The organism is Pseudomonas sp. FW305-70 (assembly GCF_058783925.1).
The window spans coordinates 1-57,671 of the sequence record NZ_JBYSYZ010000019.1; the positions used below are offsets into that span (position 1 = coordinate 1).

Below are 57,671 nucleotides of genomic sequence, written 5' to 3' on the forward strand. Positions count from 1 at the left end.
CGCTTTCGATCTCTCGTCAGCGGGAGGCGAATTCTACAGCGTTACTCGCTGCTGTCAACACCTCTTTTTCAACTTCCCTGGCGCTTCGATGACCTGAAGCAACCCGCTGCCGAAAACTGCATAACTCTTTGTTTACCAAGGAGTTTTTCGTTTCGACTGCGCCGGAAGTGGGGCGAATTATAGGCTTCTAAAATTCGCCGTCAACCCCCTATTTCAGCTTTATTCGGATTTGAGCGTAATACGCGCAAATGCCTTCTTCCCGGCCTGGCAAACATGGGTCGCGCCCAGTGCATATATAAAGGTGCGATCGACAACCTCACCATCTATACGCACACCACCGGAACCCAGGAGATCTCGAGCCACCGCCGAGTTCTTAACCAGCCCCGCCTTATTAAGGACAGCAGCGATCGGCATATCTTCGGCAGCAGTCAATTCGATTTCCGGCAGATCATCCGGCAGCTCGCCATCCTTCATACGGTTACCGGCAGCACGGTGAGCACTGGCCGCAGCCTCCTCACCATGGAAGCGCGCAACGATCTCTTCAGCCAGCTGGATCTTGATGTCGCGCGGATTGGCGCCCGCCTCCACATCAGCGCGGAACGCATTGATCTCATCCATGGAGCGGAAGCTGAGCAACTCGAAGTAGCGCCACATCAGCGCATCCGGAATGGAAACCAGCTTGCTGTACATCACACCTGGCGCTTCCTGGATACCGACGTAGTTGCCCAGGGACTTGGACATCTTCTTCACGCCATCCAGGCCTTCAAGCAGCGGCATGGTCAAGATGCACTGAGCCTCTTGGCCATAACCACGCTGCAGCTCACGCCCCATCAGCAGGTTGAACTTCTGATCGGTACCGCCGAGCTCGACATCTGCGCGCAGAGCTACCGAGTCGTAACCCTGAACCAGCGGATACAGGAACTCGTGAATGGCGATTGGCTGATTGGTCGTGTAGCGCTTGTCGAAGTCATCGCGTTCGAGCATCCGAGCCACGGTGTACTGCGAAGTCAGGCGAATGAAGTCGGCCGGCCCCATCTGATCCATCCAGGTGGAGTTGAAGGCCACTTCGGTTTTTGCCGGGTCCAGAATCTTGAAGACCTGAGTCTTGTAGGTCTCGGCGTTCTCGAGGACCTGCTCGCGAGTGAGCGGCGGACGCGTAGCACTTTTGCCGCTCGGATCGCCGATCATCCCGGTGAAGTCACCAATCAGGAAGATCACCTGATGCCCCAGCTCCTGGAACTGGCGCAGCTTATTAATAAGCACGGTGTGACCCAGGTGCAGGTCCGGAGCCGTTGGATCGAAGCCCGCCTTAATACGTAGCGGCTGGCCACGCTTGAGCTTTTCAATCAGCTCGGACTCGACCAACAGTTCTTCCGCACCACGTTTGATCAGCGCTAGCTGCTCTTCAACCGACTTCATAACAGACCCGCAAGGCTCAGATTCAAAGGGAACCAACCATACAAGATCGCGCGTCAAATACAAGGTTTGCCCGGCGCACGGACGCCAATCCGCAGGCAGGGCACCTACGGACTTGCTTCAGAGATGATTTGGTTATATTTTATACAGTTATTTCATCTTCATCATGTCATTCATCTTTTCCAATTCATCTTTTTCAAAGTCAAAACCACTTATGACCAAAGAATCGTCTAAAGCGCCGCCGCTTTACCCGAAGACCCACCTGCTCGCCGCAAGTGGAATCGCCGCCCTTCTCAGCCTGGCGCTCCTGGTATTCCCTTCCAGCGATGTGGAAGCCAAAAAAACGACCCTGAGTCTTGAACTGGAAAGTCCTGCTGAACAACTGACACAAGATCAAGACGCTGCTGACGTCGTTCAAGCCACAAATGAACCTGCAACATCCCCCTTCGCGCAGATCGACAACAGCGCCGAGGACACTCAGGAAACCGCTCAAGCCGAACCGGCGCCGGTCGTTGAAGTTGAAGAAAAGAAGCCGGCAAGCCACAGGGAAGTGATCGTCGCCAAGGGCGATACCCTCTCCACGCTGTTCGAGAAAGTCGGGCTTCCAGCCACATCGGTGCATGAAATACTGGCCAGCGACAAGCAGGCCAAGCAGTTCAGCCAGCTCAAGCGCGGCCAAAAACTTGAATTCGAACTGGGCCCTGATGGCCAGTTGACCAACTTGCACAGCAAGCTCAACGACGTCGAAAGCATCAGCCTGACCAGGAACGACAAGGGCTACACGTTCAATCGCATCACTGCGAAACCGACCGTGCGCTCCGCTTATGTTCATGGCGTGATCAACAGTTCGCTGTCGCAGTCCGCAGCCCGAGCGGGCCTGTCCCACAGCCTGACCATGGACATGGCCAGTGTGTTCGGCTACGACGTGGACTTCGCCCAGGACATTCGCCAGGGCGACGAATTCGACGTGATCTACGAGCAAAAAGTGGTCAACGGCAAGGCCGTCGGCAATGGCCCGATCCTGTCAGCGCGCTTTACCAACCGCGGCAAGACCTACACCGCCGTTCGCTATACCAACAAACAAGGCAACAGCAGCTACTACACCGCTGACGGCAACAGCATGCGCAAAGCGTTCATCCGCACACCGGTGGACTTCGCCCGCATCAGCTCGAAATTTTCCATGGGCCGCAAGCACCCGATCCTGAACAAGATCCGCGCCCACAAAGGCGTCGACTACGCAGCACCGCGCGGCACGCCGATCAAGGCAGCCGGTGATGGCAAGGTCTTGCTGGCCGGTCGCCGTGGTGGCTACGGCAATACCGTCGTCCTCCAGCACGGCAATACCTACACCACGCTCTACGGCCACATGCAAGGCTTTGCCAAAGGCGTGAAGACTGGCGGCACGGTGAAGCAGGGCCAGGTGATTGGCTATATCGGCACCACAGGCCTCTCCACTGGCCCGCACCTGCACTACGAGTTCCAGGTCAATGGAGTGCACGTCGACCCGCTGGGCCAGAAACTGCCAATGGCCGATCCGATTGCCAAGGCCGAACGCGCACGCTTCCTCGCCCAAAGCCAGCCCCTGATGGCGCGCATGGATCAGGAAAAAGCCACGATGCTGGCTTCGAGCAAGCGTTAAGTCATGGCGCTCTATATAGGTGTGATGTCCGGGACCAGCCTTGATGGCCTGGATATCGCGCTGATCGAGCAAGCCCCGGCGATCAGGCTGATCGCCTCCCACTACATCCCGATGCCCGACTCCCTGCGCGCCGAGCTGCTCGGCTTGTGCGCCAGCGGCCCGGACGAAATCGCCCGCTCCGCCATCGCCCAGCAGAACTGGGTGAAGCTGGCAGCCCAAGGGATTCACGCCCTCCTCGCTCAACAGCAACTCAAGCCTGACGACATTCGTGCCATTGGCAGCCATGGCCAGACCATCCGCCATGAACCGGCACGCGGCTTCACCGTGCAGATCGGCAACCCGGCCCTGCTGACGGAGCTGACCGGCATCACCGTGGTCAGCGACTTCCGCAGCCGCGATGTCGCTGCCGGGGGGCAAGGTGCACCGCTGGTTCCCGCCTTTCACGAAGCCTTGTTTGAAGAACGGGGCGGGAATCGTGCAGTACTGAACGTAGGCGGCTTCAGCAATCTCAGTCTGATCGAGCCCGGCAAGCCGGTCGCCGGTTTCGACTGCGGCCCGGGCAATGTGCTGCTGGACGCCTGGATCCACCAGCAACGCGGCGACCACTTTGACCGTGACGGCCAATGGGCTGCCAGCGGCAACATTCAACCGGTGCTGTTGAATGCGCTGCTGAGTGACCCGTTCTTTGTGACCAAAGGCCCGAAGAGTACCGGGCGGGAAGTGTTCAACCTGACATGGCTGACGCAGCATCTGACGCAGCTGCCAGCCTTCTGCGCCGAAGATGTTCAGGCGACCCTGCTTGAACTGACCGCACTGACCATCATCGAATCACTGCAAAGCGCCCAGGCAGACACGCAGGAACTGCTGGTCTGCGGCGGCGGCGCCCACAACACGGCCTTGATGACCCGCCTGGCCAGCCTGTTGCCCAACGCCAGTGTCAGCAGCACCGCGACTTACGGTGTAGACCCCGACTGGGTCGAAGCCATGGCCTTCGCATGGCTGGCTCATTGCTGCCTCGAAGGCATCGCGGCCAATCGTCCGAGCGTTACCGGTGCCCGTGGATTGCGCGTACTCGGCGCCATCTACCCCGCATAAATCCTCCACACAGCAAAACGCCGCAAGACCCTGAGGCCGTGCGGCGTTCTGTGAAACAGGTGCGCTGATCAGATCGAGAACGAAGAACCGCAGCCACAGGTGGTGGTCGCATTCGGGTTCTTGATGACGAAGCGCGAACCTTCCAGACCTTCCTGGTAGTCCACCTCGGCACCGGCCAGGTACTGGAAGCTCATCGGATCGACCACCAGGCTCACGCCTTCGCGTTCGACGATGGTGTCGTCATCGGCCACTTCCTCATCGAAAGTGAAACCGTACTGAAAACCTGAACAACCGCCGCCCGTAACGAATACGCGCAGCTTCAAGCGATCATTCCCCTCTTCATCGACCAGGCTCTTCACCTTGTGCGCGGCACCGTGGGTGAATTGCAAAGCCGTGGGGGTGAAGGATTCGACGCTCATGCTGACTATCTCCCGGCGTTACGCCGTCATATTGCGTGATGACGCGCATTATCCGCTTCTCCTAGAAAAGCGGTCAACTATTCTAGGAGCAGCGACAAGCTTCAAGCTGTGAGCTTCAAGCTTGCGGCTTACAACTTGAAGCTTGTAGCTGCTCTCAAGGCAGCATGCCGGCGTGGGAGAGACCCAGACGCTCATCCAGCCCGAACAGAATGTTCATGTTCTGCACGGCCTGCCCCGACGCCCCTTTGACCAGGTTGTCGATCACCGACAGCACCACCACCAGATCACCGTCCTGAGGGCGATGCACGGCAATACGGCAGACGTTGGCACCCCGCACGCTACGCGTCTCCGGATGGCTGCCGGCCGGCATGACATCGACGAACGGTTCGTTGGCATAACGCTTTTCAAACAACGCCTGCAGATCCACCGAGCGATCAACAACAGTGGCGTAGAGCGTCGAGTGAATGCCGCGAATCATCGGCGTCAGGTGCGGAACGAAGGTCAGTCCGACGTCCTTGCCCGCTGCACGACGCAACCCCTGGCGAATTTCCGGCAGATGACGGTGACCTTTGACCGCATAGGCCTTCATGCTTTCCGACGTCTCGGAGTACAGCGAACCTACGGAAGCACCACGACCGGCACCGCTGACGCCGGATTTGCAGTCAGCAATCAGATGCGCAGCATCGGCCAGGCCGGCTTCGAGCAATGGCAGGAAACCCAATTGCGTTGCAGTCGGGTAGCAGCCCGGCACGGCAATCAGGCGCGCTTTCTTGATCTGCTCGCGATTGACTTCCGGCAAACCGTAGACCGCCTCGTCCAGCAGCTCCGGTGCGCCGTGCGGCTGGCCATACCACTTGGCCCATTCATCGGCGTCTTGCAGACGGAAGTCGGCCGACAGGTCGATGACCTTGGTCCCGGCCGCCAGCAGTTCGCCCGCCAGGGCATGGGCAACACCGTGCGGCGTGGCGAAGAACACCACATCGCAGGCACCCAGGGTCTTGATGTCCGGAACGCTGAACGCCAGGCCGTCGTAATGGCCTCGCAGGTTCGGGTACATGTCGGCTACGGCCAGGCCAGCCTCGGATCGGGAAGTGATGACAACCACCTCAGCTTGCGGATGTTGCGCCAACAGACGCAGCAGTTCGACACCGGTGTAACCCGTGCCGCCGACGATACCGACCTTGACCATAAACCTGCCCTCAACGAACCCACTGGAAAGCCGTCGATAATAGGGGCCGCGCGCCCTTGCGACAACCGTCAAGGTGACGTGCGGACGCTCAAGCCTCTACTATTCCCACTACCGTGAATTGGGGAATAACCAAAAATGCTCTATCTGTGGCTCAAAGCGTTTCATATCGTCAGCGTCGTGTGCTGGTTTGCCGGCCTGTTCTACCTGCCAAGACTGTTCGTTTATCACGCACAAAGTGAAGACACGATCAGCAAGGAACGCTTCAGCGTAATGGAGCGCAAGCTGTACCGGGGCATCATGGGCCCGGCGATGATCGCCACGCTGATATTCGGTGGCTGGCTCATCTACCTCAATCCAGGCATCTTCAGCCAGGGTGGCTGGATACACGCCAAACTGACCCTGGTGGTGATCCTGATCGGCTATCACCACATGTGCGGCGCCCAGGTAAAACGTTTTGCCCGTGGCGAAAACACCCGCAGCCATGTCTTTTATCGCTGGTTCAATGAGGTTCCGGTTCTGATATTGCTGGCAGTCGTAATTCTGGTCGTCGTTCGGCCGTTCTAAATCCAATAGACACCACTCATCGGGGTACTTCCAATGTCGCTGCCCGCTCTGCTCGAACAACGTTTGCGTCTGCCCGTGGTGGCTGCGCCGATGTTCCTGATTTCCAATCCGCAATTGGTACTCGCCTGCTGTCGTCAGGGCGTGGTCGGCAGCTTCCCGGCGCTGAACCAGCGCGAAAGCAGCGGTTTCAAGGCCTGGCTGGAAGAGATCGAAGCCGGACTGGCGACCATGGAAAACCCCGCGCCTTATGCCGTGAACCTGATTGTGCATAACAGCAATCCCCGCTTGCAGGCGGACCTGGAGATCTGTGTAGAGCACAAAGTGCCAATCGTGATCACCAGCCTCGGCGCCGTGAAAGAACTGGTCGATGCGGTGCACAGCTACGGCGGCCTGGTGTTCCATGACGTGACGACACGTCGTCATGCCGAGAAAGCGGCCGAAGCCGGCGTGGATGGATTGATCGCCGTGGCTGCCGGGGCCGGTGGACACGCCGGGACCTGGAGCCCGTTTTCGCTGATTGCCGAAATCCGCCAGTTCTTCGACAAGACCCTGTTGCTGGCCGGCTGCTTGAACCACGGACATGAAATTCTTGCCGCGCAATTGCTCGGCGCGGATCTGGCCTACTTTGGCACTCGGTTTATCGGCACGACCGAAAGTCACGCGCCCGAGGCCTACAAAGAAATGCTGCTGACATCCAAAGCTGCAGACATCATCCATACTCCAGCCGTGTCAGGTGTCCCCGCGAGTTTCATGCGCCAGAGTCTGGAAGCCGCCGGTTTCGACATGGCCGCGTTGCAGGGCAAGGGCGAGATCAACTTCGGTTCCAAGCTCAAACCCGTGAGCGATGAAGCCAAAGCCTGGAAAACCGTTTGGTCTGCAGGCCAGGGCGTGGGAGAAATCGAGGACTTGCCGAGTGTCGAGCAGTTGATTGCACGCCTCGACGCCGAGTACCGCCAAGCCCTGGAGCATGCCGCCCAGCTGCCAAAACGCTGGCCGCGCTGACAGCAAATCTTGGCCAGCCCCTCCCGGCTGGCCTTACACTCACTCGGACACAACCTTCTTTCAACCTCTCGCGACAAGGATGCTTCGCACATGGGCGAAAATCGTTTCAAGATCGTATTCGAAGGTGCCTTGCTGCCCGGTGTCGACATCACCACGGCAAAGCTCAATCTCGCCGATTTGTTCAAAAGCGATGTCACAGCCATCGAGCGCTTGTTCGCCGGGCGCCCGGTAGCGCTCAAACGCAACCTGACGCAGGCCGATGCCCAAACCTATCTCCAGGCGCTGAGCAAGACCGGTATCGACGCGCGCATCGAAGCCGAAACACCGATCGAGTTGAATCTCGCCGACGTGCATGACCATACCCCGGCCAGCAGCCAGGCGGCCTTGGCAGAACCGCAGTCTCCTTACGCTGCGCCTCGCGCGCCCGTCGGCGAAGCGGTGGCGGAATTCGCCACGCTCCAGCCATTCAGTTTCGATGGCCGTATCGGTCGCTTGCGTTTTCTTGCCTGGACACTGGTGCTGACACTGGTGCTCTCGGCTGTTTGTGGGGTTTTTGCATTGGTCGCCCTGGCCCTCATCGGTGCGGATTCAACCGCCGGCCTGATCCTGGGTGGCTTGCTGGCCCTGATCCTGTTTGTCGGATTTGCCTTCGTCAGCATCCAGATCACCGTTCAACGTTTGCACGATGTCGGCTGGTCCGGCTGGCTGTGGCTGCTGAACCTGGTACCGTTTGTGGGCAGTTTCTTTCCGTTCGTGATCATGGTCGTACCGGGCAACGAACTGGCCAACCGCTACGGTCCACCGCCTCCGCCGAACAGTACCGCGGTCAAAGTATTGTCTTCGCTGTGGCTGGTCGTCATCGCACTGATCCTGGTCGGCTCCCTGGGCGGTGGTCTCTCGGCGATACAGGAAGAATACGAAAACGCCGCCCAGAGCAGCTACGACAGCAGTTCGGTCACCACCGATGAAATCGACGTCGAGGTCGAACCGGTGCCAATTTCCGCCGACGATGCAGCCGAAGAGGCCCAGCCCCCTGTAGACTCTGCGAAAGAATGAACAGCGCTCCTGGCCCGTGACACCTGCGTCGCGGCGCGGAGCTGTTGCGATGGAGAACTGCATGACCCGTTACGCTCTGATCACTGGCGCCTCCAGCGGCATCGGCCTGGCAATGGCCGAAGCGTTGGCCCGGCGCGGCCGCAGCCTGATTCTGGTGGCCCGACAACGTGATCAGCTGGAAAGCATTGCGATTGAATTGACCCAAAGGTTCGGCGTGGAAGTGTTGTTCCGTGCCTGTGACCTGGGCGAACCGTTGCGCCTGTCCGGATTCCTGCTGGAGCTGGAGGAAGGCGACCGGCAAATCGATCTGTTGGTCAATTGCGCCGGTATCGGTACATGCGGCCCGTTTCTGGCCCAGGACTGGATGACCGAGCAAGACCTGATCGAAGTGAACATCCTCGCCCTCACCCGCCTGTGCCATGCCATCGGCAACAGCATGGCCCTGCAAGGTGGCGGGCAGATTCTGAATGTGGCCTCGGTGGCAGCGTTTCAACCGGGACCGTGGATGAGCACCTATTACGCCAGCAAGGCGTATGTGCTGCACTTTTCCGAGGGATTGCGCGTCGAGCTGAAAAAGTGCGCGATCAAGGTTTCGGTGCTCTGCCCCGGGCCGACCCGCACAGCGTTCTTCCGTACCGCGCAACTCGACAGCGACAAACTGACCAACAGCAAACTGTTGATGAGCCCCGAGGAAGTGGCGCTCTACACCGTGCGCGCCCTGGAAAAGAATCAGGCGATCATTATTCCGGGGCGGCGCAACCGCTGGTTCGCTTTCCTGCCGAGGCTCGGCTCACGCTGGCTGACTCGCACAATCGCCGGCATGGTCAACAAGGCTTACTGCCCGCGCTGATCCAACTCAAAGTAAAAGGCTGGGCGCTGGCATACGCCATGAGTACACTCAGACCAGCCCAAACAACGGAGAAAACAGCTGTGGATACTCTGTTCACCAAGATCATCAACCGGGAAATCCCGGCGAAGATCATTTACGAGGACGACCAGGTACTGGCCTTCCACGACATTTCCCCACAGGCACCGGTACATTTCCTGGTGATCCCGAAGAAGCCGGTTCGCACCCTGAACGATCTGACGGAGGACGACAAGACACTGGCCGGACACATTCTGTTCACCGCCCAGCGCCTGGCCCTGGAACTGGGCTGCGAAAAAGGCTTCCGCGTCGTCATGAACTGCAATGAAGAAGGCGGGCAAACCGTCTACCACATTCATATGCACGTGCTTGGCCAGCGCCAGATGCACTGGCCGCCGGGCTGATTGCTGCCCCCCCTTGTGGGAGCGGCGGTGCGGCGATCCGACTTGCTCGCGAAGAGGGCCTCACTTTCAACATCTTTGTTGACTGACACTCCGACTTCGCAAGCAAGCCCGCTCCCACAAAAGGCATCACAACACTGTCACAGCCTTAGCATCACAATGACCCAGCGCAAACCATCCCCGGCCGATTGGGTTAAACTGGCCGCCGAAATTCCCCCGGAGGTCAGCATGACTACCCAACGTCACTACTCGCCCATTGACCGCCTTCTGCTGCAAGCCGATGCCGCGATGCGCACCCTGCTGCCCTTCAGCGGCCAGCCGTACCGTCCGTCGCCGGCCATCGTGCAGCCCGATGCAAAAATGAGCGACGAAGACACGCGCCACGTTGCCGGCCTGATGCGCATCAACCATACCGGCGAAGTCTGCGCCCAGGCGTTGTATCAGGGGCAGGCGCTGACCGCCAGACTGCCGCAGGTGCGTGCTGCCATGGAACACGCCGCCGAAGAAGAAATCGATCATCTGGTCTGGTGCGAACAACGCATCCATCAACTGGGCAGCCACACCAGCATCCTCAATCCGCTGTTTTATGGCATGTCGTTCGGAATTGGCGCCGTGGCCGGCCTGATCAGCGACAAAGTCAGCCTGGGCTTCGTGGCGGCAACGGAAGACCAGGTGTGCAAACACCTGAACGAACACCTGGAGCAATTGCCGGCCGAGGATGAAAAATCCCGGGCGATTCTTGAGCAGATGCGTATCGATGAAGAACAGCATGCCGAAAGCGCGCTGGAGGCTGGCGGGTTCCGCTTTCCGGCGCCGGTGAAGTTCGGGATGAGTCTGATGGCCAAGGTGATGACCAAGAGTACTTATCGGATCTGATATCCCGGTCGCCTGTGAGGGCCTCTTCGCGGGCAAGCCCGCTCCCACAGGGGGCCGCGCTTCGGCAATAAAAAAGGCGACTGCCGTGAGGTAGTCGCCTTTTTTGTGTTCGAGAACCTTACGCCATGTTGCGCGCGTAGAAGATTTCGAGCATTTCGTGTTTCACCCGCTCGGTCACCTGGGCACGTTGCTCAGAGGACAGGTTGCTGGTGGCATCACCGAACAGGTAGTTATCCAGTTCGAAGTTCTTCAGCAGCATTTTGGTGTGGAACAGGTTTTCCTGGTACACGTTCACGTCGGTCATCTGGTATGCGTCGCGAGTGTCATCGGAGAGGTAGTTCTGGATCGAGTTGATCTCGTGGTCGATGAAGTGCTTTTTGCCTTCAACGTCACGGGTGAAGCCGCGCACACGGTAGTCCACGGTCACGATGTCCGAATCGAACTGGTGAATCAGGAAGTTGAGCGCTTTAAGCGGTGAAATGACCCCGCAAGTCGACACGTCGATGTCCACACGGAAGGTTGCAATACCGCTGACCGGATGGATTTCCGGGTAGGTGTGCACCGTGATGTGGCTCTTGTCGAGGTGGGCCAGAATGATTTCGGGCAGCGGGCCCGGAGACTCTTCGATCTGACTGTCGGTCGGGGTTACCGGCTCTTCGGAGATCAGGATCGTGACGCTGGCGCCCTGCGGCTCGTAGTCCTGACTGGCGATGTTCAGGATGTTGGCACCAATGATATCGACAACTTCCGTGAGGATCTGCGTCAGGCGTTTCGCGTTGTACTCTTTATTGATGTACTCGACGTAAGCCTGCTGGTCTTGCGGGGTTTCCGCGTAGCAGATGTCATAGATGTTGAAGCTCAAGGTCTTTGTCAGGTTATTGAACCCGTGGAGCTTGAGTTTGCTTTTCACCGTTAAAAACTCTCTATGTGTTTGCGGCCCGGCCGCGTGATCAAGCATGCCCGTCAGATGCGAACAACGCACCTGCGTAGGACGGTTAACACCTCTTCGCGATGGCGATTTTGGTTGTCTGTTCGGGTGCGAGGCCTGTCGGCTGACGGGCCACTACCCTGAAAAAAGTGGCGCATTATGCAGACGTCAGCTTGTGTTCGCCAGAGTCTGCACTGCTTTTATGATAGTTGAATGTCGATTCAACCGAGCTCGATGATCTCGTAGTCGTGGGTAATTGCCACGCCAGCCGCGCCGAGCATGATCGAGGCCGAGCAATACTTCTCGGCAGACAATTCGATGGCGCGCTTGACCTGGGCTTCTTTCAGCCCGCGGCCCTTGACCACGAAGTGCATGTGGATCCTGGTGAAAACCTTTGGATCTTCCGTCGCGCGCTCGGCTTCGAGGAAGGCTTCGCAGCTCTCGACGGCCTGGCGGGACTTCTTGAGGATGCTGACCACGTCGAAATTGCTGCAACCGCCGACACCCAGCAGCAGCATTTCCATCGGCCGGACACCCAGGTTACGTCCGCCGGCATCGGGCGGACCGTCCATGACCACGACATGACCGCTACCGGATTCGCCGAGGAACATGGCTTCGCCAGCCCATTGGATGCGTGCCTTCATCGCCAAGACTCCACTGTATAAAAAAGGGTCGCCAGCTTAGCACAGCCCCCGAGATTGACAGCGCCCGCCGTCCTAGGACATATCCCACTGCCTTGTAGGTAAATGCTCGAATATTTCAGGAAGTGTCTGGTAAGCTGACGCCAATTCAATGGCGTATGGCCAGCCTCACTCCAGCGTTCGCTATTTACAAAAAAACACGCCGTGCAGTCTTTTCGGGATACAACCATGGTTGCTATTGCCCCCAGCCCCAAGATCAAGAACCTCGACAAGCTGTTGATGCATTGCCAGCGCCGCCGCTATCAGGCCAAGAGCAACATCATTTGTGCCGGTGACCGCTCGGAAACGCTGTTCTTCATCATCAAAGGCTCAGTCACCATCCTGATCGAGGATGACGACGGGCGGGAAATGATCATTTCCTACCTGAACGCCGGGGACTTTTTCGGTGAGTTGGGCCTGTTTGAGCAAGCCGGCCAGGAGCAGGAGCGCAGTGCCTGGGTGCGGGCCAAGGTCGAATGCGAAGTCGCGGAAATCAGCTACGCAAAATTCCGCGAGTTGTCCCAGCAGGACCCGGACATTCTTTACGTCCTCAGTGGACAAATCGCACAGCGCCTGCGCAACACCACGCGCAAGGTCGGTGACCTGGCATTTTTTGACGTGACCGGCCGCGTTGCCCGCTGCCTGCTGGAGCTGTGCAAGCAGCCAGACGCCATGACCCACCCCGATGGCATGCAAATCAAGGTGACCCGTCAGGAAATCGGGCGGATTGTCGGTTGTTCCCGGGAGATGGTCGGTCGCGTGCTCAAGGATCTGGAAGATCGCAACCTGGTGGACGTCAAAGGCAAGACCATGGTGGTCTTCGGCACGCGATAGGCTCGAAAACCTAGCCGCTGAACATCTGTGCCAGCATCAATCGATAGAGTTCGTCGAGGCGCGCCAACGCATCGGGTGCCGTGAACCTCTCATGCAATGCGATGTGGCTTTCGGCGCGTACTCGTTGCTCCAGACCACAGGCCTCGTTGAAGCGATTGACCGCGGCGACCATTGACGCCCGGTCGTTATCCATCAGCATCGCACCGTGCACCAGGCCCACCGGACGCTGACCACCCTGGCTCTGGCGCCAGCGCTGGGCGGTACCAACCATTTTGCGCCCGTCGAGGTTGACGTTGAAGCGGCCATCGCAGAACGCACCGTCGATTTCGCCAAGGGACGACGAGCCACCCAATTCATCCAGCAACTGGCAGATGGGGTCGCACAGGCGCCGGTAACCGGTTTCGATGCGGTTCAAATCACCTTCGCTACGCGGTGGCGCGTATACCAGGGCGATATTGATCGTTGTGGCGGATTGTGGAACCGGTTCGCCGCCGGTATCGCGCAGCAGCACCGGCCAACCTGCCGCCGCTGACACTTCACAGGCGGCTTCGAAGCCTGGCAAGCGATTCAAGCGGCGCGGCATCACCAATGCCTGATCGCTCGGTTGCCAGAACAGCAGGCCGAACTCCGCGTCGCCGGCGCAAACCGAGGCCAAAAGATCCTGTTCGGCTTGCAGGCCGGCTTCAATGGTCAGGGAGGTTGGCAGCGACATGGAAGGCTCCGACAGACCTGAGGTCTCTAGGGGATTTGCGGGCCTCTTCGCGGGCAAGCCCGCTCCCACAGTGGTAGCGGTTTGCCTGTGAAGATGTGTTTAGTCGAGGGTCGAGCCGCTGACTGGAACGCCGCGCTCGGGGAAGAACAGTCGCTGCAACTCGGTACCCGGGCTTTCGGCGCGCATGAACGCTTCGCCGACCAGGAACGCGTAGACGTCGCTGATTTCCATCAGTTCGACATCGGCGCGGTTGAGAATGCCGCTCTCGGTGATGACCAGTCGATCACGCGGAATACGCGGCAACAGGTCAAGGGTGGTTTCCAGGCTGACATCGAAGGTATGCAGGTTGCGGTTGTTCACGCCAACCAGCGGAGTATCGAGGGTTTTCAAGGCCCGCTCCAGCTCGTCGCCGTCGTGGACTTCCACCAGCACATCAAGGTTGACGCTTTTGGCCACGGCCGCCAGTTCGGCCATTTTCACGTCATCCAGCGCGGACACGATCAACAGCACGCAATCGGCACCCAGGGCACGGGCTTCGACGATCTGGTAGGGATCGATCATGAAGTCCTTGCGGATCACCGGCAGCTTGCAGGCCGCGCGGGCCTGCTGCAGGTACGCATCGGCGCCCTGGAAGTAGTCGATGTCGGTGAGTACCGACAGGCAGGTCGCACCGCCCTTCTCGTAGCTGCGTGCGATGTCGGCGGGCACGAAGTTCTCGCGGATCACGCCTTTGCTCGGCGAGGCTTTCTTGATTTCAGCAATGACTGCCGGTTGCTTCAGCTTGGCCTGGGCCAGCAATGCCTTGGCAAAACCACGAGGTGCATCGGCCGTCCTGGCCAGGCTTTCCAGCTCGGCGAGGCTGACGCGAGCGCTGCGCTCGGCCACTTCCTCAACTTTGCGCGCCAGAATCTTTTCCAGAACCGTCGGTACACTCATCCTTCATTCTCCACTTTGAATACCGCGGTAAATGCACCCAACTCCTCTAGCTTTTCTCGAGCGAGGCCGGTGTGCAGCGCATCGTGCGCAAGTGCAACTCCCTCTTTCAAACTGCTGGCATGGTCGGCCGCATACAGGGCGGCACCGGCATTGAGCATGATCATCTCGGCCGCTTTCTGGCCGTTCTCTGTCTTGCGCTTGCCCAGGGCATCGCGAATCAGCTCCAGGGACGCCGCCGGGCTTTCCACGGCCAGGCCATGCAGGCTCTGGCTCTTCATGCCCAGGTCTTCCGGTTCGACCCAATACTCGGTGATCTGGCCATCCTTCAGCTCAGCGACAAAAGTCGGTGCAGCCAGGCTGAATTCGTCCAGGCCATCCTTCGAATGCACCACCAGCACATGCTTGCTGCCCAGACGCTGCAACACTTCCGCCAGCGGTCGGCACAAGGCCTGGGTGAATACGCCCACCACCTGATGCTTCACACCGGCCGGATTCGTAAGCGGGCCGAGCATGTTGAACAAAGTGCGCAAGCCCAGTTCACGACGCGGGCTGGCGGCGTATTTCATCGCAGAGTGATGAGTCTGGGCAAACATGAAGCCAATACCAACGTTGTCAATGCAGCGAGCCACTTGCACCGGCGTCAGGTTCAGGTAGATGCCGGCCGCCTCCAGCAGATCGGCGCTACCGCTCTTGCCCGACACCGCACGGTTGCCATGCTTGGCCACGGTGCAGCCAGCAGCGGCAACCACGAAAGCGGAAGCGGTCGACACGTTGAAGATATTGGCACCGTCGCCTCCAGTGCCCACCACATCGACCACACCGTCGAGGGTCTTGAGTTCGACCTTGTCCGCCAGTTCGCGCATCACCGACACCGCGCCGACGATTTCGTCGATGCTTTCGCTCTTCATGCGCATGGCCATCATGAACGCACCAATCTGTGCGTCCGTGCATTGCCCGGTCATGATTTCGCGCATCACGTCGCGCATTTCATCGGTGCTGAGGTCGAGGTGATCGACGATACGGCCCAGGGCTGTCTTGATGTTCATGATAAGTCCTTAGCGCGTGCCGCCGGTTTGTTTGAGGAAGTTGGCGAACAGTTCGTGGCCCTGCTCGGTGAGGATCGACTCAGGGTGGAACTGCACGCCCTCGATATTCAGAGTCTTGTGGCGCAGGCCCATGATCTCGTCGACCGAGCCGTCTTCAAGCTGCGTCCAGGCCGTCAGCTCCAGGCAATCGGGCAGGGTTTCGCGCTTGACGATCAATGAATGATAGCGGGTCACCGTCAGCGGACGGTTCAGGCCTGCGAATACACCCTTGTCCTCGTGAAATACCGGGCTAGTCTTACCGTGCATCACTTGGCGGGCGCGCACTACATCGCCGCCAAAGGCCTGGCCGATGGATTGGTGACCCAGGCAGACGCCAAGAATCGGCAGTTTGCCGGCGAAATGCTTGATCGCTTCAATCGAGATGCCGGCTTCGGTCGGGGTGCAAGGACCGGGGGACACCACGATGCGCTCAGGATTGAGGGCTTCGATTTCAGCAATGGTCAGTTCATCGTTGCGCACGACTTTGACCTGGGAGCCGAGCTCGCCCAGGTACTGCACAACGTTGTAGGTAAAGGAGTCGTAGTTATCGATCATCAGCAACATGACGTTAAGAACCTCTTGAATTCACTGACTTTAAAGATGGCCTTCGAATGATTGACCCGCAGAGCGCTACGCTTTGTCAGGTGCTGGAGGAGCGCCAGCAAAGCGGCATTTCAAACAGGTAAAGAAGGCGAAGCGGTACAGGTCCGGCGAGGCCGGCAAAAGAATTCAGGCGCGCCAACGCCAGCGGGCGTGTGCCTTGATGACTTGATCCAGGAGTTTGCTGATGATCAACACGGGGAAGGTCTCGTTCGTACGTCCCGGCACAGTAACTTAGCTGGGCAGAGCGTGCAATATCGCCAGGGCTACTGCCCGCGAAACTCTTAAAGGCTTCGCGACAGATGGCAAAAGGCCGAAAGTTTTTGGTACTGTCGTTTCGTTCACTACAACAATAAATAAACGGACTTGCTCATGATCAAACAGTCGTTGTTTGTACCGCTCGCAGGATGCTTGCTCGCGATGGCATGCGCCCAGGCGAACGCCGCACCCAATCCTTATACAAATTTCGTGGTCTTCGGGGACAGCCTCAACGACGCCGGGACCTTTGCCGACACTGGCGGGCCTGCCGGGGCGACACAGCGCTTTACCAACCGGACAGGACCGGTGTATCTGGATGGCAGCGGCGAAGTCCGCTCGCTCAACTCCACGCAGATACTGGGTGGAAAACTCGGGTTCTCGGCGGACCAGACCGCGTCATCATCTTCGGCGGTGCGTGCCAGCAATGGCCAGCCCGATGGCAACAACTGGGCCGTCGGCGGTTACCGCACGGATCAGATCCTGGATTCGATCACCAGCGTTTCCGCCACCGGCGAACGCACCCGCGCCGGCTACCTGCCGTCGAACAACTTCCGTGCCGACCCGAACGCACTGTATTACCTGTCGGGTGGTGGTAACGACTTCCTGCAAGGTCGCGTCACCAGCCTGCCCCAGGCCAGCGCTGCAGCCGATCGACTGGCCGACAGCGTGCAGACACTGCAAACCGCCGGCGCCAAATACGTCATGGTCTGGTTGCTGCCTGATATCGGCTTTACCCCGGCGTTCAACGGCACCCCGCTGCAAGCGTTCACGTCCCAACTCAGCGCCCAGTTCAATAATGAACTGGTAAGCCGACTGCAGAACATCAATGCCGAAGTCATCCCGCTCAACATTCCGGTACTGCTCAAAGAGACGTTCGCCAACCCGGCGCAGTTTGGCCTGGCCACCGACCAGAACCTCATCACCACCTGCTTCAGCGGCAACGGTTGTACCGAGAATGCCCGTTACGGCATCAACAGCGCCACGCCGGACCCGACCAAGCTGATCTACAACGACTCCGTGCACCCCACAGAAGCCGGGCAGCGCCTGATTGCCGACTACGCGTACTCCCTGTTGGCAGCACCCTGGGAGCTGACATTACTGCCTGAAATGGCCCAAGGCACCCTGCGCGCGCATCAGGATGAATTGCGCAACCAGTGGCTGGCCGATTGGCAAAACTGGCAGGGCGTCGGCCAATGGCGAGCCATTGTTTCTGGCGGCGGACAGCATCAGGACTTTGACAGTCAGGACAGCGCGGTCAGTGCCGACGGCAACGGAGCCAACCTGAATATCGGTGGCAGCTACCGCATCGATGATGCCTGGCGCGTCGGCCTGGCGGCGGGTTTCTATAACCAGAAACTCGAAGCCGGCAGCAACGACTCCGACTACAAGCTCAACGCTTACCTGGGCACGGCATTCGCCCAATACCAGCAAAACCGTGTCTGGGCTGACGTGGCGTTGACAGCCGGCCATCTGGATTACGACAGCCTCAAGCGCAAGTTCCAGCTGGGTGCCAACGAACGCAGTGAAAAAGGCGATACCAGTGGCTACATCGAAGCCTTCAGCGCTCGCCTGGGTTACGACATTGCACAACATGCCAGCAGCCCTTGGCACGTATCGCCGTTTATCAGCGCTGATTTCTCCAAGGCGAAAGTCGACGGCTACTCGGAGGACGGCAACGATTCCACGGCGCTGACCTTTGCCGATCAGGAAGTGATTTCCCGACGCCTGGGAGCTGGCCTGCAGGGCAAATACCAGATCACCCCGCAAACCCAGGTGTTCGGCGAGGCGGCAATCGAACGCGAGTACAACGACGATACCCAGGACGTGGGCATCAACCTCAACAGCTTGCCGAACAACCAGTTCACGCTGGAAGGCTACACCCCGCAAAGCCACTTGCAGCGTGTGAACCTGGGGGTCAGCCATAACCTCACCCGCGACCTGGCATTGCGCGCCAGCTACAACATTCGCAGGGACGACGACTTCACCCAACAGGGCATCAACGTAGGTGTTGCGCTGGACTTCTGATGTACAGGCAATAAAAAACGCGGCGCCCTCACAGGCGCCGCGTTTTTTTATGGTGGTGTAATCCCTGTAGGAGCGAGCTTGCTCGCGATTGCGGTGGGTCAGACAACATCAATGTGGTAGTGATGGCCCCATCGCGAGCAAGCTCGCTCCCACAGGGCTTTGCGTGAAATCAGGTGTTCGGGGTTTGTTCGGCCAAGGCCACGGCGCGGAACATTGCGCGGCGCTTGTTCAGGGTTTCTTCCCATTCCAATGCCGGTACCGAGTCGGCGACGATGCCACCACCGGCCTGCACGTGCAGCTCGCCGTTCTTGATCACCGCCGTGCGGATCGCAATCGCGGTGTCCATGTTGCCGTTCCAGGCGAAGTAACCGACCGCACCGCCGTAGACACCACGCTTGACCGGCTCCAGTTCGTCGATGATTTCCATCGCGCGAATCTTCGGCGCGCCAGACAAGGTGCCCGCCGGCAGAATTGCCCGCAGCGCATCCATTGCCGTCAGCCCGGCCTTGAGTTGCCCGGTAACGTTGGACACGATGTGCATCACGTTGGAATAACGCTCGATGACCATTTTCTCGGTGAGCTTCACCGAGCCGATTTCCGAGACGCGCCCAGTGTCGTTGCGACCGAGGTCGATCAGCATCAAGTGTTCGGCGATTTCCTTGTCGTCCGACAGCAGGTCTTTTTCCAGCGCCAGATCAGCTTCTTCATTGGCCCCGCGTGGGCGTGTACCGGCAATCGGGCGTACGGTAATCAGGTTGTCTTCGACCCGCACCAGCACTTCCGGCGAACTGCCGACGACGTGGAAGTCGCCAAAGTTGAAGAAGTACATGTAAGGCGTCGGGTTGAAGCAGCGCAGCGCGCGGTACAGATCGATCGGCGCAGCCTTGAAGTCGATCGACATGCGCTGGGACGGCACGACCTGCATGCAGTCACCGGCCAGGATGTATTCCTTGATGGTATCGACCGCTTTTTCGTAATCGCTCTGGGTGAAGCTGGAGCGGAACACCGGGTCAGCCGATTGTTGCTGGCTGAAGTCCAGGCCACGGCGCGGGGTGATCGGCTGGCGCAGTTTTTCCAGCAGCTCTTCCAGACGCGCGCGGCCTTGCTCGAAGGCATCTTCCTGCGCCGGGTCGGCCAGCACGATGGCGTGCATCTTGCCGGCGAGGTTGTCGAACACCACGACGGCGTCGGAGACCATCAGCAGAATGTCCGGCACACCCAGCGGATCCGGGTTCGGGCACTTGCCCAGACGCTTCTCCACGTAACGCACGCAGTCATAACCGAAGTAGCCCACCAGGCCGCCGTTGAAACGCGGCAGGCCGGCGATGGTTGGCACGTTGTAGCGGGCCTTGAAGGTTTCGACGAAGGCCAGCGGGTCTTCCACGTCGTGGCTTTCGGTCTCGACGCCGTCGACGGTCACGCTGACGTGATGGTCGTGAACCCGTAGCACGGTGCGGCACGGCAGGCCGATGATCGAGTAACGGCCCCACTTCTCACCGCCCTGTACGGACTCCAGCAAGTAGGAATTGGGCTCGTCGGCCAGCTTCAGGTAGATCGACAGCGGCGTGTCGAAGTCGGCCAGGGTTTCGCAGGCAAGCGGAATGCGGTTGTAGCCGGCAGCGGCCAAACGCAGGAATTCTTCGCGGATCATGAGGTGCCTCGTGGCTTGAGGGTCGAACGGTCAGGTATGCAAACGCGCCGGAAACCGGCCAGGATCAAGTCAGGCGCGCCAACGCCAGCGGGCCAGGGCCTTGATGACTTTCATCCAGAGTTTGCGAGTGACCACCACGATGGCGTTTCCAGAAGGGGGTTTGACAGCGTCGGCCAACGTTATCTCAGCGGCCGGATCCAGGCAACCGGGAATTAGTTTGCGCAGGTCGTCGATCACCAGCGCCGGCGATTCTTCGGCGATCGGCCGCCCATGGTTATAGCCGTAGCTCAGGGCCACACACTTGACCCCCGCCGCTTTCGCCGCCAGCACATCGCTGCGTGAATCGCCGACGAACAACGACTGCGAAGCCGGAATGTTGGCCATTTTCATTACGAAAAACAGCGCGGCCGGATCGGGTTTTTTCTGTGGAAGGGTGTCGCCGCCGATGATCCAGCGGAAATAACGGCCGATCTTCATCTGATCCAGCAGCGGCGCGACGAAACGCTCCGGCTTGTTGGTGATCAGCGCCATCTCGACACCCTGCTTTTGCAGCCATTTGAGGGTATCGCGCACGCCGGGGTAGACCACCGTCAGCTCATGGCTCTCGCCATAGGCCTGCATGAAATACTCCAGCGCCCGTTCGGCCTCGGCGTTATCGACCGCCGAATGATCGATGCCGCCGGCCAGCGCACGACGTACCAGCACCGGCGCGCCATTGCCGACCCATTCGCGCACCGCTTCCAGGCCGGCGGGTTGGCGACCGAGATTGAGCAGCATCTTGTCCACAGCCACTGCCAGGTCCGGGACCGAATCGATCAACGTGCCGTCCAGATCGAACATCACCAGCCGTGGCAATTGCCCCGGGAACAGCTGCTCAAAGCCACTCATGGGCGAGCCAGCGCCAGTTCGGAGCGCATCTTGTCGATGACTTCCTGATAGTACGGCGCATTGAAGATGGCCGAACCGGCGACGAAGGTGTCAGCGCCAGCCGCAGCGATTTCGCGAATGTTGTTGACGTTCACGCCGCCGTCGATTTCCAGGCGAATGTCACGACCCGAAGCATCGATCAAGGCCCGCGCTTCACGCAGTTTGTCGAGGGTGCCGGGGATGAACTTCTGCCCGCCGAAGCCTGGGTTGACGCTCATCAGCAGGATCATGTCGACCTTGTCCATCACGTATTTGAGCACGTCCAGCGGGGTCGCCGGGTTGAACACCAGGCCCGACTTGCAGCCGCCTTCGCGGATCAGTTGCAGGGAGCGGTCGACGTGCTGGGTGGCTTCCGGGTGGAAGGTGATGTAGGTCGCACCGGCTTCGATGAAGTCGCCGACGATGCGGTCCACCGGGCTGACCATCAGGTGCGCGTCGATCGGCGCGGTCACGCCGTACTTGCGCAGTGCCGAGCAGACCATCGGGCCGATGGTCAGGTTCGGTACGTAGTGGTTGTCCATGACATCGAAGTGCACGAAGTCGGCGCCGGCGGCCAGGACGTTATCCACTTCTTCACCCAGGCGGGCGAAGTCGGCGGAGAGAATCGACGGAGCAATTACGAAGGGCTGCATGACGCACCTTTTCTGAGCAGAATCACGATGGCGCGCATTGTATACCTCATGCTTTGACGCGCGCACCGTGAGCGCGATGATTGGACCTTGCCATCATCCATCAACGGCAGAGTCTCTAGTACGCCGCGCGATAGATCTTCTCGATATCGACGGCACTCAACTTGCGCGGGTTATTGCGCATCAGGCGCTCGATCCCCGCCGCTTCCACGGCCATGGACGCGATGGCGTCCTCGGGTACACCGAAACTGCGCAGCCCCTGGGGAATTTCCACGGCGGCACACAGCTCGGTCATGGCTTGCACGGCTTTGTCAGCCGCTTCGTTGACACTCAGATGAGCGATCTTCACGCCCATGGCCTCAGCGATATCCTGCATCCGTTCGATGCAGGCCATCTTGTTCCAGGTCATGACATAGGGCAGTAGCAGGGCATTACTCACGCCATGGGCAATGTTGAAACGTCCGCCCAGCGGATACGCCAGCGCATGCACCGCGCCGACCCCGGCATTGCCGAACGCCATGCCGGCCATCAGGCTGGCGGTGGCCATGTCTTCCCGGGCTTGCAGGTTCGACGGGTTGGCGTAGGCCTTGGGCAAGGCCTTGGCGATCAACTTGATGGCGCCAATCGCCAGGGCATCGGTAATCGGCGAGGCATTGACCGACAGATAGGACTCGATGGCATGCACCAGCGCATCGACGCCACTGGCCGCCGTGACGCTGCGCGGACAGGTCAGGGTCATTTGCGGACTGACCAGCGCCACGTCCGGCAACAGGTAGTCGCTGACGATGCCCTTTTTCAGTTGCGCGACCTTGTCGGAAAGGATGGCGACGTTGGTCACTTCCGAGCCGGTGCCGGCCGTGGTCGGAATTGCGATCAATGGCGGGCCTTTTCGCGGGACCTGATCGATACCGAACAGATCCTCCAGCGCACCGTGGTATCCGGCATAGGCCGCTACGCTCTTGGCAATGTCGATGGCACTGCCGCCGCCCAGGCCGATCAGGCCGTCATGCCCGCCCTCGCGATACACCTGCATGCAATCTTCAACGATGGCGATTTCCGGGTCCGGCAGTACCCGGTCGAAAATCTCGTAGCTGCGCTCGCCCAACTGCGCCAGCGCCAGTTCTACCGTACCGGACTTGACCAGGGTGGCATCGGTGACGATCAGCGGATTATCAATGTCCAGACGCGCCAGCTCGGCGGACAACTGCTCGATGGCACCTGCGCCGGTGATCAGTTTGTGAGCAATTTTGAAAGAGGAAAGACTCATGTGCGCAGCCTCTTATAGGTAGGGGAGCTGGGCACAATAGTAGCTGGGGATTGGGGTTTGTCTGGTATTCAGGCGGTGAATGTTCGAACAGACACTGGAGAACCCATGTAGGAGCGAGCTTGCTCGCGATGGACTTGAAAACGCCGCTGGGTGCCAGGCTTCCAGCGTTATCGTTGACGACCATCGCGAGCAGGCTCGCTCCCACAGTTGATCGGGGTGAGTCGTTAAACCTGCGCAGTACGCAGTTTCTCGCTACGCCCACGCAGCCATTCCAGGGTCAGCAACAGGATCACCGAGAAGGCAATCAGCAGCGTCGCGGCGGCGGCGATGGTCGGGCTGAGGTTTTCGCGGATGCCGCTGAACATCTGCCGAGGCAGGGTCGCTTGTTCAGGGCCGGCGAGAAACAGCGTCACCACCACCTCATCGAACGACGTCGCGAAGGCGAACAGCGCCCCCGAGATCACGCCCGGCGCAATCAGCGGCAAAGTCACCCGGCGGAACGTGGTCAGCGGCGAAGCACCCAGGCTCGCAGCAGCCCGCACCAGATTGTGGTTGAACCCCTGCAAGGTCGCCGACACGGTAATGATCACAAACGGCACACCCAACACCGCATGCACCACGATCAGCGAGAAGAAGCTGTTACCCAGCCCCAGCGGAGCGAAGAACAGGTAACTGGCCACACCGATGATCACCACCGGCACCACCATCGGCGAAATCACCAGCGCCATCACCAGCGCCTTGCCGGGGAAGTCGCCGCGGGTCAGGCCGATCGCCGCCAACGTACCGAAAACCATGGCCAGCACCGTGGCCGCCGGGGCGACGATGATGCTGTTCTTCAGGGCACGCATCCACTCCGCCGAGGCGAAGAAATCGTGGTACCACTGCAGCGAGAAACCTTGCAGCGGGTACACCAGGAAACTGCCGGAGTTGAACGACAGCGGAATGATCACCAGCACCGGCAGGATCAGGAACAACAGAATCAAGCCGCAGAGAATCCGCAAGCTGTAGAACCACACCCGTTCGATGGGCGACATGTAAGGACTCAGCATTTCGTTCTCCCCTTAGCTCAGGCGCAGGCGGCTCGCGCCCACCAGCCAGCTGTAAATCAGATAAAGCACGACCGTTGCGAGCAGCAGCAGCCCACCGAGTGCGGTCGCCATGCCCCAGTTGATGCTGGTGTTGGTGTAGAAGGCGACGAAGTAGCTGACCATCTGATCGTTCGGGCTGCCCAGCAAGGCCGGGGTGATGTAGTAACCGATGGCAAGGATGAACACCAACAGGCAACCGGCGCCGACACCGGCATAGGTCTGCGGGAAGTACACCCGCCAGAAACTGGCGAACGGATGGCAGCCGAGGGAAATCGCGGCGCGCATGTAAGTCGGCGAGATGCCTTTCATCACGCTGTAGATCGGCAGGATCATGAACGGCAGCAGGATGTGCACCATGGAGATGTAGACACCGACGCGGTTGAACACCAGTTCGATCGGCTTGTCGATGATGCCCATGGCCATCAGGCCGCTGTTGATCAGGCCGCCCGACTGCAGCAACACGATCCACGCCGCGACCCGTACCAGGATCGAGGTCCAGAACGGCAACAGCACCAGAATCATCAGCAGGTTGCTCTGGCGCGACGGCAGATTGGCCAGCAGGTAAGCCAGTGGGTACGCCAGCACCAGGCAGATCACGGTGATGACCAAGCCCATCCAGAAGGTGCGTGCGAAGATGTCGAGGTAGATCGCCTGGTCCGGGGTGGCCGGGGCGATTTCGCCGAGGTCGTCGATGCGATGATCGACAGCCGCCAGCAGGTAATACGGGGTGATGCTGCTGGTGTTGCGGCGCACCGCTTGCCAGTAGGCCGGGTCACCCCAGCGCTCATCGAGACCTTCCAGCGCTTCTTTATAAGAGGCCGGCTCGGTGGCGAGCGGCAAGGCGCGGGCAGTTTTGGTCAGCAGGCTGCGGTAGCCGGCCAGCTCCATGTTCAGGCGCTTGGACAGATCGCCCAGGGTCTGGTTCTTGCGGGCTTCGGCGAGGTCTTCGGCCGCCGCTTTGTAAACCGGTTCAGCGGGCAGGCCGCGGCCGTCCCAGCTGGCGATGGCGGTCACGGTACGCGGCATGCCGCCGACCACTTCCGGGTTGCCAACGCTTTTGTAGAGCAGCGCCACGATTGGCACCAGGAACACCAGCAACAGAAACAGCACCAGCGGCGCGATCAACGCCTGGGCCTTCCAGCGGTTGACCCGCTCGGCGTGCTTGAGCCGCTGCTTCAAGGTGGGGCTGGTGCCCTCGTTCAGGGGAACGGCGATAGCCATGACGTACTCCGGGAATCTTTGATCGTACAGAGGCGGAGAACCACCTCGATCGTTTAAAACACTCTGTTCAAATGTGGGAGCGGGCTTGCTCGCGAAAGCGAAGTGTCAGTCGACAACGATGTTGAATGTACTGACGTCTTCGCGAGCAAGCTCGCTCCTACAGCGTAAGCCCGCGGTGCGGTCTTACTTGGCAGCCCAGGCGTTGAACCGCTGTTCCAGTTGCTCGCCGTTGTCAGCCCAGAAGCTGACGTCGATCTGCACCTGGTTGGCGATGTTTTCCGGGGTGGTCGGCATGTCCTTCAGGACATCCTTGGCCAGCAACGGCACGGCTTGGGTGTTGGCCGGGCCGTAGGCGATGTTTTCCGAGTAGGTCTTCTGCTGCTGTGGCATCACCGAGAAGGCGATGAACTTCTTAGCTGCTTCAGCACGCTTGGCATCCAGACCTTTTGGAATGGCCCATGCGTCGAAGTCGTAGATGCCACCGTTCCACACGACTTTCAGGTTGCTTTCTTTCTGCACGGCAGCGATCCGGCCGTTGTAGGCCGAACTCATGACCACGTCACCGGAAGCAAGGTATTGCGGCGGTTGTGCACCGGCTTCCCACCACTGGATGTTCGGCTTGAGTTCATCGAGCTTCTTGAACGCGCGGTCTTGACCGTCTTTGCCGGCCAGCACTTTGTAGACGTCCTTCGGCGCAACGCCGTCGGCCATCAGAGCGAATTCCAGGGTGTACTTGGCGCCTTTACGCAGGCCACGCTTGCCCGGGAACTGCTTGGTGTCCCAGAAATCCACCCAACTGGTCGGCGCGGATTTCAGCTTGTCGGCGTTGTAGGCCAGCACGGTCGACCACACGAAGAAACCCACGCCGCACGGCTGGATGGCGCCCTTGACGTAGTCTTCGGTGTTGCCGAACAACTTCGGATCAAGCTGTTCGAACATGTCTTCGTCGCAACCACGGGACAGTTCCGGCGACTCAACCTCTACCAGATCCCAGGACACGCTCTTGGTGTCGACCATGGCCTTGACCTTGGCCATTTCGCCGTTGTACTCGCCGGCCACGATCTTGCCGTTGCCTGCCGCTTCCCACGGTGCGTAGAAGGCTTTGACCTGAGCCGCCTTGTTCGCCCCGCCAAAGGACACCACGGTCAGGTCAGGGCCGGCCGCCATTGCGTGTGCCGCGCCCATCATGCCCAGTGCCAAAGCGGTGAATTTCAGGGATCTCAACATTTATTGTTCTCTCCACGTGCAGGGTTGGTGTTGGTATTGCCGGGGCGATCAGTTCGCCTCTAGAAGGGGATCGAGTGCACGAACGTGCTCGACCTGCCAGCCAAGCGGTACCACGTCGCCGACGGCGAGCGATGGATCAAGCTCGGCAATCGGTTGTTTCACGAAGAAGTCGGTCTTGCCGCAGACTTCCATGCGCACCCGGACGTGGTCGCCCAGATAGATGAATTCCTCGACCCGCCCGGAGAAGCGGTTGACGCATTGGTCGCTGGAGCCGTTGAGACTCACTCGTTCCGGACGAATGGACAGGGTCACCGGCTCGCCGGTCTGGCCAACGTTGACCGCCAGGGCTTCCACCTTCTCACCGCGCCCGAGTTCCACAATGCAACGGTCGCCGGTTTGGCTGTGCAGGCGGCCATTGAGACGGTTGTTCTCGCCGATGAAGTTGGCGACGAAGGTGTTTTTCGGCTCTTCGTAGAGGGTGCGCGGCGGCGCGATCTGCTGGATTTCGCCCTGATGGAACACCGCCACACGGTCGGACATGGTCAGGGCTTCGCCCTGGTCATGGGTCACGTAAACCACGGTGACGCCCAGGCGCTGGTGCAGGTGCTTGATTTCCATCTGCATGTGTTCACGCAGTTGTTTGTCGAGTGCACCGAGGGGTTCGTCCATCAGCACCAGTTGCGGCTCGAACACCAGCGCCCGGGCCAAGGCCACACGCTGTTGCTGACCACCGGAGAGCTGCGCCGGGTAACGCTGGGCGAAGCTGTCGAGCTGGACCATGCTCAGCACGCGCTTGACCCGGGCACTGACGTCGCTCTTGTTCATGCCGCGCACGGTCAGCGGGAACGCCAGGTTCTCGGCCACCGTCATGTGCGGGAACAAGGCGTAGTTCTGAAACACCATGCCGATATCGCGCTTGTGCGGTGGCACGTTGTTGATGGCGCGCCCGGCCAACAGGATTTCGCCCGCGGTCGGCGTTTCGAAGCCGGCGAGCATCATCAGGCTGGTGGTCTTGCCGGAGCCGGACGGCCCGAGCAACGTGAGGAATTCGCCTTTGCGAATGTCCAGGTTGAGGTCTTTGACGATCAGGTTCTCGCCGTCGTAGCTCTTCTGCACTCCACGAAAGCTGACCAGAACATCATTGGCCCCTGCGCTTGAATCGACCTGGCTCATACCCACACCTTTGTTATTGATGACTGCTGTGGGGTTAAGCCTAGTGGACGCTGAAGACCACGCAAATCGGGGGGCAAGAGAGATTCGCCTCAGCCGGATGGAAGGCTGGGGGTAGGGATTGCCCTACAAGGATGGCGCGTTTTGGCAAACGCAGTGACCGGCGGTCAGCTGCAAGCCGCAAGTAAAGGCAAAAGCGGGTTTGCAGGATGTCGCAAATGGACATGCCAACACATCTCTGTGGGAGCGGGCTTGCTCGCGAAAGCAGTGTGTCAGTTGACATATTTGGGCCTGATCCACCGCTTTCGCGAGCAAGCCCGCTCCCACATTGGACAGCGCTGTTCTTTAGAGCAGCTTGTGCTCCATCGCGTACTTCACCAGCTCCGCCAGCGAGGTGATGTTGAGCTTCTGCATCAGCCGCGCCTTATGGGTGCTGATGGTCTTGCTGCTCAGTGCCAGTTGCTGGGCAATGTCGTTGACGTTGGCGCCCTGGGCCAGGCGTTCGAACACGGAAAATTCGCGCTCGGAGAGCAACGAATGCAATGGCCTCGAGTCGGTCAGGCCGACCTCGAAGACCATGCGGTCGGCCAGTTCCGGGTCGATATAACGCCCGCCTGACGCCACTTTGCGAATGGCCGTCAGCAACAGTGCCGGATCGCTGTCCTTGGTTGCATAACCGGCGGCCCCGACCTTCAGCGCCCGGGCAGCCATTTGTGCTTCGTCGTGCATCGACAACACCAGGATCGCCGGCGGATTGTTCAGGGCGCGAATCCGCGGAATGGCCTCCAGGCCATTGACGCCCGGCATGGAAATGTCCAGCAACACCACTTCGCAGGGCACATGACGCAAGGTGTCGAGCAACTGCTCGCCATTGCTCGCCTCCCCCACCACCAGCAAGTCCTTGGCCAGGCCAATCAGCTGTTTGATGCCTTCGCGGACAATGGTGTGGTCTTCGGCTACCAGTACACGGATCACGTTCTTCTCCAGATTCAAGATCATTCGCGAGCAAGCCCGCTCCCACATTGGATTTGGGCATCTACACAAAACATTGTGGGAGCGGGCTTGCCCGCGAAGGCGTCGGTACAGTCAACACAACCTGTTCAGGCTGCATCCAGCGGAACGCGCACACTCAGCGTCGTGCCTTCACCCGGCTCACTCTCAAGGGATAACTCACCCCCCATGATCAACACCCGCTCACGCATTCCGACGATCCCGAAGGACGTTGGCCTGCCAGGCGCAGCTACAAATCCTACGCCATCATCGGCGACCGTCAGGCACAACTCGTCACCTTCAAGCGCCAGTGTCAGTTCAACAGTATGCGCCTGGGCATGGCGCATGACATTGGTCAGTGCTTCCTGAAGGATCCGGAACAGGCCTATGGCCTTGGCATCGCTGAGCACCGGCAGATTGTCCGGCACCTGCACCAGACATGGAATCTGCGTACGCGCCTCGAATCGACGGGCCTGCCATTCGATGGCCGAGGCAATGCCGGCATCGAGAATCGGCGGGCGCAATGCAGTCGCCACGTCGCGAACCAACTGGAAGAGCTGGGCGATCAGGCGTTTCATGCTGCCCAGGCGCTCGTTAAGACCCGGATCAAGTTGCGCGTAAGCCAGTTCGCACATGGAGGTTTCCAGCTTGAGCACAGTCAGCATCTGCCCCAGTTCATCGTGAACTTCCCGGGCGATGCGCGCTTTTTCTTCTTCGCGCACGCTTTCCAGGTGCGCGGACAGCTCACGCAGTTGTTCCCGGGAGCTGGCCAGCTCAAGCTCGATGCGCTTGCTCTCGCTGATGTCCCAGACGATGCCGTCCCAGACATAGGCGCCGTCTTCCAGTCGGCGGGTGATGGCCTTGATTTCCGCCCAGCGTTGCTCACCCTGACGCGTGAGGATTCGCCCTTGCCACGACCAGTCGCTGTCGGTATCCAGCGCATGGTCCTGGGTCTGGTGATAACTGGCCTTGTCATCCGGATGCACCAGGCTGCGCAGGCCTTTGTCACGATGCGCCAGCGTCGCCGGTGAATAACCCACCAGGCTTTCGCTACCTTCGCTGATATAGGCAAAGTCGATCTGGCCAGTCACCGGTGCCCGCTCCAGGCGGAAAACCAGCCCCGGAACGTTGGCGGCGATGCCCTGCAGCCGCGCCTCGCTTTCCTGCAAGGCCGCCAGGGCGCGGCGCCGCTCGGTGACGTCGTTGAGGTAAACCACCAGGTATTCGCCATCGCGAAAACGCAGAAAACTCAACGAAACATCGGCCGGCAGGATGCTGCCGTCGGCGCGCACGCAGTTGGTTTCGAAGCTTTGTGGGCCCTCTTCACTGGCCCGGGCGCGCTTCCACAGATTGAGCCAACGATCCATGTGCAGGCCGGGTTCGAAATCGATCAAGGGCCGATCGATGATCGCGCCGGGTGGATAGCCGAGCATGCTTTCCGCCGCACGATTGGCGTAGCGCACGTGGCTGTCCCAGTTGACCCAGAGGATGCCGACGGTGCTTTGATCGATGGAAAACTGGGTCAGCCGCAACGCCTCTTCGCTGGCGGCACGCAAGGCAATGTCTTCCTGCGCAGCCATCAGGCGTTGCTCCAGGCTGTGCTGCTGGCGACGCTGCCAGAACACGATGGCCACGCAACTCAACGTCAGCACAGTCAGCAACAGGCAGAGGTTTTGCCAGAACCCCGGCGACTCGGTGAGGCGTGGATACTTGGGCTGCAGCCATTGATTGTGCAGTTGCTCCAGATCCTTGGCCGGGATCGCCCGCAATGCGCTTTCGACAATACCCGCCAGTTCCGGCTTGTCGCGACGCGTGGCTACCCGCAACAGCTGTGGCAGGCCGACATCCCCGACTACCACCAACCCGGCAAACTCCGGTTCGACGGACAGGCGCCCCAACTGCGCTTCATCGACCACAGCATAAGCCGCCTGCTGGCCTGTCAGTAACTGCAATGCCTGGCGCTCCATCGGGACGCCTTGCAGATTCAGGTGCGGATAGTTGCTGCGCAGGTAATCGGCAATGGCGCTGGGCATGCGCACGGCGACGCGGGTCTGGCTGTCGAGCTTTTCCAGTTCGATCGCCCCGGCGCTTTTCTGGTCGCTGACCACCAGTTGCGGCACCCGCATGTAGGGGTCGGAGAATTGCCAGAGGCGCAGCCCGCCAGGTGTCTGGGTCAATCCCGGGGCGATATCGATTTCGCCTTCGCGTGCGGCAGCTTCCAGTTGTTCAAGGTCGGAAAAGTTGCGCCAGCTCAGCTCGACATTGAGGGTCTTTGCCAGGCGCTTCATCAAGTCGACATTCACTCCGGACAGGCGCTGCAAGCGGCGATCGTATTGCGCATAGGGTGCCTGCAACACCAGTCCGACCCGCAACTCGCCCTGCTGCGTCAGCCAGTGCTGTTGTTTCGGGGTCAGTTGGGCAACGTGCGCCGGGGGCACGACTGCCGCCCAACCCATCAAGGGAAACCACAAACAGCCGATAACCCACAGGCAGCGAAAACGCATCATTGAACTCTCACACACTGACAAATACTGACCAACCCATTAGGCTGCCGGAACAACTTCTGGCCTGGAATATCCGATGCCCCCTGTCTACCGCCTGGCACTGCCAGCATTGTGCCTGTCGTTGATCCTGCCTTGCGCTTTTTCCGTCGAGGCGGCCGACCCGGCGCCCGCCGCCAAGGAAAAAACCACCGAAGAAAAGCCACTCGAACGTCAGCCGCTGCCTGAACGTAGTCAGGAAGAAGCGACTGCACTTGAGCGAAAGATCCCGGCTCAGGAACAGCAACAACTGCAAGCGGGCACCGACACGTTTCTGGCCCTGTGGAAACCGGCCAATACCGCCGAGCCCAAAGGCGCGGTGATTATCATCCCGGGCGCTGGCGAAACCGTTGACTGGCCGCAAGCAGTCGCTCCTTTGCGGCGCAAATTGCCGGACGCCGGGTGGAGCAGCCTGAGTATCACCTTGCCGGACTTGCAAAGCGATGCCATTGCGCCACGAATCGTGGAGGCAACTCCGGCTCCCCAAGCCCCCGAAGCCGGCAGCAAGGACTCGACCACCGCAGCCCCGATCGAACAGGTGGCCGGTGGCGAGGCCGATGTGGCCGACAAGGCCATCGCTGAGACCACCGAAGAACAATCCAGGGCAGATGCCGAGCGCATCTTCGCCCGGATCGACGCCGCGATCGCATTTGCCGAACAACAAAGCGCCCGCAGCATCGTGGTGCTGGGGCATGGCACTGGCGCCTATTGGGCCGCGCGCTACCTGAGCGAGAAGCAGCCATCGCAAGTCGAGAAACTGGTCATGGTCGCCACCCGCACACCGCTGGCAGCGACGCCCGAGTTGGTGGAACTGACTCCAACCCTGAAACTGCCGACCGCCGATTTTTACTACAAAGACAAAGCGCTGGACCGCAACGCCGCGCTGGAACGCCTGCAGGCCAGCAAACGTTTGAAGTCCTCGACATTCAGCCAGGTCGCGCTCAAGGCCTTGCCCGATAGCAAGGCCGAACAGGAGCAATTGTTCCGGCGGGTGCGGGGCTGGTTGAATCCGCAGCCTGCGACAGACTGACAAACCGAGGCGCTTCATTCGCGAGCAAGCCCGCTCCCACAGGTTTTATGCCGGTCACGAAATGGCGGACGACATCAAACCTGTGGGAGCGGGCTTGCTCGCGAAGGGGCCATTACAGGCAACACAAAGCTGTTCGGCTAGCGAAAGTCCCGCCGCTCCCGAATCAGCGTATAGGCGCTATGCAGTTCACGCGTTCGCTCGGTGGCCTCACGAACCTGCGTCGCCGTTGCGCCACTGCCGGCGATCTTGTCCGGATGATGGCGACTGAGCAGGCGCCGGTAAGCACGCTTGATCTGCGCCGGTTCAGTGGTGGCCGACACCCCCAACAACTTCAAGGCGTCCTGATAGCTTGGCACGCTGTTGCCCAATGGCCGCTTCTGCGGCTCATAATCGTGGGCCAACGCCTGTACCTGATGCGGCGTCCAGCCCAGCCACTGCCCCCACTGGCGGATCAACTCACGCTCACCGCTGCCGGCACGACCATCGGCCCATACCATTCGCCAGCAGGCGCGTAACACGCCTTCCGCCGCATGGGGCTGGGCACTCAGGCGACGCAGATAACCGCGTAGCCGGTCACGACCCGACTTGCCACGGTTGAACGCGGCGATTGCACGGCGCTGAGCCGGCCCGGACATGTCCAGCGAGCGCATTTCCGCCTGGGCCTGTTCGATGTGCCCGGCCATCACCTGGCCGTCGCACTTGGCCAGGCGTCCCAGCAGGACAAACAGCAACTCATCGTTGCGCAGCACCGGGCGGCCGCCCAGTTTTTCCCGCAAATGCCCCCAGCTCTGCAGGTGCAAGCGCCGGTCCAGCGCCTGCCCCAACAACGCGCCGAGCATGGCCCCCGGAATACTGGCTATGGCAAAGCCCGCTCCGGCTCCAATCAGAGTCCCTGGCCACAGCATGTCAGCGGCTCGCTTCTATCAATGTTTCAACTTCGGCCAGACGCTCGTGAGTACCGACATCGACCCAGTGCCCCCGCAACTGCTCGCCGGTCACCTGCCCGTCAGCCATGGCTTTGCGCAACAGCGGCGCGAGCTTGAAGGCTCCGGCGGTGCAACCGTCGAACAACTGCGGATGCAACACGGCGATGCCGCTGTAGGTCAGGGTAGGAGCCGGCGGTTGACCGTCGTGCACCTGGCTTCCGACCAGGCTGAAGTCCCCGGCCGGATGATGCGGCGGGTTGCTGGCCAGCACCAGGTGCGCCAGGCCGTTGATGGGTTGGTGCAACACACTGAAGTCGTAATCGGTCCAGATATCGCCGTTGACCACCACAAAGGCTTCATCTCCCAATAACGGCAAGGCGCGGAAAATCCCGCCGCCGGTTTCCAGGGGTTCACCCTCCGCCGAGTACTGAATGCTCACGCCATAGCGCGAACCATCGCCCAGATAGTCTTCGATCTGCTGACCGAGCCAGGCGTGATTGATCACGATGTCGGTGAACCCCGCGGCAGCCAGCGCCCGCAGGTGATACTCGATCAGCGGCACGCCGCCGGCACGCACCAGCGGTTTTGGCGTGGTCAGGGTCAGCGGGCGCATGCGCTCGCCTTTGCCCGCGGCCAGAATCATTGCCTTCATGCTTTCACTCCGGCACGCAGGCTGGCCAGCAGCACATCCAGTTCGGCCAGTTCGGGGCGGCGAGCGATCACGGCATCTATATAGGCAAAGAAGCGCGGAACATCGCCCAGATAACGCGGTTTGCCGTCGCGATGGCAGATGCGCGCGAAAATACCGATGACTTTCAGGTGACGTTGCACGCCCATCAAGTCGCTGGCCCGCAGAAAGTCCTCGAACTCGGGCTGAACCGGAATACCGAGCGCCCCCGCCTGCCGCCAGTAGCTTTCCAGCCAGCCGTGTACGCGCTCCTGGGGCCAACTGAGGAAAGCGTCCTTGAACAGGCAGGTCACGTCGTAGGTCACCGGGCCATATACCGCATCCTGGAAATCCAGCACGCCGGGGTTGGGCTCGCTGAGCATCAGGTTGCGCGGCATGTAGTCGCGATGCACCAGGACTTTTGGCTGTGCCAGGGCGCTGTCGATCAACAGATCGCTGACCTGCTGCCAGAGCACTTGCTGCGCCGCGTCGAATTCGATGCCCAATTCGCGCTTCACGTACCACTCGGGGAACAGTTCCAGTTCGCGACGCAGTAATGCCACGTCATAGCTCGGCAGCGGTGCAACCATCGGCAACTGCTGGAAAGCCAGCAACGCCTGCAGGGCATCCTTGAACAAATCGTCGGCGTTTTCGCTGTCGATGACATCCAGATAGGTCTTGTTGCCCAGGTCATTGAGCAAAAGAAACCCGCGCTCCAGGTCTTCGGCATAAATTTTCGGCACATTTATTCCGGATTTCGCCAGCAAAAAGGCGATATCCACGAAGGGTTTGCAGTTTTCCTGGGGCGGTGGCGCGTCCATCACGATGAAACTTCTGCCATCGCCTTCCCAGCGGAAATACCGCCGGAAACTCGCGTCGCTGCTGGCCGCAGTCAATGTGGCCGGGGGTACGACGCCCCAGCCCTGCTCGGCAAAAAGGGTCGTCAATTGTTCATCGAGCCAAACTTTCAGGTGTTGCAAGCGTACATCTTGATCAGGCATTGCAAGGGTCTCCGACGGCGCTAGCCGTCAAGCGGGTCATGCTTTATTATCCAGCATCTTTTTCAGACCATCGAGAGGCGTGCGGCCCACACCGCGGGCAGATGGCACGCAGGAAGCCCGGACTAATAAGATGGCATTGAAATCCCCCGCGTTTCGTAAAAAATTTCCGTTGTTGGTTACCGGCAGTTTGCTGGCGCTGCAACCCCTTGCCACTTCCTACGTGGTCGCCGCGGAACAGTTTGACTGCTCAGTCTCTGCTTCGGGTTCCTGGGACTGCGCGCCAAAGACGCCGGCGGCTGCATTACCACCGCGTCCCGTTCATGACGGCAGCGCAGTTTCCGCCACCGGCGAAGCCTCGGCCGAGAACGGCTCCAGTGAAGACACTGGCGCCAAGCCGGTGCTCGTCACCGAATCCAAAGGCCGTGGCCTGAAGTCGCGTAGCGAAGACTACAGTCACCTCGACTGGGTTCCCCGCGAGCAGCTCACCGCCGCACAATTGGCTGAAACCGGTCCTTATTGCTCTGGTTCCTATATCGAACCGATTCGTCCTGGCATGAATGACAAGACGGATAAAAGTGACGCACCTACCTTTATCGGCGCAAAAGCCTCCCGCTATAAGCAGGATGAGCAGGTCGCGACCCTGGCCGGCGACGTCGTCATGCGTCAGGGCAGCATGCAGGTCGAAGCCGACGAAGCCAACCTGTACCAGGCCGAGAACCGTGGCGACCTCAATGGCAACGTGCGCATTCGCGACAACGGCGCCCTGATCGTCGGCGACCACGCCGACGTGCAGCTCGACACCGGTGAAGCCAAGGTCGACAACGCCGAATACGTGATGCACAAATCACGCATCCGCGGTAATGCGCTGTACGCCAAACGTGCCGAGAACGCTATCATCCGCCTCAAGGACGGTACGTACACCACGTGCGAACCGAACAGCAACGCCTGGCAGCTCAAGGGCAACAACATCACCCTGAACCCGGCCACCGGTTTCGGTACGGCGACCAACGTGACGCTGCGGGTCAAGGACATTCCGGTCCTGTACACGCCGTACATCTATTTCCCGATCGACGACCGTCGCCAGTCCGGCTTCCTGCCGCCGACCATCGGCACCGGCAGCGATACCGGCTTCATGCTGGTCACCCCGTACTACTTCAACCTGGCGCCGAACTACGATGCCACGTTGTACCCGCGCTATATGGAAAAGCACGGCCTGTTGATGGAAGGCGAATTCCGCTACCTGACCAAGTCCAGCGAAGGCCAGTTCGGTGCGGCGTACCTCAACGACGAAAGCGACGAACGCGACAAGCAGTCCGACGCCGAAAAAACCCGCTACATGTACAACTGGCAGCACAAGGGTGGCCTCGATTCACGAGTACTCACGCAAGTCGACTACACCAAGATCAGCGATCCGTATTACTTCCAGGATCTGCAGACCGACCAGATTGGCGTGAAAAGCAACGACTATGTGAACCAGCAGGGTTCCGTGACCTATCGCGGCGACAGCTATACCGCTCGCGCAAACGCCCAGGCATACCAACTGGCAAGCGTATCGAACATTACGCCGTATGACCGCCTGCCGCAGCTCACCCTCGACGGTATGCTGCCTTATCATCCGGAAGGCCTGGATTTCACGTACAGCACCGAACTCGTACGGTTTGACCGGGATCTGCGGAACGGGACCTACTTTGACGAAGATGGCGTCGGCTCTCCCCGTATTGATACAAACGTTGTAGGTCTGGCACGCGCCAATGGCGACCGCCTGAATCTTGCGCCCGCCATGAGCCTGCCGATGAATACGACGTACGGCTTCCTGACACCGAAACTCAAGTACCAGTACACCCAGTACCAACTGGATCTGGACGGTCTTGGCAAAAGTCAGATCGCGCAGCAAGATCAGGCCGCAGCTGCCGCCGGGACTAAAAATTTCAATGGCAACTTCGACAGCAACCAGAACCGCGGCGTGCCGATCGCCAGCATCGACAGCGGCCTGTACTTCGATCGTAATACCCAGTATTTCGGCAAGAACTACCGCCAGACTCTAGAGCCGCGTCTGTTCTACCTGTACGTGCCTGAGGTCGACCAGGAAGACATTCCTGTATTCGACACCAGCGAATACACCTTCAACTTTGCGTCGCTGTTCCGTGACAACCGCTTCTCCGGCTCCGACCGTGTCGGCGACGAGAACAAACTGTCCCTGGGCTTGACCAGCCGCTGGATCGAAGACAACGGCTTCGAACGTCAACGAATCAGCGTCGGCCAGGCACTGTACTTCAAGGACCGTGAAGTACAGTTGCCAGGCATAAACTTCAAAGACCGTGCCGACGCCCAGGCCAACGTTTCCCCCTATGCGCTGGAATACGAATATCGCTGGAACCGCGACTGGCGCACCACGGCCGACTACAACTGGGACCCGGACAGCCGCAGCCCTCGCTCGGGCAGCGCGATGTTCCACTACCAGCCAGAGGACAACCCGAACAAGATCGTCAACCTCGGCTATCGCTATCGTAACGACCAGGTGATCTACAACCAGAACACCGGTCAATGGCAGTTCGGCGGCGACTACGGCACCCCAGGACAGCCTGGCTACGTGAAGGATTACTACAAGATCGAACAGCACGACTTCTCGGTGATCTGGCCGATCGTGCCGCAATGGAGCGCTATCAGCCGCTGGCAGTATGACTACAACCGCAACCGTACCCTGGAAGCCTTCGGTGGTTTCGAGTACGACAGCTGCTGCTGGAAACTGCGCCTGATCAACCGTTACTTCGTTGATTACGACGAGTTCAGCCAGCAAGCACCGGAAAACGAAAAAGGCGACCATGGCGTCTTCCTCCAAATTGTTCTGAAGGGACTCGGCGGCCTCACCGGCGCCAAGGCAGAGAGCTTCCTCGACAAAGGCATTCAAGGTTATCGTGAACGTGAAGACCAAGCTTTCTGATTGTCTACGCCCGCTGATGCTGGGCGCGCTGTTTCTGAGTACGGCGGCCAGTGCCGCCGTGCAGTCCATCGATAAAGTGGTGGCCATCGTCGACAACGACGTGGTCATGCAGAGCCAACTGGACCGACGCGTTCATGAAGTTCAGCAAACCATTGCCAAGCGTGGTTCTGCCGTGCCGCCGGCCAGCGTGCTGGAGCAACAGGTACTTGAGCGCCTGATCGTCGAAAACCTGCAATTGCAGATCGGCGAGCGTTCCGGTATCCGCATTACCGATGAAGAGTTGAACCAGGCCGTGGGCACCATTGCCCAGCGCAACAACATGTCGATCGAGCAGTTCCGCGCTGCCCTGACTCGCGACGGTCTGTCCTATGAAGACGCACGTGAGCAGATTCGCCGCGAAATGGTCATCAGCCGCGTGCGCCAGCGCCGGGTCGCCGAACGCATTCAGGTCTCCGAGCAGGAAGTGAAGAACTTCCTGGCATCTGACCTGGGCAAAATGCAGCTGTCCGAAGAGTTCCACCTGGCCAACATCCTGATTCCTACACCGGAAAGCGCCAACTCTGAAGCGATTCAGAGTGCTGCCAAACAGGCCGATGCGATTTACCAGCAGCTCAAGCAAGGCGCTGACTTCAGTCAGTTGGCAATCGCCAAATCCGCCAGCGAAACTGCTCTGGAAGGTGGTGACATGGGCTGGCGTAAAGCCGCTCAACTGCCTCCGCCGTTCGATCGCCTGCTGAGCACCATGCCGGTGGGTGATGTCACCCAGCCAATGCGTACCCCGGGCGGCTTCATCATCCTGAAGATCCTCGACAAGCGTGGCGGCGAGACCCAGATGCGCGATGAAGTGCATGTGCGTCACATCCTGGTCAAGCCGAGCCCGATCCGAGACGAAGCGAAAACCAAGGCCCTGGCCGAATCGCTCTACAGCCGTATCGAGGCTGGCGAAGACTTCGCCGAGCTGGCGAAAAACTACTCGGAAGACCCGGGTTCCGCCCTCAACGGCGGCGACCTGAACTGGATCGACCCGAACGCGCTGGTACCCGAGTTCCGCGAAGTGATGGCCAAGACCCCACAAGGTCAGCTGTCCAGGCCGTTCCAGACTCAATACGGCTGGCATGTCCTGGAAGTCCTTGGCCGTCGCGCCACCGACAGCACCAGCCAGGCTCGCGAGCAGCAAGCCATGACCGTTTTGCGTAACCGCAAATACGACGAAGAGCTGCAAACCTGGCTGCGTCAGATCCGTGACGAAGCGTACGTGGAAATCAAACTCCCTGGCGCCGACCAGGCAGCGCAGTGAAACCCCAACGTTTCGCGCTGACACCCGGCGAACCAGCCGGCATAGGTCCCGACCTGTGCCTGCTGCTCGCCTCGCAAGCCCAGCCCCATCCCCTGATTGCCATTACCAGTCGCGACCTGCTCATCGAGCGGGCTGCGCAACTGGGCGTGGCGGTCGACTTGCTGCCGGTCACCCCGGACAACTGGCCGGATGCCCCAGCGCCAGCCAACAGCCTGTATGTCTGGGACACACCGCTCAACGCCAAGGTCATCGCCGGACAACTGGACAAGGCCAACGCTGCGTTCGTCCTGGAAACCCTGACCCGGGCCGGCCAAGGCTGCCTGAGCGGGGATTTTGCCGGCATGATTACCGCACCTGTGCACAAAGGCGTCATCAACGAATCCGGCATCGCCTTTTCCGGGCACACGGAATTCCTTGCCGACCTGACCCATACCGCGCAAGTGGTGATGATGCTGGCCACTCGTGGCTTGCGCGTGGCCCTGGTGACCACTCACCTGCCCCTTCGCGAGATTGCCGATGCCATCACGCCGGAGCGCCTGGAACGCGTCACGCGAATCCTGCACGCCGACCTGCAAAACAAGTTCGGCATCGCCCGGCCGCGCATCCTGGTCTGCGGGCTCAACCCGCATGCAGGTGAAGGCGGACACCTGGGCCATGAAGAAATCGATATCATCGAACCCACATTAGAGCGCCTGCGCGGCGAGGGCATGGACCTTCGCGGCCCCCTGCCCGCCGACACTCTGTTTACCCCCAAATATCTGGAGCACTGCGATGCGGTGCTGGCGATGTACCACGACCAGGGCCTGCCGGTGCTGAAGTACAAAGGCTTCGGCGCGGCAGTCAACGTGACCCTCGGCTTGCCGATCATCCGTACGTCGGTCGACCACGGCACCGCCCTGGATCTGGCCGGCAGCGGCAAGATCGACACCGGCAGCCTGCAAGTCGCCCTGGAAACCGCCTACCAGATGGCCGAGACCCGTTTATGACCGAGCACTACCAACACAAGGCGCGCAAACGCTTTGGCCAGAACTTCCTGCACGATGCCGGCGTTATCGACCGCATCCTGCGCTCCATTCATGCCAAGGCAGAAGACCGCCTGCTGGAAATCGGCCCGGGCCAGGGCGCACTGACCCAAGGCCTGCTCAGCAGCGGCGCGCAACTCGACGTGGTGGAACTGGACAAGGACCTGATCCCGATCCTCAACCAGCAGTTTGCCGACAAGAGCAACTTCAACCTGCATCAGGGCGATGCGCTGAAGTTCGACTTCAACAGCCTGAATGCCGCGCCAGGCAGCCTGCGAGTGGTCGGCAACCTGCCGTACAATATCTCCACGCCGCTGATTTTTCACCTGCTGCACAACTCGCACCTGATCCGCGACATGCACTTCATGCTGCAAAAGGAAGTGGTCGAGCGCCTGGCTGCCGGCCCGGGTGGTGGTGACTGGGGCCGTCTGTCGATCATGGTTCAGTACCATTGCCGGGTCGAGCACCTGTTCAACGTCGGCCCGGGCGCGTTCAACCCGCCACCGAAAGTCGATTCGGCCATCGTGCGCCTGGTACCCCACGCAGTACTGCCGCACCCGGCCAAGGATCACCGTCTGCTGGAGCGCGTCGTGCGCGAAGCGTTCAACCAGCGCCGCAAAACCCTGCGCAACACCCTCAAGCTGCTGCTGAGCAATGCCGAAATCGAAGCCGCCGGCGTCGATGGCAGCCTGCGTCCCGAGCAGCTCGACCTGGCCGCCTTCGTGCGCCTGGCTGACAAGCTCAGCGAGCAAGCGCCACAAAAGCCTGCCACTGACTGACAGGCGATGAGCGCTATCGGGTAGGACGCCACTCTGGTCTACTACCCGATACTTGGCCTAGACTGAACTCCATCAGCTACGCCCCGCGTCCCGCTTCGTTTTTAAGGCCCCTTGAATGTCCGATCCTCGTTATCAGGTCGACGTCAGCGTCGTCACCCGCTATCTGGCAGAACAATCGCAACCCGAGCACCACCGCTTTGCCTTCGCCTACACCATTACCGTGCAAAACAATGGCGAAATGCCCGCCAAACTGCTTTCACGGCACTGGGTCATCACCGATGGTGACGGACATGTCGAAGAAGTCCGCGGCGCAGGGGTGGTCGGCCAGCAACCGCTGATCGAACCGGGCAAGAGCCACACCTACAGCAGCGGCACGGTGATGACCACCAAGGTCGGCACCATGCAAGGCACCTACCAGATGCTTTCCGACGACGGCAAACATTTCGATGCCATCATCGCGCCCTTCCGCCTGGCGGTGCCCGGAGCCCTGCACTGATGGCAACCTACGCTGTCGGCGACCTGCAAGGCTGCCTTCAGGCCCTGCAATGCCTACTCAAACAAGTGGCGTTCGACCCTCAACGCGATCGCCTGTGGCTGGTGGGCGACCTGGTCAACCGCGGCCCGCAGTCGCTGGAAACCCTGCGCTTCCTCTATAGCATCCGCGAATCGCTGGTGTGCGTGCTCGGCAACCACGACCTGCACCTGCTGGCGGCCGGACGCAACATCGAACGCCTGAAGAAGGCCGACACCCTGCACGAGATCATTGAAGCGCCGGATAGCGCCGAACTGCTCGAATGGCTGCGCCAGCAAAAGCTCATGCACTACGACGAACAACGCAACGTGGCACTGGTCCATGCCGGCATTCCACCCCAGTGGTCGCTGCGCAAAGCCTTGAAGTGTGCCGCCGAAGTCGAGACCGCCTTGCGTGACGACAACCTGCTGCCGCCCTACCTCGATGGCATGTACGGCAACGATCCGGCGAAATGGGACAATGACCTCAAAGGCGTGACGCGCCTGCGGGTGATCACCAATTATTTCACCCGCATGCGTTTTTGCACCGCCGAAGGCAAACTCGACCTCAAGAGCAAGGAAGGCCTCGGTACCGCACCACCCGGATACAAACCCTGGTTCCAGCACAAGGAACGCAAGACCAAGGGCCTGAAGATCATCTTCGGCCACTGGGCAGCACTGGAAGGCAATATCAATGAGCCTGGCATCTCGGCCCTCGACACTGGCTGCGTCTGGGGCGGTGCCCTGACCCTGATGAACGTCGACAGCTTCGAGCGCCTGTCCTGCAAATGCGACGAACACGGCCATGCCGTGCCGCCAGTCGCCTCATCCATTTCCCAAACATCGCCAGCCAGCGCACCGCGCTAGACTGCCCATTCAGCCGAGCCACAGGAGCCCGCCATGAGCGAATTCAAACGTATCCCCCCGGAACAGGCCCAGGCCCTGCGCGAACAAGGCGCAGTGGTGGTCGACGTCCGCGACCCGGCCACTTTTGCCGCCCTGCATATCGCAGGCTCGAAGCATCTGGACAATCATTCCCTGCACGCTTTCATCCAGGGCGCCGACCTCGACGCGCCGACCGTGGTGGTCTGCTATCACGGCAATTCCAGCCAGGGTGCGGCCGCCTACCTGATCAGCCAGGGCTTCTCCGACGTCTACAGCATGGATGGCGGATTCGAGTTGTGGCGTACGACCTATCCGACGGAAACGGCGCAAGGCACTTCCGAATAATTTTTTTGTAACGTTGCAGGCCCCGGCTCCCGCGGGCTAGCGCGGTGGCAGACGAACGGTCTGCCACAACTAATTACGTATCTCGCCTTTACCTCCCGAATTCCCAACTATCCTTAAGCCCAGGCCATCCAAAACAGGGGAGAGCCGGTACACCGGCGCACGGGTCATCGGGAGTAGCTTTCGGAGTCGTCAGCTCCGGGAGAGTTCTGGGGGGTAAACAGCAATCGCCTGTTCGGTTGCTGCCAGCATCGACTGAGTGATCCGGCGTCGGCTCCACGTATCGAGCGAGGTGACGTCATGAGTATCTTTAGCCACTTCCAACAACGCTTCGAGTCCACACGCCAGGAAGAACTCTCACTGCAAGAGTATCTTGAACTGTGCAAAAAAGACCGCAGCGCCTACGTTTCCGCCGCCGAGCGTCTACTGCTGGCCATCGGTGAACCGGAACTGCTCGACACCTCGACCAACTCGAGGCTTTCGCGCATCTTCTCCAACAAGGTAATCCGCCGCTATCCGGCCTTTGAAGACTTCCACGGGATGGAAGAATGCATCGACCAGATCGTGTCGTATTTCCGTCACGCCGCTCAAGGCCTGGAGGAGAAGAAACAAATCCTGTACCTGCTCGGCCCTGTCGGTGGCGGTAAATCGTCCCTGGCCGAGAAGCTCAAGCAGCTGATGGAAAAAGTGCCCTTCTACGCGATCAAGGGCTCGCCGGTATTCGAGTCGCCTCTGGGTCTGTTCAACTCCACTGAAGATGGAGCGATCCTCGAGGAAGACTTTGGCATTCCACGGCGCTACCTCAACACCATCATGTCGCCATGGGCGACCAAGCGCCTGGCCGAATTCGGTGGCGACATCAGCCAGTTCCGCGTGGTGAAACTCTACCCGTCGATCCTCAACCAGATTGCCGTGGCCAAGACCGAGCCTGGTGACGAAAACAACCAGGACATTTCGGCACTGGTGGGCAAGGTCGATATCCGCAAACTGGAGGAGTTCCCGCAGAACGACGCCGACGCCTACAGCTACTCGGGCGCTCTGTGCCGGGCCAACCAGGGTCTCATGGAATTCGTCGAAATGTTCAAGGCACCGATCAAGGTGCTGCACCCGTTGCTGACCGCCACCCAGGAAGGCAACTACAACAGTACCGAAGGCCTCGGCGCGATTCCGTTCACCGGGATCCTGCTGGCGCACTCCAACGAATCGGAGTGGCACACCTTCCGCAACAACAAGAACAACGAAGCCTTCATCGACCGGATCTACATCGTCAAAGTGCCGTACTGCCTGCGGGTCAGTGACGAAGTGAAGATCTACGACAAGCTGCTGTTCAACAGTTCGCTGGCCAAGGCGCATTGCGCGCCGGATACCCTGAAGATGCTGGCCCAGTTCACCGTGCTCTCGCGTCTTAAAGAGCCGGAGAACTCCAACATCTATTCGAAGATGCGCGTGTACGACGGCGAGAACCTCAAGGACACCGATCCGAAAGCCAAGTCGATCCAGGAATACCGCGACAACGCCGGTGTCGACGAAGGCATGAACGGTCTCTCGACTCGCTTCGCGTTCAAGATCCTGTCGAAGGTGTTCAACTTCGATCCGCACGAAATTGCTGCCAACCCGGTACATCTGCTCTATGTGCTGGAACAGCAGATCGAACAGGAACAGTTCCAGGCTGAGACCCGCGAACGCTATCTGCGCTTCCTCAAGGAGTACCTGGCACCGCGCTACATCGAATTCATCGGCAAGGAGATCCAGACTGCCTACCTCGAATCCTACAGCGAGTACGGCCAGAACATCTTCGATCGCTACGTGTTGTACGCCGACTTCTGGATCCAGGACCAGGAATACCGCGACCCGGAAACCGGCGAAATCCTCAACCGCGTAGCCCTGAACGAAGAACTGGAGAAAATCGAAAAACCGGCCGGCATCAGCAATCCGAAGGATTTCCGCAACGAAATCGTCAACTTCGTCCTGCGCGCCCGGGCCAACAACAACGGCAAGAACCCGACCTGGCTCAGCTACGAAAAACTGCGGGTGGTCATCGAGAAAAAAATGTTCTCCAACACCGAGGACCTGCTACCGGTCATCAGCTTCAACGCCAAGGCCAGCAAGGAGGACCAGCAAAAACACAACGACTTCGTCACACGGATGGTCGAGCGGGGCTACACCGACAAACAGGTACGACTGCTGTCCGAGTGGTACCTGCGGGTCAGAAAATCGCAGTAAGGCAGCTGCAAGCGGCAAGCTACAAGCCTCAAGCACACCGTACGGGCGCTTGAGGCTGTTGGTGGCTCCTGTTTGCTTTGAAAGCTTCGAGCTTGTAGCTTGAAGCTTGTATCTTGTAGCTGCCCGGAGGGCTCCCTATGAGCTATGTGATCGACCGACGTCTCAATGGCAAGAACAAGAGCACGGTGAACCGCCAGCGGTTTCTGCGGCGCTACCGTGATCACATTAAAAAGGCTGTCGAAGAGGCGGTCAGCCGGCGCTCCATTACCGATATGGAACACGGCGAACAAATCAGCATTCCCGGCCGCGACATCGACGAGCCGGTGCTTCACCACGGCCGCGGTGGCAAGCAGACGGTCGTGCACCCGGGCAACAAGGAATTCACCAGTGGCGAACATATCGCCCGTCCACCGGGAGGCGGTGGCGGCCGAGGCCCCGGCAAGGCTGGCAACTCCGGCGAAGGGATGGACGAATTCGTCTTCCAGATCACCCAGGAAGAGTTCCTCGAATTCATGTTTGAGGATCTCGAGCTGCCCAATCTGGTCAAACGCAACCTGACCGGCACAGATACCTTCAAGACCGTGCGGGCCGGGATCAGCAACGAGGGCAACCCGTCGCGGATCAACATCATCCGCACCCTGCGCTCAGCCCACGCCCGGCGGATCGCCCTGTCCGGCAGCAGCCGGGCAAAACTGCGTGAGGCCAAGGAAGAACTTCTGCGACTCAAGCAGGAAGAGCCAGACAACTTCGGCGATATTCAGGAAATCGAAGCTGAAATCGAAAAACTCAGCGCGCGCATTCACCGCGTGCCGTTTCTCGACACGTTCGACCTCAAGTACAACCTGCTCATCAAACAACCCAACCCCAGTTCCAAGGCCGTGATGTTCTGCCTGATGGACGTGTCCGGCTCGATGACCCAGGCGACCAAGGACATCGCCAAGCGCTTCTTCATCCTGCTGTACCTGTTTCTCAAGCGTAACTACGACAAGATCGACGTCGTGTTCATCCGCCACCACACCAGTGCCCGCGAAGTGGATGAAGAAGAGTTTTTCTACTCTCGGGAAACCGGCGGTACCATAGTCTCCAGCGCCCTGAAACTGATGCAGGAGATCATGGCCGAGCGCTACCCGAGTAACGAGTGGAACATCTACGCCGCCCAGGCCTCCGATGGCGACAACTGGAACGACGACTCTCCGATCTGCCGCGACATCCTGATCAACCAGATCATGCCATTCGTGCAGTACTACACTTACGTTGAGATCACCCCGCGCGAACACCAGGCCCTTTGGTTCGAATACGAGCGCATCGCCGAAGCCTTTTCCGACACGTTTGCCCAGCAACAACTGGTCTCGGCCGGGGATATCTATCCGGTCTTCCGTGAACTCTTCCAGCGCAGGTTAGTGACATGACCGCCAAAGAGCAGAAGCGCCAACCCATTTCCACCGGCTCCGAATGGACGTTCGAGCTGATCCAGGCGTACGACCGCGAAATCAGCCGCATTGCGGCGGGTTACGCCCTCGATACGTACCCGAACCAGATCGAAGTGATCACCGCCGAGCAGATGATGGATGCCTACGCCTCCGTCGGCATGCCTCTGGGTTATCACCACTGGTCCTACGGCAAGCACTTCCTCAGCACTGAAAAATCCTACACCCGCGGCCAGATGGGTCTGGCGTACGAGATCGTGATCAACTCCGACCCGTGCATCGCCTACCTGATGGAAGAAAACACCATCTGCATGCAGGCGCTGGTGGTGGCCCATGCCTGCTACGGGCACAACAGCTTTTTCAAAGGCAATTACCTGTTCCGCACCTGGACCGACGCCAGCTCGATCATCGATTACCTGGTGTTTGCCAAGCAGTACATCATGCAATGCGAGGAACGCCACGGCATCGACGCGGTCGAGGATCTGCTCGACTCCTGCCATGCGCTGATGAACTATGGCGTCGACCGCTACAAACGCCCTTATCCGATTTCCGCGGAAGAAGAACGCCGCCGGCAAAAGGACCGGGAGGAGCACTTGCAGAAACAGATCAACGATCTGTGGCGCACCATTCCCAAGGGCGCGGACAAGTACAGCGACAAGGACAATGCGCGCTTCCCCGCCGAACCTCAGGAAAACATCCTGTATTTCATCGAAAAACATGCGCCGCTGCTGGAACCCTGGCAGCGGGAAATCGTGCGCATCGTGCGCAAGATCGCCCAGTATTTTTATCCACAGCGCCAGACCCAGGTGATGAACGAAGGTTGGGCCACCTTCTGGCACTACACCCTGATGAACGATCTGTACGACGAGGGCCTGGTCACCGACGGCTTCATGATGGAGTTCCTGACGTCCCACACCAGCGTGGTGTTCCAGCCTGGCTTCGACAGCCCCTACTACAGCGGCATCAACCCTTACGCCCTGGGGTTTGCCATGTACCGCGACATCCGTCGCATGTGCGAAGAGCCCACGGAAGAAGATCGCCGCTGGTTCCCTGACATCGCCGGTACCGACTGGCTGGCAGCCATCAAGTTCGCCATGAGCAGCTTCAAGGATGAGAGCTTCATCCTGCAGTACCTCTCACCCAAGGTGATCCGTGACCTGAAGCTGTTCAGCATTCTCGATGACGACCAGAAGGACGACCTGCTGGTGCCCGCCATTCACGACGAAGGTGGCTACCGCATCATCCGCGAAACCCTGGCCGCGCAGTACAACCTGGGCAATCGCGAGCCTAACGTGCAGATCTACAGCATCGACCGGCGTGGCGACCGCTCCCTGACCCTGCGTCACCAGCAACACGACCGCAAACCGCTGGGCGACTCGACCGAAGAAGTGCTCAAACACCTGCACCGCCTTTGGGGTTTCGACATTCACCTGGAAACCCTGCAAGGGGACACCGTGATGAAAACCCACCATGTGCCACCCCGCAACGAGCACAGCGAGGGTGATTACGGTCGACTGGACCTGGCTGTCATCCATCTTTGATCCGCTTTGCGCCTCCGAAAGCTCGATGCAAGGGTTATCCTGTCGAGCTAACGGAGGTTTTTTATGCGTATTTATAAAGTCGGTGGTGCGGTACGTGATCGCCTGCTGGGCAAACCGGTCACCGATATCGACTGGGTCGTGGTTGGCGCCACCACCGAAGAAATGCTCGCCAAGGGCTTTCGCCCGGTGGGCGCGGATTTCCCGGTGTTCCTTCATCCAAACAGCGGTGAGGAATACGCCCTCGCCCGCACCGAGCGCAAAAGCGGGCGCGGTTACGGCGGGTTCACTTTTCACGCCAGTCCTGAAGTCACCCTTGAAGAAGACCTGATCCGTCGCGACCTGACCATCAACGCCATGGCCGAAGACGATCAGCAGAACCTGACCGACCCCTACCACGGCCAGCGCGATCTCGAAGCGCGCCTGCTGCGCCATGTTTCCCCGGCGTTCGCCGAGGATCCGCTCAGGGTCCTGCGCGTTGCCCGCTTTGCCGCACGATATGCCGCGCTGGGTTTTACCGTCGCCCCGGAAACCCTGGAACTGATGCGTCAACTCAGCGAGTCAGGCGAGCTTGAGGCGCTGACTCCCGAGCGCAGCTGGAAGGAAATCTCCCGCGCCCTGATGGAAAATCAGCCACAGGTGTTTATCGAGGTGTTGCGCGCATGTGGCGCACTCAAGGTGCTGATGCCGGAGGTCGACGCACTGTTCGGCGTCCCGCAGCCCCCGGCCCATCACCCGGAAATCGATACGGGCGTACATACCTTGAGTGTGTTGCAGCAAGCAGCACTGCACAAACAACCACTGACCGTGCGCTGGGCCTGCCTGCTGCACGACCTGGGCAAGGGCCTGACGCCAGAGCAGGAATGGCCACAGCACATTGCCCACGAGTTCAAGGGCCTGAAGCTGATCAAAGCGGTCAACGAACGCTTCAAGGCGCCGAGAGACTGTCAGGAACTGGCAATGCTGGTAGGCGAGTACCACACCCATGGGCATCGCGCCCTGGAGTTGAAGCCATCGACATTGCTGGAATTGTTGCAAAGTTTCGACGTTTACCGCCGACCACAGCGGTTCGAGGAGTTCATCGCGGCATGCGAAATGGATGCGCGCGGACGCGAAGGACTGGAGCAGAGAAGTTATCCACAGGCGGATTATCTGCGCGGGGCGGCGACTGCGGCGCGAACCATTGCGGTTCAGCCGTTGCTGGAGAAGGGTTTCAAGGGACCAGAGTTGGGTGAGGCGATCAAGCGTGAGCGACTCAAGGCGTTGAAGGCTTACAAGGAAAATGCCTGAAGAGCAAAAGATCGCCGCCTTCGGCAGCTCCTACAGGGTGCACATCAATCCCCTGCAAAAGCTGCCGAAGGCGGCGATCTTTTGCTTTACAACAAATTCGAAGGAGTCAGCTGTTCGCCGCGCCACTCGAATGCCACCGGCGCCAAGACCTGATCGATCTGAGCTTCGCCCCACAAAGTCGCAAAACTTTTGCCTACACCTGGATGCACTCTGCCTGGCGCGATCAACGACAACGGCCACAGAACGAACGCATTTTTCAGGATTTCTGCCCGGGGCAAGATCAGGCCATCGAAGTTGCCCACCAGGTCGCCGAACAACAAGACGTCGATATCCAGCGGCAAACCTCGGCGATCCGGTGCGTAACGACCGTTATCCGCCTCAATGAACTTCAATCGACGATCAAGCTCCATCAGCGGCAGATCGGTATACGCCGACACCACGAAATTGAAGAACGGCCCGCTCTTGATGCCCACCGGCTGGCTTTCGAACACTGCCGAACAGCGGATATCGACAAGGAATGCCGCCAATGCATCGAGCCCCGCCCGCAAATGGGTTTCACGCTCGATATTGCTACCGAGCCCGAGGTACACCTGAGTCAGCGACATCCGCGCTCGATCTCCACGCCCACACCACCGGTGGCAGCCGGGACCGCGCCGGGCTTGGTCAGCTTCAGGCGCATCCAGGTGATCCTGAATTCACTCATCAGCACTTCAACCAGACGCTCGGCAAAGGTCTCGACCAGCTGGTATTGCGCCTGCTCGGCAAACGCCTGGATGCGCGAGGAAACACTGGCGTAGTCGAGCGCCAGGGTCAGGTCATCACCGGCTGCGGCCGGGCGATTGTCCCAGGCGAAGCTCAGGTCAAGACGCAAGCACTGTCGGATGCCTCGTTCCCAGTCGTAGGCACCAATCACCGTGTCGACTTCCAGGCCCTCGATAAACACTCTGTCCAAGCACTTCTCTCCGCTACACGACAAGGGCGCAATGCGCCGTTAGAATCAGGGCTTCCTCGCCCGGAATAGTTAGCATGTTTTGGTTATTGGCGATCCTCGCCTACCTGCTCGGCTCTCTGTCCTTTGCCATTTTGCTCAGCCGCCTGACCGGTAACCCCGATCCGCGAATGAGTGGCTCGGGCAATGCCGGCGCCACCAACATGTTGCGCCTGGCCGGCAAGAAACTCGCCATCCTGACCCTGCTCGGCGACCTTTGCAAAGGCCTGCTGCCGGTACTGATAGCGCGCCTTGCGGATCTTTCGCAGCAGGAGCAAGCCTGGATCGGCGTCTATGCCGTCATCGGCCATCTGTTTCCGCTGTACTTCCGTTTTCGCGGCGGCAAGGGTGTCGCCACCGCTGCCGGCATGCTGCTGGGGCTGTACCCGCCCGCCGCCCTTCTGGCGGTTTGCGCCTGGCTCTTGACGTTCTACCTGACCCGCACCAGCTCCCTGGCCGCCCTGATTGCCACGCCGCTGACCCTGCCTTTGCTGGCCTGGCAAGAACCGGCGGCCCTGCTGCCCATGAGCACGCTCACCGGACTGATCGTCTGGCGCCATCGCAGCAATCTACGCGACCTGTTTGCCGGGCGCGAACGGCATTTCTAGCGGCCGGACATGAGCGCCGCTCATCACAACGCCGACAACTGCTCCATCGGCCAGCGTGCCTGCACGCTGATCGCCAGGCTTTCCTGCTGACCGGCCTGCAAGCGCTGGCAGCCGGCAAAGGCAATCATCGCGCCGTTATCGGTACAGAACTGCGGACGGGCATAAAACACATCGCCCTTCATATCGCCGAGCATTTTCTCCAGAGAAGCGCGCAACGCCTTGTTGGCACTGACGCCCCCGGCGATCACCAGGCGCTTCATGCCGGCGGCTTTAAGGGCACGCTTGCATTTGATGGTCAAAGTCTCCACCACGGCCTGCTGGAACGCCAGTGCGATGTCGCATTGGGCTTGCTCGCCGTCGTCCCCGGCACTGACGCAGTGTTGCCAGGTATTCAACGCAAAGGTTTTCAGGCCACTGAAGCTGAAATCCAGGCCCGGTCGGTCGCACATCGGACGCGGGAAGACGAAACGCCCCGCAACTCCTTGCTCTGCAAGGCGAGCGATCTCCGGTCCGCCCGGATAATTGAGCCCCATCATCTTGGCCGTCTTGTCGAAAGCTTCGCCGGCAGCATCATCCAGGGTCTCGCCCAAGAGCGTGTACTGACCAATTCCGTCGACCTGAACCAGTTGCGTATGACCACCGGAGACCAACAAAGCGACGAACGGGAATTCCGGCGGTTGCGACTCCAGCATCGGTGCCAGCAAGTGGCCTTCCATGTGGTGTACACCGAGGGCCGGAATACCCCAGGCAAAGGCCAGCGCCTGGGCGCAGGAAGCCCCCACCAGCAAGGCACCGACCAGGCCAGGACCCGCGGTATAGGCGATGGCGTCGATCTCGGTCGGCACGCAGTCGGCCTCGGCCAACACCTGACGAATCAAGGGCAGCATGCGTTTGACGTGATCGCGCGAGGCCAGCTCCGGCACCACGCCACCATAGGCGCGGTGCAGGTCGATCTGACTGAAAAGCGCATCGGCCAACAGCCCGCGCTCACTGTCATATAATGCGACGCCGGTTTCGTCGCAGGAGGTTTCTAATCCCAGTACTAGCATGGGTTTGCGCCTTGTTTAGGCTGAATTCGAAGGCGCGCATAATAGTCGTCGCGGGATGCCCCGACCAGCGGTTTTCGATCAGAGGCTTTGCATTCCGAGCGATGAGGGGTTAACATCCGCAACCCTTAAAAACCGACGTCTTCAAGTGCTCTTTTGCCGCGAGGATGTTGACCCCGGTAATGAATGAAGGTAGCTCTGGATGCCAGCCGTCAAAGTAAAAGAGAACGAACCCTTCGACGTAGCTCTGCGTCGTTTCAAGCGCTCCTGCGAAAAAGCCGGTGTACTGGCTGAAGTTCGTAGCCGCGAATTTTACGAGAAGCCAACTTCTGAGCGTAAGCGCAAAGCAGCTGCTGCTGTTAAGCGTCACGCCAAGAAAGTTCAGCGCGAACAGCGCCGCGCCGTTCGTCTGTACTAATACACAGACGACCGTAGCGAGCTTCTGCCAAGCCCGGCCCTCAGCCGGGCTTATGGCATTTGCGTAAAACGCTTGATGCTTCACTGTCAAAGCCGCAGACGCGACCGAGACAAATCTGCTTCACCGCGTCAGACCTGGCTCTTTTGCCAGCAGTGCACGTCTTTTCTGACGAGCCTTTCAAGGCTACTGACGAGCACACCCACTGATTCCTCTCACGACGATCAGCCCAAGGCACCTGCTTGCGTGCCGAATGATGAGCTATCCGAGGCCTGTGTTTGGCCGCAGCGGATTCAGCGCAACACATTCAAACAGCCGAATACTGATTGGCATTAACGTCAGTGGATTTTCGGCAGATACACTTCCCGACAGCGATTACGCAGACGACACTGGTCGAGCCGCACACTTTGCGCGCTTCAATCAATGCCCGCGTTCGGTCGCCGTACGTTTCGGGCTCCTTTCAGCGCAGATGACGAGAACGCCATGGCCGGGCTAATTCCCCAGAGCTTCATTGACGACCTTCTGAACCGCACCGACATCGTCGATGTGGTCAGCTCGCGCCTGCAATTGAAAAAGGCCGGCAAGAACCACACCGCCTGCTGCCCGTTCCATAAGGAAAAGACTCCGTCGTTCAGCGTCAGCCCCGACAAACAATTCTATTACTGCTTCGGCTGCGGCGCTGGCGGCAACGCCCTCGGCTTCATCATGGACCACGACAACCTGGATTTCGTCCAGGCGGTCGAAGAACTGGCCAAAGCCGCCGGCATGGAAATCCCCCGCGAAGAAAGCGGGCGGCCGCACAAGCCGCGGCAGCCGACCGATTCGCCGCTGTATCCGTTGCTCAGCGCCGCCGCCGACTTTTATCGCCAGGCCTTGAAGAGCCATCCATCACGCAAGGCTGCCGTGGACTACCTGAAAGGTCGCGGGCTGACCGGCGAAATCGCCCGGGACTTCGGCCTGGGCTTTGCACCGCCCGGCTGGGACAACCTGTTCAAGCATTTGAGCAGCGATACCCTGCAACAAAAAGCCATGATCGATGCCGGCCTGCTGATCGAAAACGCCGAAAGCGGCAAACGTTACGACCGCTTCCGCGACCGGGTGATGTTCCCGATCCGCGACAGCCGCGGGCGCGTCATTGCCTTTGGCGGCCGGGTATTGGGCGACGACAAGCCGAAGTACCTGAACTCCCCGGAAACCCCGGTATTCCATAAAGGGCAGGAACTCTACGGCCTGTACGAAGCGCGCAAGACCAACCGCAACCTAGACGAGATCATCGTCGTCGAGGGCTACATGGACGTCATTGCCCTGGCCCAGCAAGGCCTGCGCAATGCCGTCGCGACCCTGGGTACCGCCACCAGCGAAGAGCACCTCAAGCGGCTGTTTCGCGTCGTGCCCAGCGTGCTGTTCTGCTTCGACGGCGATCAGGCCGGTCGCAATGCGGCATGGCGGGCACTGGAGGCAACACTTTCGAGTCTGCAGGACGGTCGTCGTGCACGTTTTCTGTTCCTGCCCGAGGGCGAAGATCCGGACACCCTGGTCCGCTCCGAAGGCACAGACGCCTTCCGCGCACGGATCAACCAGCATGCACAGCCCCTGGCCGATTACTTCTTTCAGCAATTGACGGAAGAAGCCGACCCGCGCTCGCTCGAGGGCAAGGCACACATGGCCACCCTCGCCGCACCACTGATCGACAAAGTCCCGGGCGCCAACCTGCGCACCCTGATGCGCCAGCGCCTGAGCGAAATCACCGGCTTGAGCGGCGAAGCGGTGAGCCAGCTGGCACAAAGCGCCCCGCAGGAAGCACCGCCGGCCTACGACCCGGGCATCGATTACGACGCAATGCCCGACTACAGCGACTATCATCAGCCGCAGGCACAGGACATGTATGTGCCGCAGCAGGAATGGACGCCAAAGAAGCCCGGTGCAGGAGGCAAGAAATGGGACAAGAAACCGTGGGACAAGAATGGCAAACGGGGCGGTGATCGCGATCAACCTCGCGCGCCACGGGTGCCCGCCGCCGTAGAACCGCCGACCCTCGCCGCCTTGCGCACGCTGCTGCATCACCCGCAACTGGCCGAGAAAGTCGAGGATGCCGGGCACTTCGCCGCCGAGGATCACACCAACACACAATTGCTGGTGGCGCTGCTCGAAGCCGTGCAGAAGAATCCCAAGCTAAACTCAATTCAGCTGATTGCCCGCTGGCACGGCACAGAGCAGGGCCGCTTGCTCAAGGCCCTGGCGGAAAAGGAATGGCTGATTGATGGAGACAACCTTGAACAACAGTTTTTCGACACCATTACTAGCTTGTCAGCCCGCCAACGCGAGCGAAACCTGGAACAACTTCTTCGAAAAGCACGTCAAAGTGAATTGAGCACCGAAGAGAAAAACCAACTGCGCGACCTTTTAAGTCGCAATGTTTCCGCATCAAACCCGACCTCAACTGGCGCGTGAGGTCATAGCTCAGGTATAATCCTCGGCTTGTTTTTTGCCCGCCAAGACCTTCAGTGGATAGGGTGTTATGTCCGGAAAAGCGCAACAGCAGTCTCGTATCAAAGAGTTGATCACACTTGGTCGTGAGCAGGGCTACCTGACTTACGCGGAGGTCAACGACCACCTGCCGGAGGATATTTCAGATCCGGAACAGGTGGAAGACATCATCCGCATGATCAATGACATGGGGATCAACGTATTCGAGGTTGCGCCAGATAAGGATTCCCTTATGCTGGCCGACGCCGATACCGACGAAGCCGCAGCCGAAGAGGCCGCTGCAGCGTTGGCTGCGGTCGAGACCGACATTGGTCGCACTACCGACCCGGTGCGCATGTACATGCGCGAAATGGGTACGGTGGAGCTCCTCACGCGTGAAGGCGAAATTGAAATCGCCAAGCGTATTGAAGAGGGCATCCGTGAGGTGATGAGCGCCATCGCGCACTTCCCTGGCACGGTTGATCATATTCTCTCCGAGTACACCCGCGTCACCACCGAAGGTGGCCGCCTGTCCGACGTCCTGAGCGGTTATATCGACCCGGACGACGGCATCGCGCCGCCTGCGGCAGAAGTGCCGCCACCGATTGACGCGAAAGCCGTCAAGGCGGATGACGACACCGACGACGAAGACGGTGAAGCCTCGGATGACGAGGAAGAAGCCGAAAGCGGTCCGGATCCGATCATCGCCGCCCAGCGTTTTGGCGCCGTGGCCGATCAGATGGAAATCACCCGCAAGGCGCTGAAAAAGCACGGTCGTCACAACAAGGCAGCGATTGCCGAGTTGCTGGCCCTGGCCGACCTGTTCATGCCGATCAAACTGGTACCGAAGCAATTCGAAGCCCTGGTCGAGCGTGTTCGCAGCGCCCTGGATCGCCTGCGTCAGCAAGAGCGTGCAATCATGCAGCTCTGCGTTCGTGATGCACGCATGCCGCGTGCAGACTTCCTGCGCCAGTTCCCGGGCAACGAAGTCGACGAAAGCTGGAGTGACGCCCTGGCCAAAGGCAAAAGCAAATACGCTGAAGCCATTGGCCGCCTGCAGCCGGACATCGTCCGTTGCCAGCAGAAGCTGACCGCGCTGGAAACCGAAACCGGTTTGACCATCGCCGAGATCAAGGATATCAACCGTCGCATGTCGATCGGTGAGGCCAAGGCCCGCCGCGCGAAGAAAGAGATGGTTGAAGCCAACTTGCGTCTGGTGATCTCGATCGCCAAGAAGTACACCAACCGTGGCCTGCAGTTCCTCGATCTGATCCAGGAAGGCAACATCGGCTTGATGAAAGCGGTAGACAAGTTCGAATACCGTCGCGGCTACAAGTTCTCGACTTATGCCACCTGGTGGATTCGTCAGGCGATCACTCGCTCGATCGCCGACCAGGCCCGCACCATCCGTATTCCGGTGCACATGATCGAGACAATCAACAAGCTCAACCGCATTTCCCGGCAGATGCTGCAGGAAATGGGTCGCGAACCGACCCCGGAAGAGCTGGGCGAACGCATGGAAATGCCTGAGGACAAGATCCGCAAGGTATTGAAGATCGCTAAAGAGCCGATCTCCATGGAAACCCCGATCGGTGATGACGAAGACTCCCATTTGGGTGACTTCATCGAAGACTCGACCATGCAGTCGCCAATCGATGTTGCAACCGTTGAGAGCCTTAAAGAAGCGACTCGCGAAGTACTGTCCGGCCTCACTGCCCGTGAAGCCAAGGTACTGCGCATGCGCTTCGGTATCGACATGAATACCGACCACACCCTCGAAGAGGTTGGCAAACAGTTTGACGTGACCCGTGAGCGGATTCGTCAGATCGAAGCCAAGGCGTTGCGCAAGCTGCGCCACCCGACCAGAAGCGAGCATCTGCGCTCCTTCCTCGACGAGTGATCACAGAACCCCCGGCCCAGGCCGGGGGTTTTGTTTTATGGCAGATTAATATCTCCACACCTCCCCCTCCGCCCTGTAGCCCGTCTACACTCGAAACATTCCCCAGAGCCATAACGAGACCGTTATGCCCAGACTGCCGACCGTGCTTTTTTTGCTGTCGCTGATGACCTGGACCGCAACGGCTGGCGCGCTGACTCTAACTGAGGATGAACGTAGCTGGCTGGCGGCTCACCCGGACTTGCGCCTGGGTGTCGATGCGTCGTGGCCGCCCTTCGAGTTTCGCGACGATGAGGGCCGCTACCAGGGCCTTGCCGCGGATTACATCGAGGTCATTCGCCAAAGACTGAAAACCCGGCTCACGCCCATCGAGCCGGTGAGCTGGACCGCCGTCCTGGAACAAGCCAAAAAAGGCAAAATCGACCTGCTGCCGGGCATCATGTCGACCCCGGAACGCCAGAAATACCTGTCGTTCACCCGCCCCTATCTGGATTTTCCGATCGTCATCCTGGCCCATGTCAGGGGCCCCCAGCCACACAACCTGCAAGACCTGTATGGCCTGAAAATCGCCGTGGTGGAAAACTACGCCCCCCACGAACTGCTGCGCACCCACAATCCCGACCTGAACCTGGTGGCGATGCCCAACGTCAGCTCGGCGTTACAGGCGCTGGCCACGGGTGCAGTGGATGCGGTGGTGGGCGATCTGGCGTCCAGCGTCTGGAGCCTGCGTCAGCTCAAGCTCGATGGGCTGTATGTCAGCGGTGAAACCCCCTATCGCTATCAACTGGCCATGGCCGTACCCCGCAACAACGCAATCCTCGTCGGTATTCTCGACAAAGTCCTGGCGGACATGAGCCCCGCCGAAATCAGCGCCATTCAGGAGCATTGGGTCGGTAACGTCATCGATCATCGAACATTCTGGAATGACCTGCTGGTGTATGGCCTGCCCGGATTGCTGCTGCTGACCCTGGTGCTGGCGGCGGTTATCCGCATCAACCGCCGCTTGAGTTCGGAAATCGCCCGCCGGGTCGATCTTGAACAGGAACTGCGCAGCAGCGAGTACCACTACCGCGGCCTGGTAGA

General features: G+C 59.8%; 52 protein-coding genes (1 of these 52 running past the window's edge). 27 read left to right on the forward strand and 25 right to left on the reverse strand.

The window, feature by feature from the left end:
- Positions 1-219 precede the first annotated feature (219 nt).
- Positions 220-1,419: a tyrosine--tRNA ligase gene (gene tyrS / locus AC3WN7_RS15915; protein ID WP_095964062.1), complete on the reverse strand. Its 1,200-nt coding sequence runs from the start codon at positions 1,417-1,419 to the stop codon at positions 220-222.
- Positions 1,420-1,630: 211 nt separating this feature from the next.
- Between tyrS and AC3WN7_RS15920 the strand changes: the two genes are divergently transcribed.
- Complete coding sequence (locus tag AC3WN7_RS15920; RefSeq protein WP_095964063.1) at positions 1,631-3,055, forward strand: peptidoglycan DD-metalloendopeptidase family protein; 1,425 nt, start codon at positions 1,631-1,633, stop codon at positions 3,053-3,055.
- A 3-nt stretch (positions 3,056-3,058) separates the two neighbouring features.
- Positions 3,059-4,150: an anhydro-N-acetylmuramic acid kinase gene (locus tag AC3WN7_RS15925; protein WP_102674242.1), complete on the forward strand. Its 1,092-nt coding sequence runs from the start codon at positions 3,059-3,061 to the stop codon at positions 4,148-4,150.
- Between the two features lie 68 nt (positions 4,151-4,218).
- Here the strand turns inward: AC3WN7_RS15925 and erpA are convergent, their stop codons facing one another.
- Together erpA and argC are read right to left on the reverse strand one after the other, a co-directional pair.
- On the reverse strand, positions 4,219-4,569 hold the full coding sequence (erpA, locus tag AC3WN7_RS15930) for an iron-sulfur cluster insertion protein ErpA (RefSeq protein WP_007906865.1): 351 nt from the start codon (positions 4,567-4,569) through the stop codon (positions 4,219-4,221).
- A gap of 154 nt (positions 4,570-4,723) precedes the next feature.
- On the reverse strand, positions 4,724-5,758 hold the full coding sequence (gene argC / locus AC3WN7_RS15935; protein ID WP_007980174.1) for an N-acetyl-gamma-glutamyl-phosphate reductase: 1,035 nt from the start codon (positions 5,756-5,758) through the stop codon (positions 4,724-4,726).
- 135 nt (positions 5,759-5,893) lie between these two features.
- On the opposite strand from argC, the gene hemJ reads away from it, so the two are divergent.
- The 6 genes from hemJ to coq7 all read left to right on the forward strand — a co-directional run bounded on the left by hemJ (position 5,894) and on the right by coq7 (position 10,522).
- Complete coding sequence (gene hemJ, locus AC3WN7_RS15940; protein ID WP_015097042.1) at positions 5,894-6,322, forward strand: protoporphyrinogen oxidase HemJ; 429 nt, start codon at positions 5,894-5,896, stop codon at positions 6,320-6,322.
- Between the two features lie 33 nt (positions 6,323-6,355).
- Positions 6,356-7,324, forward strand: a complete 969-nt coding sequence (locus AC3WN7_RS15945; protein ID WP_015097043.1) for an NAD(P)H-dependent flavin oxidoreductase — start codon at positions 6,356-6,358, stop codon at positions 7,322-7,324.
- Between the two features lie 90 nt (positions 7,325-7,414).
- On the forward strand, positions 7,415-8,380 hold the full coding sequence (locus AC3WN7_RS15950) for a DUF805 domain-containing protein (protein WP_095964065.1): 966 nt from the start codon (positions 7,415-7,417) through the stop codon (positions 8,378-8,380).
- A gap of 61 nt (positions 8,381-8,441) precedes the next feature.
- Positions 8,442-9,230 carry an SDR family NAD(P)-dependent oxidoreductase gene (locus tag AC3WN7_RS15955; RefSeq protein WP_033048446.1) on the forward strand — a complete coding sequence of 263 codons (789 nt, stop codon included), beginning with the start codon at positions 8,442-8,444 and terminating at the stop codon, positions 9,228-9,230.
- An 80-nt stretch (positions 9,231-9,310) separates the two neighbouring features.
- Positions 9,311-9,649 (forward strand): histidine triad nucleotide-binding protein, encoded by a 339-nt coding sequence (locus AC3WN7_RS15960; protein WP_095964066.1) that lies wholly within the window; start codon positions 9,311-9,313, stop codon positions 9,647-9,649.
- 225 nt (positions 9,650-9,874) lie between these two features.
- Complete coding sequence (gene coq7, locus AC3WN7_RS15965; RefSeq protein ID WP_007980187.1) at positions 9,875-10,522, forward strand: 2-polyprenyl-3-methyl-6-methoxy-1,4-benzoquinone monooxygenase; 648 nt, start codon at positions 9,875-9,877, stop codon at positions 10,520-10,522.
- 118 nt (positions 10,523-10,640) lie between these two features.
- Here the strand turns inward: coq7 and speD are convergent, their stop codons facing one another.
- Both speD and AC3WN7_RS15975 read right to left on the reverse strand, forming a co-directional pair.
- The gene (gene speD, locus AC3WN7_RS15970; RefSeq protein ID WP_007980189.1) at positions 10,641-11,432 is read right to left on the reverse strand and encodes an adenosylmethionine decarboxylase; all 792 of its coding nucleotides are present in this window, start codon (positions 11,430-11,432) and stop codon (positions 10,641-10,643) included.
- A 239-nt stretch (positions 11,433-11,671) separates the two neighbouring features.
- On the reverse strand, positions 11,672-12,094 hold the full coding sequence (locus AC3WN7_RS15975) for an OsmC family protein (protein ID WP_007994936.1): 423 nt from the start codon (positions 12,092-12,094) through the stop codon (positions 11,672-11,674).
- A gap of 225 nt (positions 12,095-12,319) precedes the next feature.
- Here AC3WN7_RS15975 and crp point away from each other — a divergent pair, with 225 nt between their 5' ends.
- Entirely contained in the window at positions 12,320-12,964 is a 645-nt protein-coding gene (gene crp, locus AC3WN7_RS15980; RefSeq protein ID WP_102674241.1) for a cAMP-activated global transcriptional regulator CRP, read from the forward strand.
- Positions 12,965-12,974: 10 nt separating this feature from the next.
- Here the strand turns inward: crp and AC3WN7_RS15985 are convergent, their stop codons facing one another.
- The 4 genes from AC3WN7_RS15985 to AC3WN7_RS16000 form a co-directional block, all read right to left on the reverse strand.
- A complete protein-coding gene (locus AC3WN7_RS15985) occupies positions 12,975-13,676 on the reverse strand; it encodes a lipoate--protein ligase family protein (protein WP_102674240.1) in 702 nt (233 codons plus the stop codon).
- A 99-nt stretch (positions 13,677-13,775) separates the two neighbouring features.
- Positions 13,776-14,612, reverse strand: a complete 837-nt coding sequence (gene trpC / locus AC3WN7_RS15990; RefSeq protein WP_102674239.1) for an indole-3-glycerol phosphate synthase TrpC — start codon at positions 14,610-14,612, stop codon at positions 13,776-13,778.
- On the reverse strand, positions 14,609-15,658 hold the full coding sequence (gene trpD, locus AC3WN7_RS15995) for an anthranilate phosphoribosyltransferase (protein WP_102674238.1): 1,050 nt from the start codon (positions 15,656-15,658) through the stop codon (positions 14,609-14,611). The genes trpC and trpD overlap by 4 nt, the downstream gene beginning before the upstream one ends.
- A 9-nt stretch (positions 15,659-15,667) precedes the next feature.
- Positions 15,668-16,261 carry an aminodeoxychorismate/anthranilate synthase component II gene (locus tag AC3WN7_RS16000; protein ID WP_007980194.1) on the reverse strand — a complete coding sequence of 198 codons (594 nt, stop codon included), beginning with the start codon at positions 16,259-16,261 and terminating at the stop codon, positions 15,668-15,670.
- A 408-nt stretch (positions 16,262-16,669) separates the two neighbouring features.
- Between AC3WN7_RS16000 and estP the strand changes: the two genes are divergently transcribed.
- Positions 16,670-18,580: an esterase EstP gene (gene estP, locus AC3WN7_RS16005; protein WP_102674237.1), complete on the forward strand. Its 1,911-nt coding sequence runs from the start codon at positions 16,670-16,672 to the stop codon at positions 18,578-18,580.
- A 169-nt stretch (positions 18,581-18,749) separates the two neighbouring features.
- Here the strand turns inward: estP and trpE are convergent, their stop codons facing one another.
- The 10 genes from trpE to AC3WN7_RS16055 form a co-directional block, all read right to left on the reverse strand.
- On the reverse strand, positions 18,750-20,231 hold the full coding sequence (trpE, locus tag AC3WN7_RS16010) for an anthranilate synthase component I (protein ID WP_102674236.1): 1,482 nt from the start codon (positions 20,229-20,231) through the stop codon (positions 18,750-18,752).
- Positions 20,232-20,300: 69 nt separating this feature from the next.
- Positions 20,301-21,119, reverse strand: coding sequence for a phosphoglycolate phosphatase (locus AC3WN7_RS16015; protein WP_015097053.1), 819 nt, complete (start codon positions 21,117-21,119; stop codon positions 20,301-20,303).
- Entirely contained in the window at positions 21,116-21,790 is a 675-nt protein-coding gene (gene rpe / locus AC3WN7_RS16020) for a ribulose-phosphate 3-epimerase (protein ID WP_102674235.1), read from the reverse strand. The genes AC3WN7_RS16015 and rpe overlap by 4 nt, the downstream gene beginning before the upstream one ends.
- A 115-nt stretch (positions 21,791-21,905) precedes the next feature.
- Positions 21,906-23,054, reverse strand: coding sequence for an iron-containing alcohol dehydrogenase (locus AC3WN7_RS16025; protein WP_095964073.1), 1,149 nt, complete (start codon positions 23,052-23,054; stop codon positions 21,906-21,908).
- A gap of 224 nt (positions 23,055-23,278) precedes the next feature.
- Complete coding sequence (locus AC3WN7_RS16030; RefSeq protein ID WP_007980200.1) at positions 23,279-24,103, reverse strand: ABC transporter permease; 825 nt, start codon at positions 24,101-24,103, stop codon at positions 23,279-23,281.
- A 12-nt stretch (positions 24,104-24,115) separates the two neighbouring features.
- Positions 24,116-25,363: an ABC transporter permease gene (locus AC3WN7_RS16035; protein ID WP_095964075.1), complete on the reverse strand. Its 1,248-nt coding sequence runs from the start codon at positions 25,361-25,363 to the stop codon at positions 24,116-24,118.
- 183 nt (positions 25,364-25,546) lie between these two features.
- On the reverse strand, positions 25,547-26,590 hold the full coding sequence (locus AC3WN7_RS16040; RefSeq protein WP_095964076.1) for an ABC transporter substrate-binding protein: 1,044 nt from the start codon (positions 26,588-26,590) through the stop codon (positions 25,547-25,549).
- A gap of 48 nt (positions 26,591-26,638) precedes the next feature.
- Entirely contained in the window at positions 26,639-27,763 is a 1,125-nt protein-coding gene (locus AC3WN7_RS16045) for an ABC transporter ATP-binding protein (RefSeq protein ID WP_095964077.1), read from the reverse strand.
- Positions 27,764-28,105: 342 nt separating this feature from the next.
- Positions 28,106-28,759: a response regulator gene (locus AC3WN7_RS16050; RefSeq protein WP_007993216.1), complete on the reverse strand. Its 654-nt coding sequence runs from the start codon at positions 28,757-28,759 to the stop codon at positions 28,106-28,108.
- A 101-nt stretch (positions 28,760-28,860) separates the two neighbouring features.
- On the reverse strand, positions 28,861-31,257 hold the full coding sequence (locus tag AC3WN7_RS16055; RefSeq protein WP_095964078.1) for a PAS domain-containing sensor histidine kinase: 2,397 nt from the start codon (positions 31,255-31,257) through the stop codon (positions 28,861-28,863).
- Between the two features lie 73 nt (positions 31,258-31,330).
- Here AC3WN7_RS16055 and AC3WN7_RS16060 point away from each other — a divergent pair, with 73 nt between their 5' ends.
- Entirely contained in the window at positions 31,331-32,320 is a 990-nt protein-coding gene (locus tag AC3WN7_RS16060) for an alpha/beta hydrolase family protein (RefSeq protein ID WP_102674233.1), read from the forward strand.
- 137 nt (positions 32,321-32,457) lie between these two features.
- Here AC3WN7_RS16060 and AC3WN7_RS16065 read toward each other — a convergent pair whose 3' ends face one another.
- From AC3WN7_RS16065 to AC3WN7_RS16075, 3 genes are read right to left on the reverse strand one after another with little or no spacing between them, the layout of a single operon-like run.
- Entirely contained in the window at positions 32,458-33,225 is a 768-nt protein-coding gene (locus AC3WN7_RS16065; protein ID WP_095964080.1) for a TerB family tellurite resistance protein, read from the reverse strand.
- 1 nt (position 33,226) lies between these two features.
- On the reverse strand, positions 33,227-33,898 hold the full coding sequence (murU, locus tag AC3WN7_RS16070; RefSeq protein WP_095964081.1) for an N-acetylmuramate alpha-1-phosphate uridylyltransferase MurU: 672 nt from the start codon (positions 33,896-33,898) through the stop codon (positions 33,227-33,229).
- Positions 33,895-34,914, reverse strand: a complete 1,020-nt coding sequence (locus AC3WN7_RS16075; RefSeq protein ID WP_095964082.1) for an aminoglycoside phosphotransferase family protein — start codon at positions 34,912-34,914, stop codon at positions 33,895-33,897. Before AC3WN7_RS16075 ends, murU begins: the two co-directional genes overlap by 4 nt.
- Before the next feature lie 130 nt (positions 34,915-35,044).
- On the opposite strand from AC3WN7_RS16075, the gene AC3WN7_RS16080 reads away from it, so the two are divergent.
- From AC3WN7_RS16080 to AC3WN7_RS16130, 11 genes are all read left to right on the forward strand, one after another.
- Positions 35,045-37,855 carry an LPS-assembly protein LptD gene (locus AC3WN7_RS16080; RefSeq protein ID WP_095964083.1) on the forward strand — a complete coding sequence of 937 codons (2,811 nt, stop codon included), beginning with the start codon at positions 35,045-35,047 and terminating at the stop codon, positions 37,853-37,855.
- Entirely contained in the window at positions 37,830-39,152 is a 1,323-nt protein-coding gene (surA, locus tag AC3WN7_RS16085) for a peptidylprolyl isomerase SurA (RefSeq protein WP_173862082.1), read from the forward strand. The genes AC3WN7_RS16080 and surA overlap by 26 nt, the downstream gene beginning before the upstream one ends.
- Complete coding sequence (pdxA, locus tag AC3WN7_RS16090; protein ID WP_102674232.1) at positions 39,149-40,138, forward strand: 4-hydroxythreonine-4-phosphate dehydrogenase PdxA; 990 nt, start codon at positions 39,149-39,151, stop codon at positions 40,136-40,138. Before surA ends, pdxA begins: the two co-directional genes overlap by 4 nt.
- Positions 40,135-40,953 carry a 16S rRNA (adenine(1518)-N(6)/adenine(1519)-N(6))-dimethyltransferase RsmA gene (gene rsmA, locus AC3WN7_RS16095; RefSeq protein ID WP_102674231.1) on the forward strand — a complete coding sequence of 273 codons (819 nt, stop codon included), beginning with the start codon at positions 40,135-40,137 and terminating at the stop codon, positions 40,951-40,953. Before pdxA ends, rsmA begins: the two co-directional genes overlap by 4 nt.
- Before the next feature lie 115 nt (positions 40,954-41,068).
- Positions 41,069-41,449, forward strand: a complete 381-nt coding sequence (gene apaG / locus AC3WN7_RS16100) for a Co2+/Mg2+ efflux protein ApaG (protein ID WP_102674230.1) — start codon at positions 41,069-41,071, stop codon at positions 41,447-41,449.
- The gene (locus AC3WN7_RS16105; RefSeq protein WP_102674229.1) at positions 41,449-42,330 is read left to right on the forward strand and encodes a symmetrical bis(5'-nucleosyl)-tetraphosphatase; all 882 of its coding nucleotides are present in this window, start codon (positions 41,449-41,451) and stop codon (positions 42,328-42,330) included. The genes apaG and AC3WN7_RS16105 overlap by 1 nt, the downstream gene beginning before the upstream one ends.
- A 33-nt stretch (positions 42,331-42,363) precedes the next feature.
- The gene (glpE, locus tag AC3WN7_RS16110) at positions 42,364-42,693 is read left to right on the forward strand and encodes a thiosulfate sulfurtransferase GlpE (protein WP_015097068.1); all 330 of its coding nucleotides are present in this window, start codon (positions 42,364-42,366) and stop codon (positions 42,691-42,693) included.
- 297 nt (positions 42,694-42,990) lie between these two features.
- A complete protein-coding gene (locus tag AC3WN7_RS16115; RefSeq protein WP_007980217.1) occupies positions 42,991-44,913 on the forward strand; it encodes a PrkA family serine protein kinase in 1,923 nt (640 codons plus the stop codon).
- 137 nt (positions 44,914-45,050) lie between these two features.
- A complete protein-coding gene (locus AC3WN7_RS16120; RefSeq protein WP_007980218.1) occupies positions 45,051-46,322 on the forward strand; it encodes a YeaH/YhbH family protein in 1,272 nt (423 codons plus the stop codon).
- Positions 46,319-47,881 (forward strand): SpoVR family protein, encoded by a 1,563-nt coding sequence (locus tag AC3WN7_RS16125; RefSeq protein WP_007980219.1) that lies wholly within the window; start codon positions 46,319-46,321, stop codon positions 47,879-47,881. Before AC3WN7_RS16120 ends, AC3WN7_RS16125 begins: the two co-directional genes overlap by 4 nt.
- A 63-nt stretch (positions 47,882-47,944) precedes the next feature.
- On the forward strand, positions 47,945-49,168 hold the full coding sequence (locus tag AC3WN7_RS16130; RefSeq protein ID WP_102674228.1) for a multifunctional CCA addition/repair protein: 1,224 nt from the start codon (positions 47,945-47,947) through the stop codon (positions 49,166-49,168).
- Positions 49,169-49,254: 86 nt separating this feature from the next.
- Here AC3WN7_RS16130 and folK read toward each other — a convergent pair whose 3' ends face one another.
- On the reverse strand, positions 49,255-49,773 hold the full coding sequence (gene folK, locus AC3WN7_RS16135) for a 2-amino-4-hydroxy-6-hydroxymethyldihydropteridine diphosphokinase (RefSeq protein WP_102674227.1): 519 nt from the start codon (positions 49,771-49,773) through the stop codon (positions 49,255-49,257).
- Complete coding sequence (gene folB / locus AC3WN7_RS16140; RefSeq protein ID WP_095964090.1) at positions 49,764-50,120, reverse strand: dihydroneopterin aldolase; 357 nt, start codon at positions 50,118-50,120, stop codon at positions 49,764-49,766. Before folB ends, folK begins: the two co-directional genes overlap by 10 nt.
- Positions 50,121-50,194: 74 nt before the next feature.
- Here folB and plsY point away from each other — a divergent pair, with 74 nt between their 5' ends.
- On the forward strand, positions 50,195-50,764 hold the full coding sequence (plsY, locus tag AC3WN7_RS16145) for a glycerol-3-phosphate 1-O-acyltransferase PlsY (RefSeq protein ID WP_102674226.1): 570 nt from the start codon (positions 50,195-50,197) through the stop codon (positions 50,762-50,764).
- A gap of 23 nt (positions 50,765-50,787) precedes the next feature.
- On the opposite strand, the gene tsaD is transcribed toward plsY, so the two are convergent.
- The gene (tsaD, locus tag AC3WN7_RS16150; RefSeq protein ID WP_095964091.1) at positions 50,788-51,813 is read right to left on the reverse strand and encodes a tRNA (adenosine(37)-N6)-threonylcarbamoyltransferase complex transferase subunit TsaD; all 1,026 of its coding nucleotides are present in this window, start codon (positions 51,811-51,813) and stop codon (positions 50,788-50,790) included.
- Between the two features lie 199 nt (positions 51,814-52,012).
- Between tsaD and rpsU the strand changes: the two genes are divergently transcribed.
- The 4 genes from rpsU to AC3WN7_RS16170 all read left to right on the forward strand — a co-directional run.
- Positions 52,013-52,228: a 30S ribosomal protein S21 gene (rpsU, locus tag AC3WN7_RS16155; protein ID WP_002551877.1), complete on the forward strand. Its 216-nt coding sequence runs from the start codon at positions 52,013-52,015 to the stop codon at positions 52,226-52,228.
- Between the two features lie 480 nt (positions 52,229-52,708).
- Positions 52,709-54,676 carry a DNA primase gene (dnaG, locus tag AC3WN7_RS16160; RefSeq protein WP_007980233.1) on the forward strand — a complete coding sequence of 656 codons (1,968 nt, stop codon included), beginning with the start codon at positions 52,709-52,711 and terminating at the stop codon, positions 54,674-54,676.
- 67 nt (positions 54,677-54,743) lie between these two features.
- A complete protein-coding gene (gene rpoD / locus AC3WN7_RS16165; RefSeq protein WP_007980239.1) occupies positions 54,744-56,591 on the forward strand; it encodes an RNA polymerase sigma factor RpoD in 1,848 nt (615 codons plus the stop codon).
- 124 nt (positions 56,592-56,715) lie between these two features.
- Positions 56,716-57,671 carry the 5' end (the start) of a bifunctional diguanylate cyclase/phosphodiesterase gene (locus AC3WN7_RS16170; protein WP_102674225.1) on the forward strand. The gene runs 2,791 nt beyond the window's last position, so only the first 956 of its 3,747 coding nucleotides appear in the window; the start codon lies at positions 56,716-56,718; its stop codon lies beyond the right edge, outside the window.

Coding starts and splice junctions, on each gene's coding strand:
- tyrS (WP_095964062.1), bottom strand. CDS start 1,419: ATGAAGTCGGTTGAAGAGCAGCTAGCGCTGATCAAACGTGGTGCGGAA.
- AC3WN7_RS15920 (WP_095964063.1), top strand. CDS start 1,631: ATGACCAAAGAATCGTCTAAAGCGCCGCCGCTTTACCCGAAGACCCAC.
- AC3WN7_RS15925 (WP_102674242.1), top strand. CDS start 3,059: ATGGCGCTCTATATAGGTGTGATGTCCGGGACCAGCCTTGATGGCCTG.
- erpA (WP_007906865.1), bottom strand. CDS start 4,569: ATGAGCGTCGAATCCTTCACCCCCACGGCTTTGCAATTCACCCACGGT.
- argC (WP_007980174.1), bottom strand. CDS start 5,758: ATGGTCAAGGTCGGTATCGTCGGCGGCACGGGTTACACCGGTGTCGAA.
- hemJ (WP_015097042.1), top strand. CDS start 5,894: ATGCTCTATCTGTGGCTCAAAGCGTTTCATATCGTCAGCGTCGTGTGC.
- AC3WN7_RS15945 (WP_015097043.1), top strand. CDS start 6,356: ATGTCGCTGCCCGCTCTGCTCGAACAACGTTTGCGTCTGCCCGTGGTG.
- AC3WN7_RS15950 (WP_095964065.1), top strand. CDS start 7,415: ATGGGCGAAAATCGTTTCAAGATCGTATTCGAAGGTGCCTTGCTGCCC.
- AC3WN7_RS15955 (WP_033048446.1), top strand. CDS start 8,442: ATGACCCGTTACGCTCTGATCACTGGCGCCTCCAGCGGCATCGGCCTG.
- coq7 (WP_007980187.1), top strand. CDS start 9,875: ATGACTACCCAACGTCACTACTCGCCCATTGACCGCCTTCTGCTGCAA.
- AC3WN7_RS15975 (WP_007994936.1), bottom strand. CDS start 12,094: ATGAAGGCACGCATCCAATGGGCTGGCGAAGCCATGTTCCTCGGCGAA.
- crp (WP_102674241.1), top strand. CDS start 12,320: ATGGTTGCTATTGCCCCCAGCCCCAAGATCAAGAACCTCGACAAGCTG.
- AC3WN7_RS15985 (WP_102674240.1), bottom strand. CDS start 13,676: ATGTCGCTGCCAACCTCCCTGACCATTGAAGCCGGCCTGCAAGCCGAA.
- trpC (WP_102674239.1), bottom strand. CDS start 14,612: ATGAGTGTACCGACGGTTCTGGAAAAGATTCTGGCGCGCAAAGTTGAG.
- trpD (WP_102674238.1), bottom strand. CDS start 15,658: ATGAACATCAAGACAGCCCTGGGCCGTATCGTCGATCACCTCGACCTC.
- AC3WN7_RS16000 (WP_007980194.1), bottom strand. CDS start 16,261: ATGTTGCTGATGATCGATAACTACGACTCCTTTACCTACAACGTTGTG.
- estP (WP_102674237.1), top strand. CDS start 16,670: ATGATCAAACAGTCGTTGTTTGTACCGCTCGCAGGATGCTTGCTCGCG.
- trpE (WP_102674236.1), bottom strand. CDS start 20,231: ATGATCCGCGAAGAATTCCTGCGTTTGGCCGCTGCCGGCTACAACCGC.
- AC3WN7_RS16015 (WP_015097053.1), bottom strand. CDS start 21,119: ATGAGTGGCTTTGAGCAGCTGTTCCCGGGGCAATTGCCACGGCTGGTG.
- rpe (WP_102674235.1), bottom strand. CDS start 21,790: ATGCAGCCCTTCGTAATTGCTCCGTCGATTCTCTCCGCCGACTTCGCC.
- AC3WN7_RS16025 (WP_095964073.1), bottom strand. CDS start 23,054: ATGAGTCTTTCCTCTTTCAAAATTGCTCACAAACTGATCACCGGCGCA.
- AC3WN7_RS16030 (WP_007980200.1), bottom strand. CDS start 24,103: ATGCTGAGTCCTTACATGTCGCCCATCGAACGGGTGTGGTTCTACAGC.
- AC3WN7_RS16035 (WP_095964075.1), bottom strand. CDS start 25,363: ATGGCTATCGCCGTTCCCCTGAACGAGGGCACCAGCCCCACCTTGAAG.
- AC3WN7_RS16040 (WP_095964076.1), bottom strand. CDS start 26,590: ATGTTGAGATCCCTGAAATTCACCGCTTTGGCACTGGGCATGATGGGC.
- AC3WN7_RS16045 (WP_095964077.1), bottom strand. CDS start 27,763: ATGAGCCAGGTCGATTCAAGCGCAGGGGCCAATGATGTTCTGGTCAGC.
- AC3WN7_RS16050 (WP_007993216.1), bottom strand. CDS start 28,759: ATGATCTTGAATCTGGAGAAGAACGTGATCCGTGTACTGGTAGCCGAA.
- AC3WN7_RS16055 (WP_095964078.1), bottom strand. CDS start 31,257: ATGATGCGTTTTCGCTGCCTGTGGGTTATCGGCTGTTTGTGGTTTCCC.
- AC3WN7_RS16060 (WP_102674233.1), top strand. CDS start 31,331: ATGCCCCCTGTCTACCGCCTGGCACTGCCAGCATTGTGCCTGTCGTTG.
- AC3WN7_RS16065 (WP_095964080.1), bottom strand. CDS start 33,225: ATGCTGTGGCCAGGGACTCTGATTGGAGCCGGAGCGGGCTTTGCCATA.
- murU (WP_095964081.1), bottom strand. CDS start 33,898: ATGAAGGCAATGATTCTGGCCGCGGGCAAAGGCGAGCGCATGCGCCCG.
- AC3WN7_RS16075 (WP_095964082.1), bottom strand. CDS start 34,914: ATGCCTGATCAAGATGTACGCTTGCAACACCTGAAAGTTTGGCTCGAT.
- AC3WN7_RS16080 (WP_095964083.1), top strand. CDS start 35,045: ATGGCATTGAAATCCCCCGCGTTTCGTAAAAAATTTCCGTTGTTGGTT.
- rsmA (WP_102674231.1), top strand. CDS start 40,135: ATGACCGAGCACTACCAACACAAGGCGCGCAAACGCTTTGGCCAGAAC.
- apaG (WP_102674230.1), top strand. CDS start 41,069: ATGTCCGATCCTCGTTATCAGGTCGACGTCAGCGTCGTCACCCGCTAT.
- AC3WN7_RS16105 (WP_102674229.1), top strand. CDS start 41,449: ATGGCAACCTACGCTGTCGGCGACCTGCAAGGCTGCCTTCAGGCCCTG.
- glpE (WP_015097068.1), top strand. CDS start 42,364: ATGAGCGAATTCAAACGTATCCCCCCGGAACAGGCCCAGGCCCTGCGC.
- AC3WN7_RS16115 (WP_007980217.1), top strand. CDS start 42,991: ATGAGTATCTTTAGCCACTTCCAACAACGCTTCGAGTCCACACGCCAG.
- AC3WN7_RS16120 (WP_007980218.1), top strand. CDS start 45,051: ATGAGCTATGTGATCGACCGACGTCTCAATGGCAAGAACAAGAGCACG.
- AC3WN7_RS16125 (WP_007980219.1), top strand. CDS start 46,319: ATGACCGCCAAAGAGCAGAAGCGCCAACCCATTTCCACCGGCTCCGAA.
- AC3WN7_RS16130 (WP_102674228.1), top strand. CDS start 47,945: ATGCGTATTTATAAAGTCGGTGGTGCGGTACGTGATCGCCTGCTGGGC.
- folK (WP_102674227.1), bottom strand. CDS start 49,773: ATGTCGCTGACTCAGGTGTACCTCGGGCTCGGTAGCAATATCGAGCGT.
- plsY (WP_102674226.1), top strand. CDS start 50,195: ATGTTTTGGTTATTGGCGATCCTCGCCTACCTGCTCGGCTCTCTGTCC.
- tsaD (WP_095964091.1), bottom strand. CDS start 51,813: ATGCTAGTACTGGGATTAGAAACCTCCTGCGACGAAACCGGCGTCGCA.
- rpsU (WP_002551877.1), top strand. CDS start 52,013: ATGCCAGCCGTCAAAGTAAAAGAGAACGAACCCTTCGACGTAGCTCTG.
- dnaG (WP_007980233.1), top strand. CDS start 52,709: ATGGCCGGGCTAATTCCCCAGAGCTTCATTGACGACCTTCTGAACCGC.
- rpoD (WP_007980239.1), top strand. CDS start 54,744: ATGTCCGGAAAAGCGCAACAGCAGTCTCGTATCAAAGAGTTGATCACA.